39 protein-coding genes, 4 tRNA genes and 1 other RNA gene (1 of these 44 running past the window's edge) are annotated in these 57671 nt (G+C 37.4%); 10 read left to right on the top strand and 34 right to left on the bottom strand.

Annotated elements, in window-relative coordinates; translation table 11 throughout:
- Positions 1–363: 363 nt before the first annotated feature.
- The 5 genes from Q0093_RS04380 to Q0093_RS04400 form a co-directional block, all read right to left on the bottom strand.
- A complete protein-coding gene (locus tag Q0093_RS04380) occupies positions 364–2847 on the bottom strand; it encodes a hybrid sensor histidine kinase/response regulator (protein WP_297928569.1) in 2484 nt (827 codons plus the stop codon).
- 698 nt (positions 2848–3545) lie between these two features.
- Positions 3546–5660: a hypothetical protein gene (locus tag Q0093_RS04385; RefSeq protein WP_297928570.1), complete on the bottom strand. Its 2115-nt coding sequence runs from the start codon at positions 5658–5660 to the stop codon at positions 3546–3548.
- Positions 5661–5694: 34 nt separating this feature from the next.
- Positions 5695–6384: a TlpA disulfide reductase family protein gene (locus tag Q0093_RS04390; protein ID WP_297928571.1), complete on the bottom strand. Its 690-nt coding sequence runs from the start codon at positions 6382–6384 to the stop codon at positions 5695–5697.
- Positions 6385–6413: 29 nt separating this feature from the next.
- Positions 6414–7103, bottom strand: coding sequence for a TlpA disulfide reductase family protein (locus tag Q0093_RS04395; protein ID WP_297928572.1), 690 nt, complete (start codon positions 7101–7103; stop codon positions 6414–6416).
- 240 nt (positions 7104–7343) lie between these two features.
- On the bottom strand, positions 7344–9344 hold the full coding sequence (locus Q0093_RS04400) for an alginate lyase family protein (RefSeq protein WP_297928573.1): 2001 nt from the start codon (positions 9342–9344) through the stop codon (positions 7344–7346).
- Between the two features lie 709 nt (positions 9345–10053).
- Here Q0093_RS04400 and metF point away from each other — a divergent pair.
- The 3 genes from metF to ssrA all read left to right on the top strand — a co-directional run bounded on the left by metF (position 10054) and on the right by ssrA (position 12641).
- The gene (gene metF, locus Q0093_RS04405; RefSeq protein ID WP_297928574.1) at positions 10054–11007 is read left to right on the top strand and encodes a methylenetetrahydrofolate reductase [NAD(P)H]; all 954 of its coding nucleotides are present in this window, start codon (positions 10054–10056) and stop codon (positions 11005–11007) included.
- Between the two features lie 24 nt (positions 11008–11031).
- On the top strand, positions 11032–12156 hold the full coding sequence (gene holB, locus Q0093_RS04410; RefSeq protein WP_297928575.1) for a DNA polymerase III subunit delta': 1125 nt from the start codon (positions 11032–11034) through the stop codon (positions 12154–12156).
- Between the two features lie 87 nt (positions 12157–12243).
- Positions 12244–12641, top strand: a transfer-messenger RNA (tmRNA) gene (ssrA, locus tag Q0093_RS04415).
- A gap of 190 nt (positions 12642–12831) precedes the next feature.
- Here the strand turns inward: ssrA and Q0093_RS04420 are convergent.
- The 8 genes from Q0093_RS04420 to Q0093_RS04455 all read right to left on the bottom strand — a co-directional run bounded on the left by Q0093_RS04420 (position 12832) and on the right by Q0093_RS04455 (position 24080).
- Positions 12832–13311 carry an RNA polymerase sigma factor gene (locus Q0093_RS04420; RefSeq protein WP_297928576.1) on the bottom strand — a complete coding sequence of 160 codons (480 nt, stop codon included), beginning with the start codon at positions 13309–13311 and terminating at the stop codon, positions 12832–12834.
- 718 nt (positions 13312–14029) lie between these two features.
- Positions 14030–14506: an RNA polymerase sigma factor gene (locus tag Q0093_RS04425; protein ID WP_297928577.1), complete on the bottom strand. Its 477-nt coding sequence runs from the start codon at positions 14504–14506 to the stop codon at positions 14030–14032.
- A gap of 424 nt (positions 14507–14930) precedes the next feature.
- Positions 14931–15707 (bottom strand): ABC transporter permease, encoded by a 777-nt coding sequence (locus Q0093_RS04430; RefSeq protein WP_297928578.1) that lies wholly within the window; start codon positions 15705–15707, stop codon positions 14931–14933.
- Entirely contained in the window at positions 15704–16330 is a 627-nt protein-coding gene (locus Q0093_RS04435; protein WP_297928579.1) for an ATP-binding cassette domain-containing protein, read from the bottom strand. Before Q0093_RS04435 ends, Q0093_RS04430 begins: the two co-directional genes overlap by 4 nt.
- 180 nt (positions 16331–16510) lie before the next feature.
- On the bottom strand, positions 16511–17650 hold the full coding sequence (locus Q0093_RS04440) for an OmpA family protein (protein WP_297928580.1): 1140 nt from the start codon (positions 17648–17650) through the stop codon (positions 16511–16513).
- 783 nt (positions 17651–18433) lie between these two features.
- Entirely contained in the window at positions 18434–19801 is a 1368-nt protein-coding gene (locus tag Q0093_RS04445) for an efflux transporter outer membrane subunit (RefSeq protein ID WP_297928581.1), read from the bottom strand.
- Positions 19802–19818: 17 nt separating this feature from the next.
- Positions 19819–22965: an efflux RND transporter permease subunit gene (locus Q0093_RS04450; RefSeq protein WP_297928582.1), complete on the bottom strand. Its 3147-nt coding sequence runs from the start codon at positions 22963–22965 to the stop codon at positions 19819–19821.
- 8 nt (positions 22966–22973) lie between these two features.
- A complete protein-coding gene (locus Q0093_RS04455; RefSeq protein WP_297928583.1) occupies positions 22974–24080 on the bottom strand; it encodes an efflux RND transporter periplasmic adaptor subunit in 1107 nt (368 codons plus the stop codon).
- A gap of 205 nt (positions 24081–24285) precedes the next feature.
- Here Q0093_RS04455 and Q0093_RS04460 point away from each other — a divergent pair, with 205 nt between their 5' ends.
- Both Q0093_RS04460 and Q0093_RS04465 read left to right on the top strand, forming a co-directional pair.
- Positions 24286–25359: a sensor histidine kinase gene (locus Q0093_RS04460; RefSeq protein WP_297928584.1), complete on the top strand. Its 1074-nt coding sequence runs from the start codon at positions 24286–24288 to the stop codon at positions 25357–25359.
- The gene (locus Q0093_RS04465; RefSeq protein WP_297928585.1) at positions 25356–26063 is read left to right on the top strand and encodes a LytTR family DNA-binding domain-containing protein; all 708 of its coding nucleotides are present in this window, start codon (positions 25356–25358) and stop codon (positions 26061–26063) included. The genes Q0093_RS04460 and Q0093_RS04465 overlap by 4 nt, the downstream gene beginning before the upstream one ends.
- Before the next feature lie 156 nt (positions 26064–26219).
- On the opposite strand, the gene Q0093_RS04470 is transcribed toward Q0093_RS04465, so the two are convergent.
- The 18 genes from Q0093_RS04470 to Q0093_RS04555 form a co-directional block, all read right to left on the bottom strand.
- A complete protein-coding gene (locus Q0093_RS04470; RefSeq protein WP_297928586.1) occupies positions 26220–29360 on the bottom strand; it encodes a hypothetical protein in 3141 nt (1046 codons plus the stop codon).
- 29 nt (positions 29361–29389) lie between these two features.
- Positions 29390–30832, bottom strand: coding sequence for a fimbrial protein (locus tag Q0093_RS04475; RefSeq protein ID WP_297928587.1), 1443 nt, complete (start codon positions 30830–30832; stop codon positions 29390–29392).
- A 13-nt stretch (positions 30833–30845) separates the two neighbouring features.
- Positions 30846–31745, bottom strand: a complete 900-nt coding sequence (locus Q0093_RS04480; protein WP_297928588.1) for a FimB/Mfa2 family fimbrial subunit — start codon at positions 31743–31745, stop codon at positions 30846–30848.
- Positions 31746–31998: 253 nt separating this feature from the next.
- The gene (locus Q0093_RS04485; RefSeq protein WP_297928589.1) at positions 31999–33210 is read right to left on the bottom strand and encodes a fimbrial protein; all 1212 of its coding nucleotides are present in this window, start codon (positions 33208–33210) and stop codon (positions 31999–32001) included.
- Between the two features lie 53 nt (positions 33211–33263).
- Complete coding sequence (locus Q0093_RS04490) at positions 33264–34361, bottom strand: OmpA family protein (RefSeq protein WP_297928590.1); 1098 nt, start codon at positions 34359–34361, stop codon at positions 33264–33266.
- Between the two features lie 31 nt (positions 34362–34392).
- Positions 34393–35229, bottom strand: coding sequence for a DUF3575 domain-containing protein (locus Q0093_RS04495; protein ID WP_297928591.1), 837 nt, complete (start codon positions 35227–35229; stop codon positions 34393–34395).
- Between the two features lie 629 nt (positions 35230–35858).
- A complete protein-coding gene (locus Q0093_RS04500) occupies positions 35859–36635 on the bottom strand; it encodes a Cof-type HAD-IIB family hydrolase (protein ID WP_297928592.1) in 777 nt (258 codons plus the stop codon).
- 272 nt (positions 36636–36907) lie between these two features.
- Positions 36908–36978 (bottom strand) — tRNA-Gln (locus Q0093_RS04505).
- 85 nt (positions 36979–37063) lie between these two features.
- Positions 37064–37801 carry a 1-acyl-sn-glycerol-3-phosphate acyltransferase gene (locus tag Q0093_RS04510; protein ID WP_297928593.1) on the bottom strand — a complete coding sequence of 246 codons (738 nt, stop codon included), beginning with the start codon at positions 37799–37801 and terminating at the stop codon, positions 37064–37066.
- Between the two features lie 198 nt (positions 37802–37999).
- Positions 38000–38083: transfer RNA gene (locus tag Q0093_RS04515), tRNA-Leu, on the bottom strand.
- An 18-nt stretch (positions 38084–38101) separates the two neighbouring features.
- Positions 38102–38186 (bottom strand) — tRNA-Leu (locus tag Q0093_RS04520).
- Positions 38187–38211: 25 nt separating this feature from the next.
- Positions 38212–38287: transfer RNA gene (locus Q0093_RS04525), tRNA-Gly, on the bottom strand.
- Positions 38288–38429: 142 nt separating this feature from the next.
- Positions 38430–39029: a GTP cyclohydrolase I FolE gene (gene folE, locus Q0093_RS04530; RefSeq protein ID WP_294177580.1), complete on the bottom strand. Its 600-nt coding sequence runs from the start codon at positions 39027–39029 to the stop codon at positions 38430–38432.
- 25 nt (positions 39030–39054) lie between these two features.
- Positions 39055–39558 (bottom strand): SPOR domain-containing protein, encoded by a 504-nt coding sequence (locus tag Q0093_RS04535; protein WP_294177581.1) that lies wholly within the window; start codon positions 39556–39558, stop codon positions 39055–39057.
- Between the two features lie 75 nt (positions 39559–39633).
- Entirely contained in the window at positions 39634–40389 is a 756-nt protein-coding gene (gene tpiA, locus Q0093_RS04540; protein ID WP_294177582.1) for a triose-phosphate isomerase, read from the bottom strand.
- 39 nt (positions 40390–40428) lie between these two features.
- Positions 40429–41784: a BT_3928 family protein gene (locus tag Q0093_RS04545; RefSeq protein ID WP_297928594.1), complete on the bottom strand. Its 1356-nt coding sequence runs from the start codon at positions 41782–41784 to the stop codon at positions 40429–40431.
- Positions 41774–42316 (bottom strand): DUF1599 domain-containing protein, encoded by a 543-nt coding sequence (locus Q0093_RS04550; protein WP_294177584.1) that lies wholly within the window; start codon positions 42314–42316, stop codon positions 41774–41776. Before Q0093_RS04550 ends, Q0093_RS04545 begins: the two co-directional genes overlap by 11 nt.
- A gap of 111 nt (positions 42317–42427) precedes the next feature.
- On the bottom strand, positions 42428–42886 hold the full coding sequence (locus Q0093_RS04555) for a DUF695 domain-containing protein (RefSeq protein ID WP_294177585.1): 459 nt from the start codon (positions 42884–42886) through the stop codon (positions 42428–42430).
- Positions 42887–43121: 235 nt separating this feature from the next.
- Between Q0093_RS04555 and Q0093_RS04560 the strand changes: the two genes are divergently transcribed.
- The 4 genes from Q0093_RS04560 (at position 43122) to Q0093_RS04575 (ending at position 50196) form a co-directional block, all read left to right on the top strand.
- Positions 43122–45008 (top strand): alpha-L-fucosidase, encoded by a 1887-nt coding sequence (locus tag Q0093_RS04560; RefSeq protein WP_297928595.1) that lies wholly within the window; start codon positions 43122–43124, stop codon positions 45006–45008.
- Between the two features lie 128 nt (positions 45009–45136).
- On the top strand, positions 45137–47206 hold the full coding sequence (locus Q0093_RS04565; protein WP_297928596.1) for an outer membrane beta-barrel family protein: 2070 nt from the start codon (positions 45137–45139) through the stop codon (positions 47204–47206).
- On the top strand, positions 47203–49362 hold the full coding sequence (locus Q0093_RS04570) for a S46 family peptidase (RefSeq protein ID WP_367175055.1): 2160 nt from the start codon (positions 47203–47205) through the stop codon (positions 49360–49362). Before Q0093_RS04565 ends, Q0093_RS04570 begins: the two co-directional genes overlap by 4 nt.
- 141 nt (positions 49363–49503) lie before the next feature.
- Entirely contained in the window at positions 49504–50196 is a 693-nt protein-coding gene (locus tag Q0093_RS04575; RefSeq protein ID WP_297928597.1) for a hypothetical protein, read from the top strand.
- Positions 50197–50249: 53 nt separating this feature from the next.
- Here Q0093_RS04575 and Q0093_RS04580 read toward each other — a convergent pair whose 3' ends face one another.
- The 3 genes from Q0093_RS04580 to Q0093_RS04590 all read right to left on the bottom strand — a co-directional run bounded on the left by Q0093_RS04580 (position 50250) and on the right by Q0093_RS04590 (position 56196).
- Positions 50250–53399: an efflux RND transporter permease subunit gene (locus Q0093_RS04580; protein ID WP_297928598.1), complete on the bottom strand. Its 3150-nt coding sequence runs from the start codon at positions 53397–53399 to the stop codon at positions 50250–50252.
- Between the two features lie 206 nt (positions 53400–53605).
- On the bottom strand, positions 53606–54646 hold the full coding sequence (locus Q0093_RS04585) for an efflux RND transporter periplasmic adaptor subunit (RefSeq protein ID WP_367175056.1): 1041 nt from the start codon (positions 54644–54646) through the stop codon (positions 53606–53608).
- 104 nt (positions 54647–54750) lie between these two features.
- On the bottom strand, positions 54751–56196 hold the full coding sequence (locus Q0093_RS04590) for an efflux transporter outer membrane subunit (RefSeq protein WP_297928600.1): 1446 nt from the start codon (positions 56194–56196) through the stop codon (positions 54751–54753).
- Between the two features lie 294 nt (positions 56197–56490).
- On the opposite strand from Q0093_RS04590, the gene Q0093_RS04595 reads away from it, so the two are divergent.
- A protein-coding gene (locus tag Q0093_RS04595; RefSeq protein ID WP_297928601.1) for an aldehyde dehydrogenase crosses the window boundary here: on the top strand, positions 56491–57671 show its 5' portion. Its footprint extends 187 nt past the window's final position; the window shows 1181 of its 1368 coding nt (coding positions 1–1181); it begins with the start codon at positions 56491–56493; its stop codon lies beyond the right edge, outside the window.

The following is a 57671-nucleotide window of genomic DNA, read 5'->3' on the forward strand; positions in this document are numbered from 1 at the left end:
TCTTCGCAGGTTCGGTCTTTGCCGTATCTTTTTTCACCGGTTCATCCATCAAAGCAAAATTCTTTGCAGGTTCGGTCTTTGTCGTATCTTTTTTCACCGGTTCTTGAGCATAAATTGTTGTTGTAATACCTAAAAAAAGAATTGTAGCAACACTAAAAATCATCTTTTTCATAATCATCAATTTTTTAGTTTATTATATTGGTATTTTATTCATAAACACACTAACATAATATTCCAAAAATATGCCAAGAAAATGACAGGCAACAATTACACAATGATTATCAATAAATTACAAAAACAATATAACTAATATATATCTTCTCAAATGTAGAATACTCCACACATAATATGTAGATTTTTTCCTCAATTGTGTAGGGAGATATACTGTTCTGCCTCTGAGACCGTATTTATAATACAAGTTTCTACAAGTTGACACTTTCGATCAATTGCAGAACTAAATTCTCCTTTAATTTTCTCCAATTCAATCAATATATCAGAACACTCCCGATGTTCCAATAATGTAAATAGCGGTATCAATTTATGCGACACAGCAGATATCATCTTCATATCTTTAGCCTGACGGGCACTCCTAAATCGCTCCAGATTTTGTCTCGTCTCAGAGACAAATGACACCAATATCTCATTAGCTGCATCTTTATCATCTCCTGCAAACGCCAATAACGCAGAAAAACGAAGTCCTACCTCTGGATTATGAACAGTTTCTTCCGTATATAAATCAGAAATATAATCCGGATAATATCGGATTACAAGATCATATAACTCCTTTCCCGTAAAAGGTTTATTTAAATGCGACGTAAAACCCGCTGATAGAAATTCATTATCAGACATATTCGACCGAGCAGTCAATGCAACAACAGGAATGGATCGAACTTCCGGCAAATCTGAAGCACGAATTAAACGAACTAATTCAAAGCCGGATAATTCAGGCATTTGAATATCTGTGAATACAAAATCGAACTTTTGGTCTGACAATAAGCCAAGCACCTCTTTCGGATGTTCACAACAGACACAAGAAAAATTATAACGTTTCATTAATGACGCCGTAAGCTCAAGCTGCAAACGATCATCATCTACAAGTAAACAACGAACATTCTTTCCCATATCAAACACCGGACTTTCTTCTGCTGTTTCTTCCGGTATTGCCATATCTGTTTTCTCAAACGGGATAATTGCCGTAAAACATGTTCCTTGCCCGAGCGTACTATCGACCGAAATTTTTCCGCCAAGAAGCAAAACCAATTTTTTGGTTATAGACAATCCCAAACCAAAGCCTTCAGCTCCCTGTGCTCCGGGAAGTCTCGTAAACTCCTTAAAAATGCGTTCACGATCATCTTCCGCAATTCCCATACCAGTATCTTCTACCTGAATTTTCAATCGACTACCTAATAGCTTGACTCGCAATGAAACTGAGCCTTTTTCTGTAAATTTTATAGCGTTCGAAAGCAAATTATTTACAACTTGCCGAATACGGAAAGGATCTCCCAAATAAGCACCCTGCAAATCTTTATCGATTTCGGTTATCAATTCTAAATTCTTTTTACCTGCTACAGGTATAAAACTATCGCCTATCTCACAAAAAAAACGATACGGCTCAAACGGCACATTATGTATTTCCATTTTATCAGAATCCAGTCTATGGTAATCCAATAAATCGGTCACCAATTGAAGAAGATGGTCTGACGAACTCTTCATATTCTCCAAATAATACTTCGCCCGGGATTCACGAATATATCCGGATAAAAGATCGATATAACCGATAATCGAGCTCAAAGGAGCTTTAATGTCATGAGTAATGGTCAACATCAACTGCTCTCTGCTCTTCAATAATTCTTCCGCGCGACGATTAGATTCTTCAAGTTCTCTCCGATAACGATTACTCCGGGAAATATCTTTCCAAATAAAAATAATAAAAAGAACTACCAAAACTAAAGAAAACACGGCAATCCCGCCCACTACCTGTACAGAATGTCTCATCACCTGATCTCTGTCCTGATAACGTGCTAAAGATCTATCCAATTCTTCCTGCTCGAAAGCTCTTACCAAATTATTGATTTTAACCGACAAAATTTGGTTATTATAACGTAGAGCCTCGCTCCTACGAGTAACTCGATCTTGTAATTCTTTTTGCTGATCGAAAACAGCATACTGTATATCGGAAAATATATTGGCAATCGTATCTGCTGCATTATAAGGTTGAACAACCGTATCGGTAATCAATTGTTGCGATTGGCTATACACCGTATTCTCATCTTCCTTTCGTGTAGAAAAAGCATCTGCCAAACGCTTAAAGAAACTTTTTCTCGGATTCCTGACCGTGAGGGTATCTTGTTTTACTACAATTTTTTTTCTGATTTGTACCGATCTAACTACCGAATCTCTGCGGGTTATCTCTCTCTGAATATTTTGCTCATATAGATTACCGATATCTGCATTTTTACGTAACCTTAGCCATGCCAGTGAGTTGGCTTCTTTCTCGGTTAGAAGCACAATGATACTATCCATCCGCTGCTTTTGTAATGTATCGGTAACTAACTGTTTCAAAGAATCTATATTCTGGTACATTTTATCAAAGGTTTGATGATAATGCCTGCTATTACGGACGTGTCCGCTACTCAACGCCTGCAAGTCACTCTCCGACTCATATAATAATGTCAATGTTTCACTAATTAGAGAGCGCTTGCTTCGCATAGCACTTTCTTCCTCATCGGGAAGTGAAAGACGGGAAAATTTATCAAATAAAAAGAATACCGAAAAGAAAGCTATTACTATCAGCAACAAATATCCAATCAGAATCTTTACTCTTATTTCTTTGAACAATTTAAACATCTTCTACCTCCTTACTTTCCTAAGAGCCTATCTAAAATTTTTCCGGAATATCTTAAAAAACGGACGTAAATCATCTGCCAACGTATCGGAAATAATAAATGTGAAAAGCCGTCCAAACTTGACCGACTATTCTTTATATCCTCTACATAATTATTGCAATCAATCCACATCTTATTTTTCTAATCAAAACAAAGATATAGAATAAAATAAAAGATAGATTATTCTTCTATAATTTTTCAACATACACAGCCTCCTACCAAATAGAAATCGAAGAATCATCCTCAACAAAAAAAGAGCGGTTGCCATCCCGACAACCGCTCGTCCTTAATCTTAAATCTAAAATACCATGAAAAACTATTCTTGACGTAAAGATTACTATTCTATATAAGATATACACACATCATTTTTCAAATGACTTACAACAAACTATATTTCCATTTAATAAAGAACTCAATAATCGCTTTTTCATGTTTTTTTATTTTCAAACTTTCATTCAATAATATACTGATCGCAAACTCAAAAACATGCTTTATTTCTGTTGTACAAAAGAATATATTTTACACATCAAAACATAGCAATATTTAATCAAATAATAGCAAATTCATCGCAATCGGAAATTAAAATCCCAAAATGATGTAATATATAACCAAAGTATTTTTCATAAACCTATATTTACACATTACCATTCTTATATTGCACTATTTCTTAAAAAGCCTATATATCTTTGCCATATTATTCGGAGAAGAATATACAAGCCCCTTTTCATCAAGAGTAATGCCCTCACCCGTCCAACACTCATAACTTTTAGAGACATCGATATTTTCGGGATCGATATTCATATACGAAAAATCGATAGTTCCGGTTTTATCTCCCGATTCATAATTAAAATGAGCAATATAATAGGAATCTTCGGTCTCGAGATAAAATAAATCGACTGAATTATTGCGCCCCGACAATTTATGTCCATAAGCCGGACGGAAAGATTTTCCCAAACGTATAACATCATTTACTTTCTCAACGGTAGAAAATTTTATAGCTTTTTCCTGACTGATTTTCGAACCGACGGCAATCCCTTTTGTTGACAAATTATCACCAAGTATACAATATCCGGTTACCGCTCCGGTCGTCATTCTCGATATATTTTCCGCTTCACTACGATCACCCATTACCAAATGGTCCGGATCATTGAAACAATAAACACGGCTAAGCCACCAGCCGAATGAAAAACTGTTCATCATATAACTCGTATGCCACATTTCTCCCCAAGCATCGCAACTGATACGACGGGCATGGGCATAATTGGCAGGGAAAAGCGGAGATATCGACTCGATGATAAAAATATCGTCTCCGGCACGTTCTCGCAAATGCTTCATGCCATAATTATAAGCCTGAATGCCCGTAGTGATTTTCGGATTACGATAACTATCTGCCTCGATAGATCCGTTACTCAAAAAATCCAATTTCAAACATTTGATTCCGGCATCTTTAAATTTATCTATAAAAAAGTTGATACGGGAAAGTGTAGCCGGAGCTGTCGGATCCATACACGCCGCACCGGCTTCCCACTTAATCTTACCGAAAACCTTCAATAATGCTTGTCCATACACATACCCGTTATTACCTTCTACGGCACGATCTTCTACTCCCGCATAATCGCAGAACGGAGACCAATAAGCTCCGGCCATTTGCCCGTTTGCTTCACAATGTTTTACAAACTGCTTCAATTCATCCCAATCGAGTTTATCCCAAGATGCATCTAAATTGATAAAAACGACACCATCATCACCGAATCCGCCTTTATTCTGAATATTCTCCTTTATAAAATCCGATACCGACACAACACCATCATAGCTGATTTCAGTACCCATGCCTCCCCAACTACTCCAACCGTAAGGTGCAGGTTTATTCCAACTTCTTTTCGGAGCAATAGCACAACATACATCACCAAAAGTCTCCAATCCGGTACGCCAGTCACCGGAATAATGAACGATCATACGGGCAGATTTTACCTGCTGTCCCTTTACAGCACCATGAGGTTTTAATACACCATCTATCATATCGCGCGTTATATGATGCGTAACACCGCTAAAGCATTCAAGATTGGTGATCTTACCTTGAGCTAACGGACTTCCGGTTATCCTGACTGCAGATTTCCATGTATCATGATCGACAGAGCCGACAACAAGCCCTAACTGCGTTTCACCATTAAATATCGCCGAGACTTCCATTGAAATAGAGTCTCGGGCAACACGACCGATAGCCAAAGACTCCGGGTCTGTCTGACTACAACTCAAAGGATAAGAAGCATACGTTATAAACCCGTCATTATCAAAAGGAACTGTTATAAATCGATTATTAACGTCGGCAGGCAAAAACAGATTATCTGCTTCGGTACTGATAGGCGCAATATAATTGCTCGATATAATCGAATTGTCCGGAGACTGCAATATTACATCGGTAAGAAAATAATCTTGTCCGTCATATAAATAAAAATTTTGATAAACTATAGGGTTATCCGGATTTTCACTGCCGGTATATTCAATGGTAAATTTCCGGGCATTACCCACTTCATCGACAATATCCTCTTGTTTTATTTTTACAGAGTTATACGAAGAAGCATTCAAGAGTATATCCCCGTTTTTAAACTTTATTTTGACATCTTTAAGCACGGTCACACCCTCTTTTACGAATTCCGCTTGTTTTGTCTCATCATTAAATTTAATACTCCACTTTCCAAAACTCATCTCAGAAATGGTCGCATTTGCAATAAAAGATATAATACACAAAAAGAATAAAACTGTCAGCTTTTTCATGATATATAATATTTAATAATTAACTCTCATAGATTTATTCAAATTCTTTATCCAAAGAATCCAAAACGGTCAGCATCCTGCGCATTCCTTCCGCAACAAACACGTTTTTTATTACCAGATTACGATCTACAATTACACTGAACGGAGCTATCTGTATTTCTTTAAAGAGCGGATATTTTTCCTCATAGCTGCAATCCGGGATAAGATGTATATTTTCCCACCTAAAATTATGCTTTTGCATAAAAGAACGGATTGTATCCCGACTATTACCTGTAATGGCAAAAATGTCGGTCTCGGGATATTCGTCAATGAGGTCATCTAATATTTTGAGCTCTTTAATGCAGGGAGGACAATAAATACTCCAAAAAACAATTAACGAGATATTCTTATTTTTCCCGACCGCCAGTTTATTCCCGGCTAAATCCTCAACCTCCAAATCGGGCAGTTTTTCTCCAATACATTCCCGATAATTTTTAGGAATTTTTCTCATCAACAGAAAAGCTGTGGTATCCTCTACATTTCTTGAGGTGATAATATATTTTAATGTTGCCAACGAATCATTAAACATCTCCATAGATATTCTCACACTGTCAGCATCAAAAAAAGCTACATGTTTTTTGGGTTGAACGATCAAACTCTTACCATCTTCACTTCGTGTTACCGATTCTTGAGCAAATAATCCGAATGGGATAAAAAATAAAAGTAAAACGAGCAATTTTTTCATGATATCCAATATTAATGGCTTTCATAGGTTTATTCAAATTCTTTATCCAATGAATCCAAAACGGTCAGCATCCTGCGCATTCCTTCCGCAACAAACACGTCTTTTATTACCAGATTACGATCTACAATTACACTGAACGGAGCTATCTGTATTTCTTTAAAGAGCGGATATTTTTCCTCATAGCTGCAATCCGGGATAAGATGTATATTTTCCCACCTAAAATTATGCTTTTGCATAAAAGAACGGATTGTATCCCGACTATTACCTGTAATGGCAAAAATGTCGGTCTCGGGATATTCGTCTTTGAGAGCATCTAATATTTTGAGTTCTTTAATGCAGGGAGGACAATAGATATTCCAAAAAACAATTAACGAGATATTCTTATTTTTTCCGACTGTCAATTTATTCCCGGCTAAATCCTCAACCTCCAAATCGGGCAGTCTTTCTCCAATACATTCCCGATAATTTTTAGAAAATTTTCTCGTCAACAGAAAAACTGTAGTATCCTCTACATTTCTTGAGCTCATAAAATATTTTAATGTTGCCAACGAATCATTAAACATCTCCGTAGATATTCTCACACTGTCAGCATCAAAAAAGGCTATATGTTTTTTCAGCTGAACAATCAGACTCTTACCATCTTCACTCTGCGTTACCGGCTCTTGAGCAAACAACCCGAATGGGGTGAAAAATAAAAATAAAATGAACAAATTTTTCATGATATCTGCAATTTAATTTTCAGCATAATAGACATAATCTTAATCCTTGATAAAAGGATTTATCAAAATTAGGAATAGATACTTTTTTTTGTAGTAAAAAATCTGTCAATTAATATAACAATTAGACCAATTTACTTCAATATCGATAATCTGTTATATAAAAAGACTGTTCAAGAAATAGCTATCCGTTATTTCTTGAACAGTCTTTTTACCAACAAATACTTTTTGCGCTACGGTTTACTAACGTTTTTTACTCAATATTACATCACTACTTATAGAAAGATTTTTTCCTTTGGTCCGCACCACAAGCATATATGATTTTATTGTATGCGTATCTTTTTCGGAACTACCGTACATAATATCCGGTGCTTCTGCCCAAAAAACTTCAATGGGAGTTTTATAGGTATTCCTAATTTCAAATTTAGTTGTTCCGGCTTTAAAAGTCACGATGCCATTCTTATAAATTTTAGACTTTACGCCTTTTATAAATTCATAAGCCGGAGATTTACCTTCGAAACGAACATCTATAAAGCCGTCTCCGAGTTCCGGCTTATCAGATAAAGCCAGAACATAATCATAAGTGTGCTCTTCTTCAGACTGCGCCTCGAACCGATCTATAAATTTATTGCGATCAAGTTCTACCGTACGAGTCAGTTTTACCCCAGTATAACCATTATTATCCAATACAGCCGAAGCCATACCTCCGTTTTTATCAGGATCGAACGACAGTAACTTACCTGCTGTTTTAGCTCCTCTGATCTGCATATCTTGCCCGTCCACCAATACGAGATTATGAGACAATCCTCGCTTTTGCCATCCTAAATATGCAGGTTGTGCATAACTATAAGTACCGCAATCTGTAAGAATTTCTCTCTCTCCATTGTGTAACGTAACCGAAAGTCGGTCGGGATGACTGTGCCCTCCATCACTAAAACCGTAACGGAAAACCAACGTATTATCTCCTGAACGCAAAATTGCGATTCCCGTATCATCAAACAGATAACTATCTTGTTTCAACGGCGTTTTATCCGGTTTAATATCGACATTTGTAAGCAAAGCCAATGCCGAATTTCGATCTTTAGTCGCATAGACTTTCGCCAAGATTTGCAAGATAAAAGGATCTTTGAAGCGGGAATATCCCATTTCATATAAAAAATCTTGATTTGAAATATCGGACATATATCCCCCGTCATTATGAGCAGGAAAAGTCATGTTCGGATACATTGCTTTAACAACACCCGTAAGCATACTTTCCAGTTTCTCATTATAAAGATCTATACCGCAAGCTCTTGCTGCATTTGCCGTCTGCAAAAGAGCCTTAAGCGGGAAATAGTGATAGCCGGGCGAAGCTTCTTTATACCAGCCGTCATCATAAACCATTTTTTTGAACTCTTCGATATAGCCGACACTACCGTTAACCGCATAATCCATCATCTCGTCATTTTTTAAAGTTACAGCCAACGATGTACGCATAGCATTATTCCAAGCCTGCCAATTATGCTGTCCACGACGAGCTGTAATCATATCGGCAGCTTCCTGAAACAGATTTTTCTCGATTTTTTCTCTCTCTTGCTGCGTCAGACCATCTCTTATGATTTCATAAATCGGACAAACATCGGAAAACCACATGGCATCTTCTAACCATTGTTCAAACATTCTGCCCAAATAATAAGATTTAGCAACTTGCTCTTTTGTATAAACCGGATATTGCGGATATTTATCGGCATATTCCAAAAAGATTTCCTTTAGGTAATCAAAATATTTTTTATCTTTTGTAGCTAAATATAAATAACCGCAATCGACAATGAAATATTGCATGTTATGCTGATAGATATTGCGCCAACAAGCATCGAAAAAGTCATTTTTATAATATTTTTCACAATCAGGACAGTAATGATCATGAGGCTTGTCAAGCTCGAATTTAAAAAGCTTTTTATGCACAGGGCAAATATAATTCTGACTACGCCCAGTCGATTTATCGGGAATGTTAAAACCGTAACGGACACGTTCGTCAACTCTTTCTTTCAACATATCGACAATCTTAGCACCCCATTCGGTTTTAGCAGAAGCTTCTACATTCTTCAAATCTTCATCTGTAAAAAAGCGATAAGTTTTTTCACAAGAACGGTTATTTACCCTCTCAGTTAAAATATTCGCTTTATTATTATTTGCTTCAATTTGCAATGCACTTACTACAAAAGCAATAAAAATAAGCGATACCGTCAATAAGATCTTTCTCATGTTATTTCGATTTACTTTTAATTAAACATTAAATTTTTATTGATTGTCAAATACGCATAATACGACATTTTTATAGTCTGCTCTTTCATTTTACAAAGAGATAAAAGAAGCATTAATTTTTACAAGTTATTCGTATTAGTAAATAATTAAAAAAATATTAAATGCAAATTAAGAGTATATCCTCCCCTATCTTACATTAAAATAATCTTGTTGATTCAATAAATTGACAATTTATTCCTGCAAAGAAACGGCACTTTACAAAATCGATTCAGGTAAACATCTGAATCGCCCGTTCCACCTACAAAAGACGATTTCGGGATATTTTTGTCCGAAAAAACAGGTTGAAAGAGAACTGTATAATTTTTCTTTATCGGAAAATTAAAAACACACTATAAAGCCAACTTTTTTTGATTTTAACAAACTGAAAAGTAGAGATAAAAAAAATGGTTGTCATCCCGACAACCAATCTTCGTTAACCTTAAATCTAATACCATGAAAAACACATTGCAAATGTACGGCATATTTTTATTTACGCAAACAAATAAACAAAAAATCGATACTCAATTAACCATATTTAATTATTATAGTAAATAATCGAAATATCAGAAACACAATTTTACAATTGATCTATTCTCAAATCTATATTCCATACTTTTGCATAGACATATTACCTAAAAATATTACTTTTGTAAAAACAAATAACAAGCCAATGAAAGTTATAGATTTAATAAAAAACAGTCCTACCACTGCATTTTCTTTTGAAGTGCTCCCCCCACTAAAGGGGAACAGTATCGAGAAAATTTTCAATACGATAGATACTTTACGGGAATTCGATCCCAAATACATAAATATCACTACTCACCGAAGCGAATTTTTATATAAAGATATGGAGGGGGGATTATATAAACGCGTAGCCGTTCGCACCCGTCCCGGTACTGTTGCTGTAGCTGCTGCCATTCAAAATAAATATCAAATTCCTGCTGTTCCCCATTTAATATGTAGCGGATTTACTCAAAGTGAAACGGAATATGCTTTGATAGATCTGAATTTTCTCGGAATATGCGATCTTCTGATTTTACGAGGAGACAAGGCTAAACACGAAAATAGATTTATTCCGACCCCTGAAGGTCATGCCCATGCTATCGATCTGCAGGCTCAAGTAAACCGATTTAATGAAGGTTTTTTTCTGGACGGTAGCAAAATGTCACTTATGGACACTCCGTTTTCTTACGGTGTAGCAGGATATCCTGAAAAGCACGATGAAGCACCCAATCCCGATTCAGATCTTTTTTGGCTTAAAGAAAAGGTAAAAGCAGGAGCAGAATATGTTGTAACACAAATGTTTTTCGATAATGAAAAATACTTTTCTTTTGTCGATCGTTGCAAGAGCGAAGGTATCGATGTACCTATTATTCCGGGTATCAAACCTATAAACTTCCGCAATCAACTTACGGTTCTACCAAAGGTTTTCCACGTCGATCTTCCCGAGACACTGGCCTCTGAATTAAGAAAATGCAAAACCGATGAAGATGCTAAAGAGGTTGGCGTAGAATGGTGTACATTACAGGCTAAGGAACTAAAAGAAAAAGGAGTCCCAAGCATCCACTTTTACTCAATGATGGCTACCGAAAGTGTAAAACGTGTAGCACGGCAAGTATATTAAAACAATAAGAAGGAGGTAATTATCGTGTTTTTCAAAGATATTATCGGACAAGATGAGGTAAAGAAAAGATTGATACATTCTGTAAAATCCGGACAGATAGCTCATGCTCAACTGTTTTGCGGGCCTGAAGGAATCGGGAAATTACCTTTGGCTCTTGCTTATGCCCGATATATACAATGCACGAACAAGGGTGAAGATGATGCCTGTGGTGTGTGTCCGTCATGCAAACAATTCAGTTCGGTCATGCACCCCGACATTCACTTTGTATTTCCGATTTACAAGAATGAAAAAAAGAAAAAACGTTTGTGCGATGACTACATAGATGAATGGCGCAAATGCCTCTCCGAGAATCAATATCTTTCATTGGAACATTGGCTTTCTTATATCGATGCGGAAAATTCCCAAGTAAGCATCTATGCCGACGAAAGTCGTGAAATTATTCGGAAAATAAGTCTCAAAACTTATGAATCGGATTATAAAATCATGATTATCTGGTTACCCGAATTAATGAATCCCGTATGTGCCAACAAATTGCTGAAAATACTGGAAGAACCATACGAGAAGACAGTCTTTTTACTGGTCAGTAATCAACCCGACAAAATATTGGGCACTATACTTTCTCGTTCACAACGCATTAATATGCGATCTGTTCCTCCTGAAAAAATATCGGAAGCGTTGCAGACTCGATACTCTTTAGAACGACAAGATGCCGATGCTGTGGCACACATTGCAAACGGAAATTTTATTAAAGCTCTGGAAACGATACAGCTTTCAGAAGAAAATCAATATTTCTTCGACCTTTTCGTGCGCCTCATGCGTCTGGCCTACGGCAGAAAAATAAAAGATTTAAAGGCATGGAGTGAAGAGGCTGCCGATATGGGAAGAGAAAAAGAAAAACGTTTTCTGGCTTATACTCAACGTATGTTACGGGAAAATTATATTTATAATCTTCATATTCCCGAAATCAACTATTTAAATAGTAGGGAAGAACAATTTTCCACACGTTTCGCACCGTTCATACACGAACGTAATATTATTTCATTGATGAATGAACTGAGCAGGGCAGAATCGGACATATCGCAAAATGCAAACGGAAAGATCGTATTTTTTGATTTGGCAATAAAAATGATTATGTTGCTGAAAAGTTAAAAATTAAAACTCTGTTCGCTACTATGATCAAAAAGCATATCTTTGTAGTGCGTAAAATCAATAATATTTTACGATACACAAATCTACGGGGCTGACCGGTTTTGACAGCGGGTAGAAATGGTGTGTAAGCATGCAGAGCGTGGATGGCTTGCTCTATAATCTCAGACATCAAAAATTTAACTGGCGAAAATAACTACGCTCTTGCTGCTTAATCGAAGTATAGTAGATTAGCTTAATCTCCGCAACAGTTGTGGAGACAAGACATCACCCGGTTGCTGTTGTTCCGAAGCGTTCCGAAACGGTGGTGCAATAATATCGGAAATAGTGGGTAGCCTGCCTTGTGCCGCCCATGAAATTTTAAAGGCTAAGGTATGGATTGGTGGCTTCGGTCTTGTTCATACCCGACAATCAAAGCGAAGATAAGCATGTAGAAAGCTCATTAGTTCCTCGTTTGGACGAGGGTTCGAATCCCTCCAGCTCCACTTTATATTTATAAAACATTTATAATCAATAGTTGTATAAATATTTTCTTCAAAGAAAAATTTATACAACTACTATAAAGGAATAAATACAACAAAAGCAAACTTATATATAATTTTTACTCACATCGAATCGAGTTCGTTATCCTATTTATATTGCACATATCCAAATTTTCATATTAAACCTTTTTCTGTACTATTGAAAATATTCAGGAAGCAGATCTTTGATCTTTTTCCTAATATTATGAATTCTGCTTTTTACCGTTCCCTCTTTTATGCATAATATATGCCCTATCTCTTTATAGCTTTTGCCTTGTACCAAAAGATTTATTAATATACGAGTCGAGGTATCCATTCTATTTATTAACCCTATAATGTACTCATAATCATAAAAGATAGTATTGTTTTCAATCTGATCATTACATACGGTTTCCTGTTCTATATATAAAATTCTACTCTTTCTCGTCAAAGAGATGAAGCGATTTCTTACAAAGACAAAAGATATATCTAAAGTATATTGCTGAGATTCAAACTTATCTCTATTTTTAAGAATTTGGTAATTTACGTCCTGTACAATATCTAACGCATCATTATAATTATGTGTCAATGAGACAGCATATTTAAGCATAAGAGATTGATATTCACATAACTTAATATCGAAATCGAGATTCTTCATTTACTTTTAAGATTAAACATAAACAAGAAACCTCCACCCCGTTCTGGTATAATTGAAAAGACATGAAAGCACATCAACTCCATGAGTGCTCTTGGGGGAATGGAGGTTTCTATACCTTCACTCCAGAACAACACTCTGAAGCCCTATGCTTTCATGTCTTTTCGCTAATAAAAGTAACTATAAATTTCGAATTAAAAAATTATTCTATATATTATTTTAAAACAATAAATGCATTTTTACTTATACATTCATTAAATAGCTGGGGATATATCTAAAATAAGTGTGACAAAGTAATAATAGAGTCAATATTTTATTCAATATATCATATATTATTCAGTATAAAGAGAATTTTCACAGAACCAACATAACTTAAAAGAGTCGACATCATTATCGTCGAAATTGAAAAATACTCAAACTACTTATCTCGTAACTATGAAATAATTACATCTGTATAAATGATAACAATAAAGCAGTAGAGTATAAAAGAAAAGTTCTCAGCACATTCAAAAATCGACCAAGTGATTTTATTAAAAAAACATAGAAAAGCTTTTATCCTTTTTGGGATATATAAAATCAAATTAAGAGAAAACTTCTGGTCAAAAGTTAGAAAAACGGAGATAGAGAGAAACAATAATATTACACAAAGTGCATCTGGATAATATTTCAAATAAACTATATTCAATTTTAATAAGCCTAATTTAATCTTTTCTCAATACTATCAAAAATATTCAGGAAGCAGATACTTAATCTTTTTTCTAATATTGTGAATTCTACTTTTTACTGTACCTTCTTTCATGTTGAGAATATTTCCTATCTCTTTATAGCTTTTACCCTGTATCAAAAGTCCAATCAAAGTACGAGTCGAAATATCCATTTTACTTATTAAACTCAAGATATAGTCATAATCATAAAGGATCACATTATTTTCAACCTGAACATTATACTCCATCTCTTGTTCTATATATAAAACTTTGCTCTTTCTCATTAAGGAAATAAAGCGGTTTCTTATAAAAACAAAAGATATTTTCAAAGGGTATTGCCGTGATTCGAACTTGTCTCTATTTTTAAGAATTTGGTAATTTACATCTTGTACAATATCTAACGCATCATCATAGTCATGCGTCAATGAGACAGCATACTTAAACATTATAGGCTGGTATTTATCCAGCTCACCGTCAAGATCGAAGTTTTCCATTTGCTTTAAGATCAACATTAAATAAAAAGAAACCTCCATCCCGTTCTGGTATAACTGAAAAGACATGAAAGCACATCATCTCCATGAGTGCTTTTGGGAATGGAGGTTTCTATACCTTCACTCCAGAACAACACTCTGAAGCTCTATGCTTTCATGTCTTTTCGCTAATAAAAGTAGCTATAAAATCTGAATTAAAAAATTATTTCAGATATTATTTTAAAATAATTGAAACATTTCTACTTATATTTTTACTTAAAAATTTCAATAACACACCTATAAATCAAGACAATAAGATAAAATTACTATCTCAAATTCAAAAATTTTCAAATCGACAAATATTTTCCGATGCAAAAGATTCAATCTTTGTTACGGCAAAAACAAATAGGATTACTTTATTCTTCCAAATACAAACACAATGGTATCCTCAGAATTTTTTAATCCCCCAGCTATCGAACGAGCGGTGTTTTGCCGCCCAAAGTGTCAATAAAACAGATATTAATGACGAAGAAAAGATCGTAATCATAAGCATAATCTGGTATTTGATCGCAACATTGGGACTGCTTCCGCCCAATATCTGACCGGTCATAGTTCCCGGTAAAGCAACCAATCCCATGACAGCCATCGATGCAATAGTCGGATTAAATGATTTTATCAGCGCTTCACGCATAAACGGTGCTGTCGCTTCACCTCGTGTCGCCCCGTTTGCCAATAAATAAAAATAAAGCTGACGTTCTCGGTCAAGACTTCCATAAAAGGCATTAAGAGCTATAACATTGGCCGAAAGCATATTACCGAGTATCATACCGCTGACAGGAACAAAATAACGTGCTTCGAACAGATGATCTAACTTTATAATTATTCCTAAGAAATAAACATCTATAATACAGATAGAACAAAAGAATGCTACTATCACCGGAATTAATAATTTCTTTACAGGCAACTTTGTCCGCCTCAGTACCGTCCACGAAGCTACACAAATCATAACAATCACCCACAACAAATTGATCCATGCCGAATTCCATGTAAACAAATATTCCAAATAAAATCCGATCAAAAACAATTGTAAAGTCATCCGACTTGCCGCAATGAGCGTATCCTTTACCAACCCCGTACGATAATAAGCTAACGCCGTCACAGGTATCAACAATAATAAAAAACCGAGGCACATGCTGCCCCAACCGATATCGACAGTTCCGTTCATCTTTCTTCTCCTATCTTTATACTGCGATCAAATGCCCGGATAAACCGCTCGTCATGCGATACGGCAACCATTGTCATACTCTTATAAGATTTTAAAAATGCGATCAGCTTTTCAATAGAATCAGGATCTAAAGCCGAAGTAGGCTCATCCAATAATAAAAGCGGTTTATCCAATAAAACCGCAATAGCGATCATAACTCGCTGACGTTGTCCTCCGGAAATCTCGACAAGACGTTTTGTATATATCTCCTGCTCCAATCCTAAAAATCTGAACGTATCTAAAACGGTTTGCTCTGCCGGTATTTTATTCCTGTTTTGCCAGAGTCTGAAGAGTGCAAACACACACTCCTTTACAGAGTCATAGGGCAAAGTAAACTCCTGAGGTACCCAAGCTGTAAGACGACGAATATCCGATACAGTAGCACCGGTAAGCAATTGCCCGCCAACCCATATTTCACCTTCATCGGGCTGCACCAACCCTGCAATACTGCTCAATAAAGTACTTTTTCCCGTTCCCGAAGCACCATAAACGACAACCTTTTCGCCAGAAGATACCACATCCGAGAAATGAGTCATCAGGGGTTTCCCGTTATAGATGAATGTCACATCTTTAAATAAAATCATCCGCATCTTTTCTTTTTAAGCATACAAAGATAATTCATCCTGACATTTTCGTCAATATAAGATTGACAAGCTTCCTTTCAAAATACATTTAAAGAACAAAAAACTCCCCGTATCCTTAAATTTAAATACGAGGAGTAATTTCAAAAAAGTAACCGATGATTTCATTTTCAATGAAACCGATCAAGGCTCTACGATAGAACAGATACTTACCCGATTCCAATCCGGATCTGTAAACATATCTCCGATCCCTTGCCCTTCTGCCGTAATGCGACTTGCATTGATCTTATATTTTTTCATAAGAATGGTCTTTACTGCTTCAGCCCGAGCCTGAGCCAGTTTTTTATTGAATTCGAGATTTCCTTCAGGAGATGCATAACCTTTAATAATCACATTTGCGTCGGCATGCTTCTTCAAATAAACAGCTACTCGTTCCACATTAGGCAATTGTGAAGCGTCAACTGTCGATCTGCCCTGTCGGAAGGTAATGATAGATTCCGGAATACGGCTGGTTTCTACCACAGTCTCTACTTTTGCAGGACGATTGCGACAATCGGCCAACTCTTGTTGCAACATTCCGATTTTTTGATTTGCATTGTTTACGACATTGTTTTTCTCGTTTACTTGTGTACGAAGATTATTAATAGAGGCATTTAATTGATCGATCTCGGTCTGATTATAAGTTCTGACCTTCGTAAAATGATGCTTTCCATTACTTCCTTTAAAATGATAGGTTGCCCCAGCTGTCAATTCAAAAAATGCATTATTCGCATTAAACCGGCTTTTTGCTCTATTAAAATCACCCTCCATATCATATACAATAGCAGGTTTAATCCCTAAAGTCCAAGCTTTCGTTTCTCCGAAATTGAAATTCAGGTTCAACCCGAAACGGGTAGACCAAGAATTATCATCATCAGAACCGTTTACATAATAATGCATCCAACCGATACCGGCCACCGCTTCAATTTCGAATAGACGGGGAGTACCGGGATAGCCTCCGAACAGATTCATCAAATTAAATTTGTTCAACAAACTGACATCAGAAGCGTCGATAGCATTTTTACTATCCGTTGTATTTATGTACCCCATACCTTGAAACTCCATTCCAAAAACCGGAGTTAATTGTTTAGTCACTCCAAGTCCAAAAGTAGGGCGGGCATCTTTAAAAAAAGAACTGTGTGTCAAAGGGGTTACCATACCCGCTTTGAGCTCTATAGACCAATTATCTCCTATTTTAGTACCTTGGAGAACAGTTTGGTCAGTCTGAGCATTTGCTGCGAATGCGCTTATCACAAATGCTGATAAGATAATAGACTTTTTCATAATTAAAAATATTAATAGATAACTCGATAAAAATTATTATATCTTGGATTTTATTTTTTGACTTTTAAATAACCGAAGACGCACTTCACGCCAAATAGCAATCTTAATAGACTATCATTACGGTTCTCATATTTCCGCTCAACCGATAATTCATGATAAAAAAAATCCTTCCGTATTCATAATTCAATTTTTGTTATTTATAATTTAAGATGTTTTCTTTTTAGATAACATTATAGACGAAACCTTTGTTCGCTATTCGTGAATAAAAATAACGTCCTCCTTTTTTTCTCATTTCATAACATAAAATCTCATACACCCTAAAAAGCACATCTTATCTCAGATATAATAGTTACATTAGTCTTTATAATGGGAAATTAAAAACAGATAAAACAAGTGATTTTCTTGAAATTTAAATTAATCGGAATATAAAAAAGTACTCACAAATTTCATATTTGCATAATCTACCGAAAAGCGATTTATCGACCTAACAGCACAAAAAAGTGCATGCGGATTTTTAATCGCACATGCACTTTTTTCAGAAACTCTTTTTCAGAGAAACAGAATCTAAGAGCCTATCTAAATTTTCCAACAAAAAATATTATCAGGTCATTCTCGTGTTTTCTTCCGGTCTTTTTTCCCGTTTTCACTCGTCAGATAGCCCGCTACCCTCCTCGTAAAAACTGAAAAAACAACCTCGAAAGAAATTCTCAAACCTGACCCAAGTAAAATTTAGACAGGTTCTAAATCTGACTACAACTTCAACTTATTTTTATAATAAACCTATCAATCGATACCTCCTCCCAAAGCATGATAAAGATTAATTACGCCCTGTATCTCATCAAAACAATCCGATACTGCGTCCAACTCGGCCTGCAGCAAAGTTTGACGAGCGGTAAGGACTTCCAGATAATTTTGAGAACTGTAACGCATCAACAGTTCTGAACTACGAACTGCCGATTCTAAAGAGGTAATCTGCTGCTTATTCAGATTATGACGTTTACGTGCCGTTTGCCATTGTAACAAAGCATCATTTACCTCTGTACCTGCATCAAGTAAACTTTGCTTGAACGAAAGCAATGCTTCTTCTTGCTGAGCTTTAGCTACCTTTAAATTGGCAATATTCTGCCCCCGGTTAAAAAGAGGTTGTACCAATGAGCCTATGGCTGAAAATAGCCACTGTCCAGGATTAGAGATAACAGCTCCTGCGGCATTTGTCCATCCTGCAGAACCGCTCAATGTAATTGAAGGATAAAATGCCGAATGTGCTTGATTAGTAACATAAAACGCTGCAGCTAAAGCAGCCTCGCTTTGACGGACATCGGGACGACGGTGCAATAATTGCAAAGGAATACCTACCGAAAGTGTATCCGGGAATTTTTGTTGTTTCAAAGTCGAACGGGATATTGTTCCCGGAGTCGAACCTAACAACGCAGAAAGAGCATTCTCCGTCTCTGTAATCTGACGCTCTATCGAAAGCAATGAGGCATCCACAGAAAGTTTGCTCGCCTCAGTCTGAGCAACAGCCATATCAGTCGTTTGTCCGGCCTTTTTCAACGCTTTCATCACACGCAAGTTCTCACTCCAATTTTCAGCGGTACGCTTGCTGATTTCAAACTGCTCATCAAGCATCAACAATGTATAATAGCTATTGGCAATAGTAGCGACCAACTGAGTCTGTACAGCCTGACGGTAAGCCTCGCTCTGTTCTAATACAGCTTTTGCCTCTCTTTTGGCATTCGTCACACGACCGAAGATATCGATTTCCCAATCTGCAGAAACAGCCAAATTATAGCTTTTAGTGAGTTTTGACTTTTCCGCTTTATTCAATGTGCCTTGCGGCGATAACGATATTGAAGGTAAATAAGAAAGTCGAGAAGTCATAAGCAAAGCTTCTGCCTCCTTCACTTTCAATCGGGCAATGTTCAAATCGGTATTATTCTTTAATCCGGTATCGATAAGCTGTTGTAGCTGAGAATCTGTAAAAATTTCTCTCCACGAAAGAGCCGCTATCGAGACTGTATCCGTTTGTTCCTGAGTATGACGAAAAAGATTGTCTGTAACAGTTTTCATATCAGGTTGCTTATACGTCCGATATATCGAACATCCGCTCGTTCCTATGATCAAGGATATGCATATTATTATTTTTTTCATACGAATCTTCTTTTCAATTAGTTCTCCTCATCCAATTTCGATACTTTACGCTGAGGCATAATTTTCTCTTGCAGATATTGGAACACGATAAACAAAACCGGTACGATAAATAACAACGCTATAGTACCGATTAACATACCGCCTACCGTCCCGACACCGATAGAAATATTTCCGTTTGCTCCTACCCCCGAAGCAAACATTAACGGCAACATACCGAAGATCATCGTCAATGAGGTCATTAAAATAGGTCGCAAACGCACTTCTGCTGCAGACACCGCAGCTTGTGTAATGCTCATCCCTTGATGACGTCGTTCCGAAGCATATTCTGTCAACAAAATAGCTGTTTTTGCCAACAAGCCGATCAACATGATCAAACCTGTCTGCAAATAGATATTATTTTCCAAACCGAACATTTTGGCAAAAAGAAAACTTCCTGTCAATCCGAACGGTACTGATAGAATAACCGCCAAAGGAATAAACAGACTTTCGTAAAGAGCACACAGAATCAAATAAATAAATACTACACAAATAACAAATACCAATACAGTCGTATTTCCTGTTGAAGACTCTTCTCGTGACATTCCGCCAAACTCGAAACCATAACCGGCAGGTAATGTTTCTTCGGCAACTTCACGTACCGCCTGAATAGCTTGTCCGGAACTATAACCGGTAGCAGGCGCTCCATTGACGGATATAGCGGAAAAAAGATTAAAACGGGTTAAAGTCTCAGAGCCATACACCCGAGTCAACGTCAAATACTGGCTAATAGGGGACATCTCTCCATCCGAATTACGAACGAACATATTATTCAACGCTTCCGTATCTAACCGGAACTCAGGAGATGCCTGCACCATTACACGATAAAGTTTTGAAAAACGGTTCATATTCGAGGCATAATTACCTCCGATATATCCAGATAAAGTACTCAATACATCAGATGGCGATACTCCGTTGCGCTTACAGCGAGCAGCATCGACCTCTACCATATATTGAGGGAATTTGGTATCAAACGAGGTCGTTGCACGCCCGATTTCCGGTCGTGCATTCAATTTCTCAATCATTTGCTTCGTATATTTCAGCAAATCTTCTACAGAACCGCCTTTTTGATCTTGTACATAAATTTCAAAACCACTACTCACTCCATATCCCGGAATCATGGGTTGGGCAAAAGCCATAATCTGAGCCGAGGATATATCATCTGTACGTCGGTATATCTCATCAATAACGGCATTTATTTCATCCTCTTTTTCCTGACGCTCATCCCACTGTTTCAAACGGACAATAAACATACCGTTAGACGATCCTTGTCCGCTGATCATTCCGTTACCCGTCACTTTAGAAAACATTCGTATTTGCGGAATATCACTAATACGTCTATCCACTTCATCCATAATAATTTTCGTCTCCTCCAAAGTATTTCCCGGTGAAGTTCGCACATCAACAAATATAGTCCCCATATCCTCCTGCGGAACAAGTCCGGTTTTAGTCGTTTTCATCAAAATAAACAAGCCGCCAAAAGCCACCAGCAGTAAAACTAAAGCCAACCATTTCCGTTTCAGCATAAAGAAAACTCCTGTTTTATATTTCTGTACCAAACGATGAAAAGCACTGTCGAATGCAATATGAAAACGAGAGGAGAAACTCATTTTTTTCCCATCGGCTGCAACTTCGTGAGGAGTCATAATCAAAGCACAAAGAGCAGGACTTAACGTCAAGGCATTGACCAAAGAGATAGCTACGGCAACAGCCATTGTCAAACCGAATTGCGTGTAGAACGTACCGGTCGTTCCTCCCATAAAACTGACAGGAATAAAAACAGCCATAAAGACAAATGTCGTCGTTACCAATGCAGAAGTAATCCCTCCCATCGCATCGATTGTGGCACGATATGAAGACTTATACCCTTCATCGAATTTTGCCTGAACAGCTTCTACGACAACGATAGCATCATCCACCACTGTACCGATTACCAATACCAATGCAAACAAGGTCAACATATTCAAACTAAAACCTGCCACATATAAAAAAGCGAATGTACCCACTAAAGAAACAACTATCGAGATTGCCGGGATAAAAGTAGAACGCATGCTTTGCAAAAACACATACACCACCAAAATCACCAGTAAAATAGCTTCAACAAGCGTTTTTATTACATTTTGAATAGAAGCATCCAAAAAATCTTTAGAACTCATCAAGTCCACCAACTCCATACCTTTAGGCAAAGTTTTCGAAATTTCTGCTGCTACTTTGTCTATTTCTTCTATAATTTCATTGGCATTCGACCCAGATGTTTGTGCAATCATACAGTTAGATCCGGGATGTCCGTTTACTTCTCCTATATAGGTATAAGAGCTAGAACCCAATTCTATACGCGCCACGTCTTTTAAACGAAGGACTTCTCCGCTTTCTAAAGAACGGATTACCAAATTTTCATAATCTTTTTCCTCTTCATAACGCCCCCGGTATTTCAAGACATATTGGAATGTATTTTCAGATTCCGCACCAAGCGTTCCGGTAGGAGCCTCCAAATTCTGCTCGTCAAGTACGGTCGCAATATCCGACGGCATCAAGTTATATTTAGCCATTTTACCGGGATCAAGCCAAATACGCAAAGAATAATCCGCCCCCATTACATTAACCTCTCCCACTCCGGCAATACGAGAAAGACGCGGTTCGATATTAATCTTCAAATAATTATTCAGAAAGCTCTCATCAAACGAATTATCCGGACTATAAAGGGCTAACGCTTTGATATTACTTGTTTGACGTTTACGTACGGTAATACCGCTCTTCGTTACTTCCGCAGGTAATAATCCCTGTGCCGTTGCAATACGATTCTGGACATTGACTGTTGCCATATCGGGATCGGTACCTTGACGGAAATAGATAGTAATTCGTGCCGAACCGGTATTGGTTGCAGTAGAGGTCATATACATCATATTTTCCACTCCATTCAATGCCTCCTCAAGAGGAACAACGACACTCTTTTGCACAGTCTCGGCATTTGCTCCTGTATAAGTAGCAGAAACACTGACGGTAGGAGGTGCGATTTCAGGGAATTGCTCGATAGGTAGCTGCGAAAGTCCTATCAATCCAACAATCAAAATAACAACCGAAATAACAACCGATAGAATAGGCCGGTCAATAAATGTTCTAATTTTCATAATGTGGATTATTCATTAGTGGAAGTATGAGAATCGATTACCGTTCCTTCTCGCATAAGACCTGCACCTTCGGCAATAATAACATCACCGGGAGCGAGTCCCGACTCGACAATATATTCCGTACCGTTATTCAGACGGAACACTTCAATCGGAGCAGATTTCGCCTTACCGTCAACTACTTTATAGACAAAAACGCGATTTTGCAATTCATAAGTGGCAGTTTGAGGAATAACGATTACGCTGTCTCGATGAGTAGGAACGATCACCTTTCCGCTACCACCATTACGCAACAATTTATCCGGATTTTTAAATGAAGCACGAAGACTTACTGCACCCGTCCCGCTATCAACGGTTCCGCTAATAGCATCAATTTTACCGGAATATTGATAAACTTTACCATTACTGAGCATCAATTCTACTTCAGGCATTTGCTCCATTGTTTTCTGTAATGAACCATATTGTTGCACAAGATTTAGAATTTGATTCTCATCCATCGAGAAATAAGCAAAGACCTCGTTATCGTCAGAAACCGTGACTAACGGTTCTGAAATATTACTATCGACAAGAGCTCCTACACGATAGGGAATCATACTGGCTACTCCATCTACCGGACTTTTTACTTCTGTATAAGAAAGATTATTACGGGCATTTATCTCCTCAGCACGAGCCAAAGCAAGAGCAGCTTGAGCTTCGGCAAAAGCATTACGGGCTGTTTGCAAATCGAATTCAGAAACCACATTTTCCCGAAACAGTTCTTCCTTACTTTCAGCAGTAAGTTTTGCTGTCGCAAGCTTAGATTCGGCACTTTTTACATTGGCCATAGCTGTCTCAAGTGCAGCCTTATAAGGAATTTGATCAATAACAAAAAGAACTTGTCCCTTATGCACGACATCTCCTTCATTCATACAAATTCTCGTGATTATACCGCTTACCTGCGGACGTATCTCTACATATTGCCGCCCTCGAAGCGTAGCTGTATAATCGCTCTTAAGCGTTTGATTACTGAATCCGACATTCAAAGTTTTATACTTAGCAGATGTTTGTTCCTGAGGCTGAGATCCGCACGAATAGAGCAGTATAAGCCCCGATAAAATAGGAATAATGAGGTATTTCATTGGGTATAGTTGATTAATTATTACATTACATAATGAGATACAAAACAAGTAGTGACAAAAATAAAAGGATTTTGCTACATATTATAAAAGTGTTGATTAACGACAGAAATGTGTTGATTAACGACAACAAGCAATTTTTGAGGTATAGTATCTAATATTTATCTTTGTGATAAAGATTTGATATTTTACGAATATAAATACCCTGATGTTATTAAAAAATCTCAAAGGTAAAGGTAAAGGCAAGGAGACTGCATATTATACATTTATACGGTATCCTCAAATAATACACTATGTCGATCTACTTTTCTGCTTGGTTATCTTGCCACTGATTATCTTATTAGTTCCGGTTGACAAATGGATCAAAACCCAGCCTGTTTTTGTCGGAACTTTGGTTTTATATTTATACTTACTTTATTTTACTTACAGAAAAGCAAATATTCCCTCGCTCTTTTTAAAAAGAAAATATTTACATATCATTATCTTGATCATCATATTGACACTGATTACAGAGCTATTAACGCATTTTCCCATATCCGATAAATTCGGGTCTAAATTACCCATAGATTTTCGCCGTCACTTACACTCCCAAACCATATGGTTTTTCTTTTTGATCGTATCGGGATTTAGTTTAGCCATTGAAGTAACCTTCGAACTATTCCGTCAAATGTTACAAAAACAAGAAATCGAAGCAGAAAAAAACAAAGCCGAGTTAGCGATGTATAAGGCACAGATAAATCCGCATTTTTTATTTAATACCCTCAATACGCTTTATGGTTTGGTCATCACTAAATCAGATCTGACAGAATCTGCATTTGTAAAATTTTCGAATATTCTTAAATACATGTACGATAATACTTCGGTAGAAAAAATAGACATAAATAACGAAATCGAATATATCCGACAATATGTGGAATTACAGAAACTCAGATTAAATCACCACACAAAAGTCATTTTTGAAAGCCGTACAGACGAAGAACACGTTCTTATCCCTCCTATGATACTGATTACATTTGTCGAAAATGCTTTTAAATACGGGACGTCTTCTTCCGAAGATTGCACTATACTTATACGAATCATAGTTGAAGACGGTGTTCTGCTTTTCAAGACTCGTAACTCTATCATGAAAGAAAAAAAAGAAGGTGAATCATCTATCGGCATCGAAAATTGCAGAAAACGTCTGCAATTGCTCTATCCCGGACTTTTTACTCTTATTACCGAAAAAGATAATAATAAACAGGAGTTCTTGACTAAATTAACGATACAATTGTCTCGAACATGAAACGAATCAACTGCATAGCTATCGATGACGAGCCGATCGCACTACTGGTAATCAAACAATTTTGCGAAAGGAAAGGTAACATTGAGTTAAAAACTTTCTGTGAGCCTCGTATAGGATTAGAAGAAATAAAAAAAGATAAACCCGATATAGTATTTCTCGATATAGAGATGAACAGTATTAACGGATTGGAAATTGCAAAAAAGCTGCCACACAACTGTTGTTTGATATTTACTACAGCTCATGCACAATACGCCCTTGACGGCTTTAATCTTGATGCAGTAGATTTTCTGCATAAACCTATAGCTTATGACCGTTTCGACAGGGCAATTGAAAAAGCCATACGGAATATTTCGGTATGGAACAATAAGAACGATCAAGAGACAATCGTTGTCAAGCAGGAATATAACAACATAAACATATTGTTATCCGATATTTTCTATATCGAGGCTTTAGAGAATTATTGTAAAATATACAGAATAAACGGTAATAGCGTAATATCACGGCTCAATATTAAAACTATTCATAAAATGTTACCACAAAACACTTTTTTAAGAGTACACCGTTCATTCCTCATACCCACAAACCGCATACAAAAATTTTCTAAACAAGAAATATGGCTAAAAGGATTATCAAGGCCTATACCGGTAGGAAGGCGTTATGCAAAAGAAATATATGATTTTTTGACTGATAACAGACAGCAGTAACAAATATCGACTATCAAAAGCTATATATATTTAAATCAGAGTAATACGCAATTAAACTCTATCCCAATAATATAAATAGATGAAACTTATCGAGACTATATCAATATTGTCTCGGATAAGTTTCATCTATTTAATTATCGAGCATTATAATTAACATCACTTAAGTGCATCCGTGAAATGATCTCCATACTGAGCCGTATTATAAATTATCGCCCATAGAGTAGCCCACAATACTCCGCGACCATAATACTCATTATCCGTAACAGTCGCCAAAGCATTATAAGCCGGAGTCCATATACTGGTATGCTGAGTGTCTCCAATAAATATCACTCTTTTTCGCAGATCGATTGATAAAGAGCAACCATTACCTGCAACTTCCAATACATTGGTTACTCCAACCGGGACATCAAAAGTTCCGCTTATTCCATCCCTATAAAACAATGCGTTAAAATTAATTTGCCGAGAGGGATTGTAATTACTGAACGGCCCATTCTTAACTATATAATCCCATACCGGATCATTGGTATGAGCTGTCACCCAAGTCGCATTCGATCCGCTATTCCCTCTGTATTTATAACCCCAAGAAGCAAATTTTGCAAATAATGCTTGATTTTCTGAATTACTATTATCAAGAGAAATCACAGCAAATCTGTTTTTATTAGGACTATTCTCTAACCAAGTAACCAAATTATCATAGTAATTAGAAACTGAAGTCGCATATCTTCCTGAGAAAAGGACATTGACATTATCAGGAATATTAGCACCTACTCCGGCACTGTTACTTTCGTTATTTGGCAAAGTAGGCGTTATCGGTGTATAAACTATTCCCTGAGGACCAAAGAATGTCGGATAATTACCATAATCTCGGAACATACTCAAAATTCCATTTCCTAATGCACCGTATCCTCCATAAAGATTGGCAACATTAATCGCTATAGGTTTAAGCACTGTCCTAACAACTGCAAGACGAGTCGAAACATCCGTCCCTACCAAAGTCAATTTCACATGATAAGTTATATCACGGTTTGCATCTTTATATAAAGTTTTAGGCAATTGAATCTTAAATTTAGTTCCTATTGCATATTCAGTTCCCCACGGCATTTCCGTACCATTTTCTCCAAGCATTTTTACGACATAAGTATGAGCCAATGCCGGTTCTGGTTGTTCCAGTTCTGCAATCCACTTCATATTCTTACCGCTTTGCAAATTTACGAACTGTGTTTCATCCTGATTTTCAGATACGTATAATGTATTACCTACAATACCCGTATTTAAAGTCATCGGTTTTTGAGTGATTGTAATCACTTGAGATTTTACATTAGGATCGGCTACTAACTCTAAATGCAATCTGGCATTCAAAGTATTATTACTTGCATTCTCCTTTGCCGTTACGGTTATGCGGTTAAGTTTTAAATTCGCATCATCATGAACATCTTTTATTTCAAATGCACCAGTATTATCACCTTCAAGAACATATCGCCACTGGTTCACAGAAGTTCCATCGGTATTCAATCCCGGATTGACAAGAAAAGTATTAGTATTATTCCCTGTAATTGTCAATTCTCCATCATATTCAAAATCAATAGAAGATACAGACGGAGTCAATTCAAATCCGGGTTCTCCATTTTGAATCAACAACATTGTACTCTGTACCGAAGGATCTTCCTTCAGACTGACTACCAAAAAACCGTAACGAGGAGCGGTCGCTGTGTTAGCTGTGTGAGTATAGATCGGAATAATGTTATTAAAAGCTTTATCACTATCATAATCGGTTACGGCAGAAGTACCGGTTTGCACGAAAGAAAAGAATGCTCCTGCACCCGGAGGATAAATAGTAGCATTCCAGTCTCCCGAACCCTCTACGGCGATAGAAGGTGCTGCGACACCAGCGCCATTTGCAAAATTAGGTATACTTTTAGGATTCAACTTCAAATAAAGATCTCCTCCTTCTAACTGAACGATATCGATAGTTGCCTTCAAATTGCCAAACGTAAGTTCGACAATACCATTACGTTCATCTTTTACATCATTCAACATTGTTGCTGTGACTGTCAATGTCTTACCGTTCAAACTAACAGATATACCGTCATCAAGCACTTTTTTACTAAGAGACAATGTTCCCTCTCCAAAAGTGAATATCCCCAAATTGTAACTGCCTCCATTAGGAGTAAACATTACTTTTTTTGTTGGTATAGCCAAAATATTGTCTCCGTCAAACTGTACAGTACCATGACTGTCCATATCCCAATAATTAATAGAATAACTTAACGATGCTGTCTCCCCTTTATAAGCTTCCAGTTCTGTAGTATAACCTTCTTTTTTAACTGAATTTATAGTCAATTTATATACATTGTTACGTTTGAGCGACTGTCCTGATTCAAGCGGGTGCACATTGGCTCGATGATATGAAATCGTACCGGAGCTATTATTTCTTACACCAATAATCAAGCAGGTCGTAACCTCATCGTTTTGCTTAGGAGATGCTACATAATTCTCAAAAGCATACAATTTTCCGACAATATTACCATCAACTTTATTCTCCACACCATAAAGTCTTGTAATACGTTTCGCTTTTTTATCGAAAGAATTCGGTTCTCCATTCCAGACAAAAAGAGACGGATATGCATTCCAGACCGACACTGACTCAAGGGTATATCCAGCAGCCGAATTATAAACGTCAAAACGGGAAACAGCACGCTGCAATACTATGCTGATTTTTGTATCCTGAGACTCTTTTCTTAATGAAGTGCTCATCAATAATGCCTCGCTTTCTAACGGTTTAGTCGTATATTCCGGTGCGTTTTCATCCGTACCTGTCAGAAATACCTGAACATCGGCTTTTGCTTCTTTAAAATTTTTACTTTTAATCGCAGCTTTCCACTCATCCAAAGTCTGAGAACTATCTGCAGATAAATAGTTATCGCCAATATTGGCTACTACCAAAATATCATAAGCATCTGTCATATTTAGTCCAATATCAGAAAAATCAAATGCCATATCAGTATTCATCACCAACGGATTCTCCGATGTGGCAGACAACTCTTTCCAACCTTTAAAAATCCCCGTACCATTATTATTCGATTCAAAAAAGATCAAATCGATCGTCTTTACATTTTCCTCACCTTCCTCAGGAGCTATTGCCGCTCGTGTTGCCAATCCACTGGTAGGATCTTGAACACTGAAATTTATAATCAATTTACCGTTCTTTCCTGAAGAAAACCGATCTTCATCATCTATTCTACAAGACGTAAAAACAGCCGTTGTCAAAAGGAAAACATACCACAATATTTTTTTCATACTATAATTTTTATCGTTATACATATCAATTATTCTCCTAAATCAACGTTAATATCTCCATCCAATTCCCAGTCATTTACACCTTTATTATAACGTAAGATCTGTATTTCTAACCTGATTCTTCCAGAAAGTAACACAAGAGTATCAGAATTAGCAGCAGCCATTGTTGGATCAAATTCTCCTAATGCCGTTATTCTAAGACTCTTTGGATATCCGTCTTCATCATCAATCAATTCGATTTTAAAACGATTATTCTGAATACCGTTCGTCAACACATGAACAGGCCCATTCACATCGGTTTTAAACGACAAGTCTATAACTTTAGAGAGAATATTACTTTCCACTCCGACAACAACAGAAGAATTCAGATCACGGTATAACGTAACCTCACGACTTTCTGTCCACAAATAGTAATTTCCGCTCGATCCCATTTGTCCTGCAGCCATACTCCACTCGACCACATTGACATTCAAATGAATAGAAGGCTGTTCGGCAGCAGTTTCCTTATCGGTATATCCAGGACCGCTAACCGAATTAATATTGAATACATATTTTCTATTTCGTACGATTTCAACAAGTTTATCCGTTTCAGAACTCTCAAAATCTATAGGATAATAATATTTCGTACCCTTATATTGAGCCCCAATCACCAAACGAGTATGTTTTTGATTTCCAAATTCGTTTTCAGTATCATTATCATATAAATAAAGTTTATTTGCAATAGATCGGTTAATCTCATCATAGTTATTTGATTCTAAAGTCAAAATAGTTTTCATATCTATAGGAGAATCGGCCGTTTGAACCTGATTGTTTATGATATTATCCGAACTATTACCTAAAAAACCTCTATCCGGAACATGATATAAAGTAGCATCATTTAGCTTAAAATCATCAATATTGGCAGACACATAAATATCTACTGAAGCTACCGAACGAATAAGACTAAGTAATGGCCAATAATTAATCACTCCATCTTTTACTTCCTGTCCCTTCAAAATTCCCCACATAGGTAAACTCGTAAAAGACGTACCATTCTGTAAGAGCCTTTGAGGAGCTATATCGACCAACTCTTTTCGGAATACTTCCCAATCGGCAACCCCTTTATATCGGATAACAGCAGCCTCATCAGGAAGCAACTTCTCAATAAACGAACGACAATTAGCAAAAAAATAGGCATCATAACCTTCTCCCACCGGAAGAGTAGTTCGTAACTTTCCATTTATTTTAAAAGTAGTTCGCCAGCAAAGAAATTTTCCATTAGAATCAAAAAGCAATACATCAAGGTCATCGATAATACTTTCATCCGGAACAGACAGTTCAACACTACGGGTTGTAAAATCCGTCAAAATAGATATTTCAACTTCAGACTCTCCAGAAGAATAAGCAACTGACGATTCATCATCAAGTTTATTTTGACAAGAGTAGAATCCTACTAATACAAAAACAATCTGTAATATAGATAAATTTTTCATACTATTATTATTTTTAAAGCATGACCAAAGCTTTACGAATCTGCCATGAATCGACCGTAATAATTGCCTCCTGCTTCGTAGGTCTGATCACAATATCTATTTGAGAACCTTCTCGTGCCTTAGCTTCTGTATCTACTCTCAATCGGGCTATTCCATCCTCAAAAAGCGTGACCACAATGTTATCTTCCTCACCACTCTCCGAATCTATAGAAGCCGGTAATACCTTATTCTCGGAAACATATTCATCACGACTCTCGATATAAGAAAATTTATCTTCTATCACAATCCCGTCACCAGATTGTTGGTTTTCAGAAACATGGTATGAATCTGACGATCCCCAAATATTCACTCTGAGTTCTCCAGGATACTGAATCTTAAAACTGTTTCCCTCTTCTATTGTGACAGTAATATTGCATAACAGTTTCTTAACCTCAACATTTACATTTTTTTCTTCCAAAGGATTTGAATCAAAAATAAGATTCTTCCAAAAAAGGTCTTGTGCAGAACCATTATACATCTGCGATTGCCGCATTGTTTTTTTACTCATTGCAAATCTTATCTGTGAATAATTTTCTTCATTAAGAAACATAAGCGGTTCTTTATCAATATCTTTATCTCCCGATAAAGTCCATGCCACAAGATATGTAGTTCCTGTATATTGCAACTCAAAAGAATAAGGTTGCCCTCCTTTTATATCATTATAAGGAATATGCCTCATTTCTATCTTATTACCTTCACTATTATACAAATACAATTCTATATCACTGGCTACCGATAGATCAAAATTGTCAGTATTACCCTCATACGTGAAGACCAAATTCAGAGATCCTCTATCACAGCCGTAGTGCGGACCTTCGTAAGTACACCCCATGCAAGATATTATTATCAACAATATCAGAATTACTTTCTTCACGATATAACAATTTACTATTAATTATTTACCGTTATTCCTAAGAGTCTGTTTAAGTTTTCCACGGGACTTTTTGAAAACTGTTTCCAAGTACATTTTTTGTTCCGATAAGGAGCGTAGCAGGCTACATAACATACAGGAACAAAAAACAACTCCCCAGAAGACTCATAAAAGTCAGAGACAGGAAAATTTAAACAAATTCTAAAGCTGAAATAACATTCTCCTCAGGAATAACGGTAATAGTCGTTCATCTCGATTATAAATCAACATTTTGGGTTCTCACATCCCATTTTGCGACTTCAATATTGATAGAGATAGAACTTTCCTCTGGACTAACCACAGGCCCTTCTTCTTCAGCATCTTTCGGAGTAGCCCAACCTACGGTTTTAATATCTTTCATCGTCACACGATAAATACTGTTACGATAAATCTTCCATGCATCATCTTTCAATAAATTAACTCTCCAATAACGGGTGACTCCACTCACTCCTGTACCGGAAAATGTTCCCTGAATAATAAAAGCTACGACCTCATCCTTATCAAATACCGTTGCAGCCGATCCATTACCTCCTTGCAAAATCGTCGGTACATTTTCATATACATAAACCGGCTTTTCATAGGTAACCGGCAAAAAACCGTTCGTCGTTTCGTCTGTATCATCATTTTTTGTAGAGTATACAGTTTCAACAGTTTCTCCATTTATAGAAAATGTCGTTTTGAAATTAGATGCAGTTTCAAAACGTACCCAATTTTCAAGATCATTATATTCGAAAGCTCGCGATTGGTTTATCCCATTGATAACCATATAGCCATCAAAAGTCCATTTTAAATCTTCAGGAACTGTTCCACTTGTCCCGAGTCCCAATATTTCGAGCAAATCAGCTTTAGGTGCTGTAATCTGACTTGACGGATCTACTTTAGGTGCTTCAATCTTACTTAATAAACGACGAACGGTAAGGTTTAGAGTATTTGTTTCTCCTTCCACAACATTAATCGTCCCTTCTGCTGCCATAGCAAATCCCGTTGATGTACTTATATCTGCACGGGAATTAGAACCATCTAGTACCAAATCTTTATAAAGACTACTTTTTTTAAAATCAGCCAACAGAGAAGGAGCAGGAGAAGGTTCACCCAAATTCTGATTAACAGCAGTAAGAATCGTCAAATTTCCTGCGTCGACAAGAAATGTATACTGGTTATTCGAAGCCAAGGCCTCTGGTTTAAAATATTTTTGATAAGAACCGTCAGCATTAAAAACAAAAAACTCCAACGATTTAATAGCATTCTCATCGGTCGATCCGGAAACTTCTCCACTCAATGCACGAGTATCAGCGTTTCCTTTAATATTTACAGTAATCGTCGCTTTCTTACCTTGAACAGCAGGTTCGGACAAACCATTGTCTGAGTCATTACATGACAATAATACAAATGCAGCCATAGAAACTGCTAATAAATTTTTAATTTTCATAATCCTAAAATTTAGTTATTAAGTTGTTTTACAAACTATTATAAAAGCCTTTATCATTTTTCCCCATCTACATTCTTGTAGAATATCCTAATGCAAGTACTCGAGCGCAATTGAGGGAAAAAGTTCTTCAACATATATCGATAAGGAATTCCATCTCTTAAATGTATAAGCTTGTCATTCCGAACCTGCTCCTCTCCAATGACAGAAGGAGCAATAATCTTGAGAATTTCTTCTTTTTCTACCATATCAGACTCATTCACCAACTGATACAAGCCCTGCCAATCTATTCCTCCATTGATTATTTCAAACGATTTTACAGGCATATCCGTTTCCTGTACTAAATAATCCCTTAAAGCAATAGCTCGCTTTTCTGCAAAATCCAAATTCAAACGATATTTTCCTTCAGGAGAAGCATAACCGATAATCAAAATATCCGTAATCCGACTATCTGAAGATCTATTAATTTCATTAATAACACTGACCAACAAGTCTATTTTTTTACTATTATTTTGGTAATCAGATGATAACACTGAAGATCCCGGACAAAATAAAACAGAAACAGCACCTTCTCTATTTGTTTTATCAAAATCAATTCTCTGAGAAACCGGAATAAGAAAGGTATAATCCTGAGCCAATTTCTCAGCAGTACTTAAAACAGGTTCAACGGCTTTTATAATTTCAACAATTTTTATATCAGGATCTTGCAAGACTTTTCCTTTTACATAAACAGTTTCTTGTACAAATCGTTTAGCACACAATTTAGTTACAGTATTAAAAGCCAGTGTACTCCCTTTCATCCAATCTGCATATTTTATAGCGGCTTTATATGAAAATAATCCACTATCATCTGCTATTTTCATATTTATCTGATAATCAACACTTCGGATAAATGTCATTTTTTCTTTCCTTCCAACTATCGCAAATGGAGAAAAAGTAGTTTGATGAATGCTGTCAAATATGACGGGAGTTACTATAATTCTCTCCTTCTTTTTTAACATAGTCAAATCAGGAATACAATCAAAACAAAGTCTTATACTATCACCAATATTCTGTATCTGAATGTTAGAGATAGATAACCGACCTCCTCTGTTTTTTTCTCCCGCTATTATCTCACCATAAACAAATGTCAGCAATGAAAAAAACAAGAACATAATTATATTTTTTGATACTCTCATTATTCTTTTATTTAATATTATAAATCAATGAAATACCAACTTTTGTTAACCCAAAGTATGTCTTAGTAAAATGCTCTGATTTGGTACAACACCAGATCCGATTATTCGACTTATCAAAACCAAGCTGTACTACCCCAATACCGAGAAATCCTTCAATCGCCCATTTTTTAGACAAGAACCAACTATATCCATAAGTAAATCCACCACCAACTCCCCAACCTTCATATCGATATCCTTTATCAAAAATGTGGAAAAATTTATGCCCACCAATATTATATTTAGTCACAACAGCATGAATACCAATAAAATGTCCACCTGTCGGTTCGCAAAACCAATACCTCAACTCCGGTTGTGCCATCCAGTGTACAATCTTATCATTATCCCCCTTTTTACCCTTACGATTCCAAGGATTATAACTTCCCGTTATATTTAAACTCAACTGTGTTCCCCAACTAATTTCCAACCCCAGATTTGGAGTTAATGTTGCAGCATACAGAAGATTCGTTTTAAGATTCCAATGTAAATTTCGGGATCTCATTTTTTCCCATGAAGTCTCCGCATAAATATTGATTACCGCACTATCAGACAAAAGAGCCGTATTATCGATAACCGTATCGGTAACAAATATTATATCGGATAATATAGTATCTCTCTCTCTTTCGACTGAGTAATTATCATATTCCGAATAAACCCCAGAAAGCCTCATCTCCTCAGGTTCTATATTGATCGAAATCGGAAAATTCTCTTGTGCTCGTCCTGAAGAAAGAACAGACATTATACCGATAAGAACACATAGAATCCTATTCATCAACTGCCTTAATTCTTCTTTAATTGTACACTGCATTATTACAGTCAAACTTTAATTGGTTAATTAATCACGATCAAGATTATATTTAGAAAAATAAAGTTCTCTAAATGTAAATCCTGATACTTTCGTCAAGAATAAATATCGTCATTAACTTTGAAGGAAATATTAACAAATAGATTAACATTCCTATTCATTTTTATTCAATTCTAACGATATTTTTAATTGCATTATAATCCCTTATAACTTATTATTAAGCGATGTGATTATCTAACACTTACAAACGCCGATTTGTTCTTAAGAAAATAAATCTTACCGTAATAATTCCCGAGAAAAAATAAAATAGGACTTCAAGAGCCTGCCTAAGCATATATAATAAATTTATTAAGCGAAAATAAAATATATGGAGGGCTGTCTAAGATAATACTTAAACAGCCCTCCATATGCTTATTATAAAAATTCTTACTTTTCTATAACCCTAACCGTTCATCCATAATAATTTCACCTTTATTTTCTAACCTTTTCTTTAAACATTAGAAAAATTACAGATAATCGATCACGCCCCCATATAATATATCTTATCAACATAAGATTTCTATCGAATCTTAAAAAAACTCTTTCTTACCTTTTCAATATTTTTACAATGTTACAAAAAAGTCCTGGATTTTTTAAATAATGCCAAAATGAATTAACGCATTTCGAATGCCGTCATTATCAACCGAATCTGTTATATAGTCGGATACCGCATGTATAGACTCGGCAGCTCCACCCATAGCTACCCCTATACCGGCTTCCCGAAGCATTGAAATATCATTTCCCCCATCTCCAAAAGCTATTGTATGCGAAATATCAAAATCATAATAAGAAGCAAATTCTCTAATACCGGATGCTTTATCAACGCCTTTCACATTTATATCCGCAAAAATCGGATGCCACCTGGAAGCGGAAAGATTCGGAAGTTGAGCCATAACTTCTTTTTCTGTCTCTTCATCACAATAAAAACATAACTGGCAACATTTCCCCTCGATAAACTCCTTTTCTATATCGATAACCGGTGGAACAGGATGATCCACCAATCTCGCCAATTCTATAACGATAGGGTTCAACTCATTAACAAAAATCCCGTTATTCGTTTCAACGGCTATCGGAAATCCAAATTGCCGAGAAAGAGCATAAGCCTTCTGAAAATCTTTATCAGAAATTTGTTTTTTAGACACGGAAGTACCGTCTCTCAAAACGCAATCCGAACCGTTAAGGGCTATTACGGCATCAAAAGGGACTTCTTCTATTTCATGCAAATCACTTGCAGCTCGTCCTGTTGCAATAATAATTTTACACCCTGAATTGTGAACTTGCCATAATGCATCTATTGCCGACTGAGGCACACGATGAGTGTCAAAACTTACCAACGTACCGTCAACATCTAAAAATATCGCCCTTATCATATTTATAAGAAATTATATTGTAAGAAGTTTACAACTCAATTAGTTTATTATCGATAATTTGCAAAAGCACTATAACTACTCATATCAAATTTATTACGGCATCATTATGGTTAACTTGCGAAGTTATAACAAATATTGGGAAGCGTTTCTGATGTTCCCATCTTCTATTTCTTCATCCTTTAAATAAAATCAAATTCATCCCCCCATTTTGATCTCTAAAAATAAACCCACCTATTATTCAATTGATAATAAGTGGGTTATAAATATTCATGTTGTCCTGGAAGGATTCGAACCCTCACAAGCGGAACCAGAATCCGATGTGCTACCGTTACACCACAGGACAATTTTTTATTGTGCTGCAAAGGTGCGAATTTATTTTTCTATTACAAAACCATACCGATATTTTTTTACTTTCGATTAAGTTTTTTTTACAAGGCTGTTTTCTCTTTAGGTAAAGCGGACTCCACTGCTTCGTATGACTTTTTCATAAGCGTTTCAATATCATGTCCTAAAACAGGGTCAGGAAATAGAGGTTTATGAATCGTCAAAACCATTTTTCCCGGCTTTATCAAATATGACGAACGAGGCAATACAGAGAAAGATCCGTCAATCGTTAAAGGTACTACGGGCAAATTTAAATCAATAGCCAACTGATAAGCCCCCTTTTTAAAACGTTGAAGTTTCCCGTTCCACGTACGCGAACCTTCAGGAAAGACAACTAAGGACATACCGTGTTTCAAGGTCTGTTCTGCCATATCCAGTGTTTCCCGAATACTTTTAGGCCCAGAACGATCTACAAATATATGTCCGGCTGCAGCACAAGCTTTTCCGACAAATGGTATGCGCCTGAGGCTTTTTTTCATCATCCATTTAAAATTATGCCCTAAAAAACCATAAATTAAAAAAATGTCATACGCTCCCTGATGATTTGCGACAAAAACATAAGAAGTTTTCTTATCGATATTTTCCCGACCTTTTACTTTAACTCGCACAAACGAGATCCAACAAAAAAGTTGAGACCAAATGCGTCCCGGATAGTATCCCCAAACCTTGCTGTCTCCAACAAAACAACCGACAATCGTCACTAATGCTGTTATTATAGTCAATACTAATAAAATAGGAAATGCAATAAGCCACTGGTAAAAAAAGAATAGTATTCTTAACATAAAATACACTACGGTTAATTACAATCAATATATAAAGACAAAGGTAGCTGTTAAGTTTTAGAAATACAACAGCTTTTCAGTATTCTTGCTGTTCGAGAATCATTAGGCAGGCTTTTAAACCATACCGTTATCAGGAATAAAAACTATTCTCCCTAAAAAGAAAAAGGTTCTGCAAATTAATTTACAGAACCTTTTTAGTGTCCGAGATGAGATTCGAACTCACACGATCTAACGATCACTACCCCCTCAAAGTAGCGTGTCTACCAATTTCACCACCCGGACATCGTTGTTTTTGAAGCGTGCCCAAAACAGGACTCGAACCTGCACGTTCGCAATAAACACTAGTCCCTGAAACTAGCGCGTCTACCAATTCCGCCATTTGGGCTTACTCGCTATCACGGAAAAAACCGTGGAGCGAAAGACGGGACTCGAACCCGCGACCCTAACCTTGGCAAGGTTATGCTCTACCAACTGAGCTACTTTCGCAATTGCGACTGCAAATATAAAGCGTTATTTTGAGTTGTGCAAATGCTAAATATTATTTTTTTACCTTTTTCAGGCCCTACTCCTATTACTTTTTGAATACTAACCGCTTAATATCTAAATCATATCAAACGATCCTATAATATTAACGACTACGTAACATCGAAAAAAATTCTTCTCTCAATTCTCTATCCTTAAAATTACCAGAATATAAGCAGGTCGTAGTCGATGCATTTTGTTTCTCAACTCCTCTCATCTGCATACACAGATGACGCGCCTCTACCATAACGATAGTCCCATACGGTTCGATTACAGCATCAAAACATTCCAATATTTCACGAGTCATACGCTCCTGAACCTGAAATCTTCGAGCAAAAGCCTCAACAAGCCGAGCTGGTTTACTCAAACCCACAATCTTATCTCCCGGCATATATCCGATGTGCACTTTACCGAAAAAAGGAAGCATGTGATGTTCACACAAAGAATAGAACTCTATATCTTTTACAAGAACTATTCGCTGAGAATCTCCATAATTTTCATGAAAGATAGCCGAACGGAGAATCTCTTCGGGCGACTGGTCATAACCGCTCGTTAAAAATTTCATAGCTCGAGCAACCCGTACGGGTGTTTTTTCTAATCCCTCCCGGTTTACATCCTCACCCAACAATTCTAATATACTTTTATAATGTCCGGCTATCAGATCTTCCCGTTCTCGATCAGACAACCGGTCCTGTATCTTTTGCATATTGTCAAAATCTTATTTATAATCTTCATTCAACAGTACGTGTCAAGCGGATCATATCCTTCACAACACGCATTTCCCTAAATTGAGGGAATGAATTCTTTAATTCGATCAACTTGAGGTTCGCTTCTTCAAATGAACGAAAATCTCCTACTCTAAGCCTCCAAAAAGGAGATGTAAACGTCACGTAAGTAGCTAACTCAGGATCTGCATCTTTTATCATAGCAGCCTTATGATATGCTTCATCCTTAGATCTTCTCTGATTATTATCCGAGAAAACCTGTATCCGATACCCGCGAACCGTTATATAATTCTGATCTCTCGATGATGTTCCGGATAAAGCGGTACTACTTGTTCGCCTTGCCAAACGATCGGTAAGACGCGCATCCTGAAACAAACGGACACGTGCATTTCCGGAAACTCGCTCCAATGACTGAACAATTGAAGTATCTGCTACCTGCACCTGAGCATATACACCACACCAACCTACAAGCGATAATAAAACGATCAATAAAACACTTCTCCTTTTCATAGGCTTATACAGATAAGAAAGCTGCAAAAGTAAGCATTCTATCTTACTTTCGCAGCTTATAACCTGTTTAATTATTTAAAATGCGTTGATAATGCCCATGAACGAATCCACTTCCAAAGCTGCACCCCCGATAAGTCCTCCGTCCACGTCTTTATTTGCAAACAATTCTTTTGCATTCGAAGGCTTACAACTTCCTCCATAAAGGATAGAACAGTTTTCAGCTACTTCATTTCCATATTTATCAGCAATAGTTTTACGAATAAACGCATGCATTTCTTGAGCCTGTTCTGCAGTAGCAGTTTTTCCTGTTCCGATAGCCCATACCGGTTCATAAGCCAATACGATTTTTCCAAAATCTTCTGCTGACAAATTAAACAAAGATTCCTCTATCTGAGCCTTTACTACATCAAAATGTTTCCCGGCTTCTCTTTCCTCAAGCACTTCTCCAATACAAAAAATGGGAGTCAAACCATTAGCTAAAGCGAGGATTGTCTTCTCTTTCAAAATTTCCGGAGTCTCATGATAATAAGCACGACGCTCAGAATGGCCGAGAATCACATATTTAGCACCAGTAGAAGCAACCATCTGAGCAGAAACCTCTCCGGTATAAGCACCAGAAACTTTATCTGCACAGTTCTCTGCAGCAACACCTATTTTATTAGTATCGATAGCGTTTACAACAGAGGCCAAATGAATAAAAGGAGTACCGATAATTACATCGCAATTAGGAGTTTTTCCCGCCAAAGCAGCCTCAATACCTTTAGCCAATTCAAGACCTTCTTGAAGTGTCTTGTTCATTTTCCAGTTACCTGCAACAATGTTTTTTCTCATAACAAATATTAATTGTGTGGTTATATAATAAAATAACTATTATTCTTGTTTTTCCTGCGATACCGAGATATGTTTCTCTCTTCTCTTTCGCCGAGCTTCTCGTATTTTACCGATAATAGCAGCAACCGTTTTCTCAGTCAACAACAAAATAAACATAGGTACGGTATAAATCAATACCAATATTCCTAAATTTTTCGATCCGTCATATATCCATGTACGTCCGATCGGAAGATTTTCTATTTTATCATTCAACTGAGCTTCATCCGGCAAATGCGAAGGAAGTTGTTTCCATACAATCGTTCCTTCATGTAGAAGCATTATGCCCGGATTACCCCGTATAATCGTTTTTATCGTAGTCTCATCCATCTTATAAAAAGGATAATCAGCCCCTGTATTATCCTGCCAAACAGCAATTGCCGAATCAGATGATGCAGTCACGCAATAAAAATTATATCCATAAGCCGAAGCATAATCATACAAATCGTTTATTTTATCAATCTCGCTTTCATCCGCATTTTCTAAAGACGGAGTAAGCAATAAAAAAGTATATTGCGGATCTTCTAATATATCTCGGGCTATATCGGTATCATCTTTCCCAGAACGAATAATAAAATCTTCGATCGAAGACTTTTCTTTATCCGATATATTTTTTTTCTCTATCCGATCTACAAATACCCATGCAGTATCATCCATAGGAATATCGTTTAAAGAAAATTCTTTTCGGATACCTTCTTTCTCGTAAACAAAAAGATAATCATCTCCGGCATCAATATTTCCACCCGGCATAGCATCTAATATATTCATTCCTACTTTATAAGGGCGAAAATCCAATATAGGCTGAAAATAAACGCCAAACCATGTCAAAGCAAGAGCAAATATAAGAGAATATAATACAGTAAGCCACTGAACGGGTTTATTATACACCCCCTTTACCAAACTATTACAACGGATAAGAAATAATACGGGAATCAGTAAAAAAACATTTTTAAAAAAAGTCTCCCAATTGGTCAAAACAAGAGCATCGCCAAAACATCCGCAATCACTTACCGGATTAGCTATCGCCAAATAGAGCGTCAACGGAGTCATAAAACACATGACCAACAAAACCAGCCATGAGGTCAGCTTTCGATAAGAACCGAGCAAGGTATTTATTCCCAGCAAAAATTCAAACGCAGCTAATACTACACCGAAAAAAAGCGATAAAGGAGATAAAAATCCAATACCTAAAACAGAAAAATACTCTTCGAATTTAATAGCAGATCCCGTAGGATCAATTGCTTTTACAAAACCGGAAAAGATAAAAGTCGCTCCGACAATCAACCGAGAGGCTATCACCAACAACCATAAAATCCGATCTCGTACCGACGAAGCTTTTATTTCCGTTTTATTCTCCATACTCCAACTTTATCAACCCAAAAAGAGAATAATTGATCATATCCATATAATTAGCGTCCACTCCTTCAGAAACAAGAGTTTTCCCCTCATTATTTTCGATCTGTTTGGTGCGGTATATTTTCATCAAGATGAGATCGGTATAAGAACTCGTTCTCATGCTACGCCAAGCCTCATCATAATCATGATTTTTAGCATACATCAAACGTTTGGTTTCATCCATATATTTATCATACAGTTCAAGAGCCTTTTCTACAGAAATATCCTCTCCGTCCGAATACCCTAACTCTAACTGGATAAGTCCTATAATACCGTAGTTGACTATAGCGATCAACTCAGAACGAATCCCCTCGTTTACTTTGCATTCTCCTTTCGTTTCAATACTCCGAATCCGATTAGCCTTAATAAATATCTGATCGGTTATAGACTGAGGACGCATGATACGCCATGAAGGGCCGTAATCTTTCAGCTTTTTGGCATATAAATCACGACAAATGCTTATAACATGTTCAAATTGTGCAATCGTATCTGTCATAAAAAATATTTTTCGAGTACAAAGGTACAAAAAACAATGAAATCCGGTCTCATAAAAATCGCGATTTCTCCAAAACCCAAATCAAACCCAGATAATACATCATCCCCTGCATTACTCCTCATCAAACGCATTATCACTGCCTTCTTCCTGCCGCAATTCATACATTTCACGATATTCATTCCAATCAGGGTCTTTTTCTGTATAAATCACTATCGGAAGCTTTTCAAAAGACGACAAAGCTTTATTCAGCATTTCTCCGAAAGCCGGAACATTCCGTGTATAAAAAATCCACGTCCGTTCATTATCCCCAGTATATACACCTGTCAATATCGCCAGTTTGTCTTTTTCCATAGCTCTTTGCAGAGCATCCTGTACCGGCTCCATCAAACAAGCTTCAGACTCAGAAGGCATTCCCCGGCTGTCGCCGTTATATCTCCAATAAATTTCAACCCGTTCTTTAAATTTTCCTGAACGTGCATACAATTCTAAATCCTCGCGGCCGCAAACGACCACCATAACACCGTTTTCTGTCTCCGAAACAGTCGTAAACCAATTATTAGACAATTTCATTTTTTCTGTTTTTAATTACCGGTTCTACAAAGATAGGTATAATTTAGTCCCTGTTTAAAATTACATAGAAATATTTTACGTTAATCCGCCTCGCTCACAAACATCAAACGAGCTTTCCCAAAAGATAAAGACACCTGAAACTAATTGATTTATATTAAAATGAAATATCTTTTTTCGGATTCTTTTTACAAAAAGACTATCTTTGTCCATAATATTTAACCTATTTAATGACACGATGAAAAAACATATCGATTTTTTTTGTGCAATAATCACACTATTTTTATCCGGAGCATGCGCCCCTGCTGTTAAAGCTCCCGAAGCAATTCTCCCGATACCAGAGCCCAAACAAGTAGAATGGCAGAAAATGGAAACCTACGCATTTGTTCATTTCGGGTTGAACACATTCAATGACCGTGAATGGGGATACGGAGACTCAGATCCCAAAACCTTTAATCCCGCAAAGCTCGACTGTGAACAGTGGGTAAAAACATTCGTCGAATCCGGAATGAAAGGTGTTATTTTTACAGCAAAACATCATGATGGCTTTTGTTTATGGCCGACAAAACTAACAGAATACTGTATTCGGAACACACCATATAAAGGAGGAAAAGGCGATATTGTAGGAGAACTGGCGGCAGCCTGTAAAAAATACGGTATCAAATTTGCAGTATATCTCTCTCCATGGGACAGACATCAAGCCAATTACGGAACTCCAGAATATGTAGATTATTTTCATAAACAACTACGAGAATTAATGACCAATTACGGAGAAGTATTCGAAGTATGGTTCGACGGAGCTAACGGAGGAGACGGATGGTACGGAGGAGCTAAAGAAAACCGTATCATAGATCGTAAAAATTATTACAATTATCCTGAAATATATAAGATGCTGAATGAACTGCAACCGCAGGCTATCATTTTTTCAGACGGAGGACCCGGTTGCCGTTGGGTAGGAAATGAAAAAGGTTTTGCAGGAGCAACAAACTGGTCTTTTTTACGTACAGGAGAAGTCTTTCCCGGCTATGAAAAATACCGTACACTGCAATACGGTCATGCCGATGGCGATCAATGGGTAGCGGCCGAATGCGATGTTTCTATTCGTCCGGGCTGGTTTTATCATCCCGAAGAAGACAATCAGGTGAAAAATGTAGATCAACTGACAGATCTTTATTACCGCAGCGTAGGGCACAACGCAACTCTATTGCTCAACTTCCCTGTTGACCGAAACGGATTGATTCATCCCGTAGATTCGGCTAATGCCGTAAACTTTTACAAAAACATCCAAAAGCAATTAGCAAATAATCTATTAGCCGGTATTACACCTTCAGTATCTAACGAAAGAGGCGGAAAATTTACCGCAAAAGCAATAACCGACCGAGAATACGATACCTATTGGGCAACCGAAGACAGTATCAAATCCGCCACAATAGAATTTTCTTTACCGGAAAAGAAAAAAATCAACCGAATGATGTTGCAGGAATATATCCCGTTAGGGCAACGTGTAAAATCATTTACTGTAGAACACCGTAAAAACGGCAAGTGGTTTCCCGTAAAATTGAATGAAGAAACGACTACTATCGGATATAAACGGTTACTCCGGTTCGAAACAATAAATACGGATACAATCCGCATAAACATAACCGATTCCCGGGCATGCCCATGCATCAACAATATCGAGGCTTATTATGCAGGAGAGACCGATGAAATTTCGTTCGAAACCGATACAAAAAAATTAAATAGTTTTCCTTTTAAAATCCAAGGTATTTCTGATAACGAAATCCTGAAAGCGACAGACGGAAACGACACCACATCTTGTTTTATAAAGAGCAACACGGTAATAATCGATTTCGGAGAAGAGCGTGTTATCTCATCATTCCATTATCTGCCCGACCAGAGTGAATACAATAAAGGTCTCATCGCTTTATACGAACTCATGACAAGCAATGACGGTCAAAATATCGATAAGACAATAGCAAAAGGAGAATTTTCCAATATAAAACATAACCCTATACTCCAATCCGTCTACTTTACTCCCGTAAATACCCGTTATCTTTTCTTGAAAGCAGTTAAAATGATCAATGAAGGTGAACCCATAGGATTTTCTGAAATCGGTATTCAATAATAAGCTTTTACATGCAACCATAAAGGATCTGTTTTTCAAAAAACAGATCCTTTATGGTTAAGCGAATTTTCATCACCGGACAAAAATAACTATCTTTGGCGGCTATAAACAGAATTCACCCCATCAGAATGAAAATTTATTATCAGATTATACTTTTAATTTTCTGCAATACATTATTCATACAGGCAAATAGTTCAGACTCTATTGTCGCGCAAAAACATCTGAAAACAATAACAGTATCTCAAATAAAATATAAAAACAATACGATCTCCATATCGCCCGACAGCCTTGTTCAACACGGAAATTCACTGAACGACATTCTATCTTTTCTCCCTTCATTGGAAAACGATATGGAAGGTAATATCCGGTTACGGGGATCTGATAAAATAACATTTCTCATTAACGGTAAGCCGACTTCTTTCCTCAGAGATTACCGGAGCGAAATAATGATACAACTACCGGCATCGGCCATCGGAGAAATCAAAGTCAACCATATTCCGGATGTAAGCCAACAAGCGGAAGGTGCGGCTGGGACAATCGATCTCATACTAAAAAAGTCTCAACAGAACATCCCCACAGGACAGATTTATTTAGGAACGGCTAATAATGATCGATATATGGCCGGCGCTCATTTCGGGACTCCGATATCTTCCCACTGGAAACTCAATGCCGGTATCGATTATAAACGAGAGTATAGAAAACGTACATTCCTGAATACGATCACTTCTCGAGAAAATAATGTTATCACAAACGAGCAGATTCAAGACAATTCGGCAATAGCTCACCCCCAAACAATTGTAGGCTCTTTAGGAAGCGAATTGAACCGAAATAACCACACTTTCAAAGCAGATTTCTCTTTTATACAGATGTGGTTCGACCGTATCGGAGATATTCACAATACCGAAACAAAAAAAGAAATGAAGGTAATCCGTGACAACAAACAGACCAATTGCCAATATAGTGCCTCTGCATTTTACCGATATACACACAACGATCGCATCTCTTTCTTTACAGACTTCAATTACCGACACGCGACATACGACGAAAACAACGACTATCAACGCAACGTTTTACGTCCCAAGATAAACCTGATACAAGATAAACTCTTTATCGATCAAAAAAATGACGAATATGAATTGAATCTGGTAGGAAAAATCGGAGCATTCAAGACCGGATACAGTACATGGATCACAACCTCGACAAACGCAAACCGAAAAGAAATATATGATAACGGCATTTATTCCGAATCTCCGGAAGCGACATTCAATATGGATCTGGACCGCCAGATACATTCTCTCTTTCTACAATACGAAAAGCAGTGGCACGAATGGTTTATATATGCAGGAGTAAGAGGAGAATATACTCACCAATCGGTTTATTTAGTAAATGATAACAACCCGATAAAACAAGATTATTGGAATTTATTTCCGGCATTTCAACTCTCTTACAATAGCCACTCCGGACACTCATGGCAGCTCTCTTATCGGCAACGGGTCAACCGACCTGTATTTTCAGAATTAAATCCGTTTCTCAATCAAAGCGATCCTCAAGAAACCATACAGGGAAATCCCTACCTAAAACCGGAAATCAGCTATAATGCAGCATTAAGCTACAATTATACGAACCGAATCTTTACATTTACACCTACATTATTTTACAGAAACAAAAAACAGACCATAGCACAAATTACACAAGAAGATGTGGTCGTTACTTATAAAAATTTATATCACAGCCAATCGGCAGGAGCAGAGCTCAGTATATATATTTCACCGGTAAAATGGATGGATATACGTATAAACGGAACTGTATATTATGATGAAATACAAGCCGACAAAAAAGGGAATAAACGAAACGACTGGGCATGGAATACCAATGGGATCATATCATTCAGGCTTACTCCTACCACAACTTTACAATGTAACGGTAACTACATATCCGATTTACAAACAGTACAAGGAAAAATAGAATCTCGTTACCGAATAGACACAGGAATAAGGCAAAACATATTGTCCGGGAAAGGAGAAGTAACTCTACAAATAAACGACTGGTTCGGATCGGTAAAAGAAATTACCATAATAGATACACCGACATTATATAAGCGTACTGAAAAAAGTCGTGATAACCGTACCGTATGGTTAGGATTTGCATGGAACTTCAATATAAATAAACAAAATAATAAGCTAAACTTAACATTATGAAACTAAAAAGAGTGTTGTTGCCCTTAGCTTTCGCGGCAATTTTGTCGCCGGTAAAAGCAGACGAGGGAATGTGGTTACTTCCGTTTTTAAAACAACAAAATTCGGAACAACTGAAAAAATTAGGGTTAAAACTCGATGTAGATGACATCTATAATCCCGAACAAACTTCTCTGAAAGATGCTATCGTTATTTTCGGAGGAGGATGTACCGGAGAAATTATCTCACCAGAAGGGTTAATCCTTACCAACCATCACTGCGGATACAGCGCTATCCAACAACACAGCTCGGTAGAGCACGATTATTTAAGTAACGGATTCTGGGCAATGGAAAAAAAAGACGAGCTTCCTACTCCCGGCCTCGAAGTCCGCTTTATCGATAAAATCGAGGAAGTGACCGATTTCATACAAGATGAAGTCAGCAAAACCGGAGATCCGTTAAAGGCTTTCGATCCGGCATTTCTCGATAAAATGGCAAAAGAAAAGGTCGGAGAGAAATTTCTGGCGGAAAACCCTTTTACAGAAATAAGCATCAAACCGTTTTTCGGGGGAAATCGATTCTTTATGTTCACAATGAAAGTATATAAAGATATTCGTTTCGTTGGTGCTCCCCCCTCTTCTATCGGGAAATTCGGAGCTGATACGGACAACTGGATGTGGCCACGTCACACCGGAGACTTCTCTCTTTTCCGGGTTTATACCGATGCTCAGGGAAATCCGGCAGAATACTCAGAAAACAACATCCCCATGCACCCGAAAAAATATTTCAATATTTCACTGAAGGGAATAAAAGAAAACGATTTTGCCATGATCATGGGATTTCCCGGATCGACCAACCGATATTATACATCATGGGAAGTAAAACAACGCCGTGATGTAGATAATACGATCCGTATCAATATGCGAGGTATCCGTCAAAAGGAGATGTTAGACGAAATGCTTGCCGACCCGAAAGTAAGAATCCAATATGCCAGCAAGTATGCTCGTTCGAGTAACTATTGGAAAAACTCCATCGGAATGAACAGAGGTATCAACAAACTGAAAGTTATAGAAAACAAGGAGTTGGATGAAGCCCGATTCAAAGTATGGGCAAATGACAATAATCATCCGGAATATATTCAAGCACTAAATGAAATGCGGGATGCAACTTTACAAATGAATAATATCAAATACCAATACTATATGTTATTGGAAGCGTTGTATCAAGGTGTAGAATTTTCCGGTGTTCCTATCCGCAACAAAAAGCTTATCGAAGCTTTAGAACATAAAAACGATTCTATTATCAAATCTGAATTGACCGATTTGGAAAAAGCTTACAAAGCTTTTGCGAATAAAGATTATAACCGTAAAGTCGATCAAAGGGTATCGAAAGTCATGCTGAAAGCATATATGAAAGAGGTCGGGAAAGAGAATCGTCCTGAGATTTTTACTCTTATCGATAAAAAATTCGACAGTAACATCGACCGCTTTGTCGATGAAGCTTTCAAGACTTCTATTTTCAGTAGTGACGAAAATTTCAATAAATTCATGAAAAAGCCGACTGCCAAAGCCATAAAATCGGATTTAATGATACAGTACGCTCAATCTGTCATTCAAAAAATGATAGACCTACGTAAAGAACTAAAACCGATAAATGAGAAGTTCGCTTTAGCCAAACAAACATATATCAAAGGCTTACTCGAAATGAATCCCGACAAACCGGCATATCCGGATGCAAACTTTACAATTCGAGCAACTTACGGACAGATACTACCGTATTCTCCGTCAGACGGTATAGATTATCATTACTATACTACGTTGAAGGGAGTTATGGAAAAAGAAGATCCGAATAACTGGGAATTTGTAGTCCCGGAAAAACTGAAAGAACTCTATAAAAACAAAGATTTCGGTCAGTATGCCATGCCGAATGGAGAAATGCCCGTAAATTTCCTTTCGAATAACGATATTACCGGTGGTAATTCGGGCAGCCCGGTATTCAATGCTAACGGAGAACTTATCGGAACGGCATTTGACGGAAACTGGGAAGCCATGAGTGGAGATATTGTCTTTGAAGATGCCCTTCAAAGAACAATAAGTGTCGATATTCGTTACATACTGTTCATCATCGACAAGTTTGCCGGTGCGAAAAATATCATCGATGAAATGAATATTGTCAAATAAAATTGCAACCATATATAATAAAGAAGGCTCGGATTCACATTCTGGGCCTTCTTTATTATATAATATTTCATACAAATACAATAAAATATCTCACTATTTTCACTATATTTGCCCATAGGTCTAATATCATTCAATAATTTTATGACACATTTCAAATTTTATCGGCTTTATTTATTTGTGACTATCGCGAGTATAACTACATTAATCTCCTCTTGCGATCCGAAGAATGACAATAACACCTACATAGAAGAAGAGGCATTATCTGCACCTTCTAACTTCACAACCGATTATACTAATAAATGTATTCGATGGGATGCAGTTCCTAATGCTGAAAAATATTATTGTACCATCAATGATCGTGAAAACTATACCATTTCAAAGAACTACATCAATTTAACAAATACATCCATAACCGAAGATCAATGGCATACAATTACTGTTCAAGCTATAGCACCGACCAATTCAAAATGGTACAATTCTTCAACAGTTAATTATCCTTTTATCTTCACAAAAAAAACATTACTTGCCACTCCAACTAACTTCAAGCACGAAATTTTTGAAATTATAGACCCAATTTCAAAACAACCTGAAAATAAAATAAAAATAATGTGGGATGCTGTTCCCAATGCCGAAAAATACTATGTTACATTTAAAAAACAACAAGAAACACACCCAAAGTGGGAAAGTAGACCTATTACCGAGTCATTTTTTATACCAATGCGCACCATAGAAATAGGGCATAACTACGTTCTTGAGATCTGTGCCATTCCTAAAGAAAACAGTCCTCTTTACGTAACTTCAGAAACCAAGGAAATAATAATCACTGCCCAATAGACCCATAACACACATTTCATTACAAACGATTTATAAGCCCTCATTATTAAACTTTATTCTTTTACATCATCTTCCGGTACATTATCCTGTACAACGCGTTTCTTCTGAAACTTTTCATGAATAGACTGCATCAGATGATAAAAATTCGGAATAAATAACGTACCCAACAAAGTATTCACCGCCATACCGAAAACAACTGCCGTACCCAATGATATACGGCTCGAAGCTCCTGCTCCGGTTGCAAAAATAAGAGGCATTACTCCCAATATAAAAGCAAACGAAGTCATCAAAATAGGACGTAATCGCACTCGCCCGGCTTCTATGGACGCTTCGGTAATCGACTCACCCTTTTTACGATAATCGATAGCAAACTCAACAATCAAAATAGCATTTTTCGCTGAAAGTGCAATTAAAAGAATAATCCCGATCTGACTATAAATACTGATAGACAATCCCAATAACATGCAACCGAGTACCGCCCCCAATATGGCAAACGGCAATCCGAGTATCACAGCAATAGGACTCGTCCAGCTCTCATATTGAGCAGCAAGGACCAAAATAACGACCAAGATGGCCAGTCCGAAAATTAAACTAACCGAAGAACTTGCTTGAGTTTCCTGATACGCTTCTCCTGTCCAGTCATAACCAAATGTAGTTCCCAACACCCGATTACTCAAATTTTCCATTCCCTGAATTCCCTGTTGCGAACTGAATCCGGGTGTAGTTATAGCCGTAATAGCCGCAGAAGAATACATATTATACCTATTCACCAGATTAAGTCCCAATTGTTCTTCCAATGTAGTAAATGCTGAAAAAGGCACCATATCACCGTTCTGATTACGAACACTCAGTTTCAAAACATCACCTATTACCGTACGGCTATCGGCAGCAGCACCTAACTTAACCTGATAAATGCGTCCGAACTGAACAAAATCATTGACATAAGCCGAACCCATATAATATGAAAGCGTCGAAAAGACATCGCTCAGTACCAAACCTTGCATTTTAACTTTATCTCTGTCTATATTCAAAAAATACTGAGGCGTATTCCCCTGAAACATAGAATTGAGAGTCATTATCGCCGGTTCTGTTCCGGCTTGTTCCAACAGCGCCGAAACAGCATCTTGTAACGCTGTAGTACCCAAACTATTTCTATCTTCCAACTCAAACTGTAAACCTCCGCTTACCCCCATACCCGATATTGCAGGAGGATTGACTGCAAAAATAACAGCCTCCTGAATAGACGCAGCTTGAGTATTTAGTCGATTCACAACAGAAAATACACTCTCATCCTTAGCTTTACGTTCATCCCAATTTTTTAACATGACAAAAAAAGTCGCACCGTTCGATGCATTTGCTCCCTGCATCATCGAGAAACCATTTATACATAAATAGGTGCGAACTTCAGGATAAGAATCGAGTATTTTCATGATTTTTCGGGATACCTCTTCTGTACGTTGCAGGTTCGCAGCATTCGGGAGCTGCACGGATACAACGAAATAACCTTGATCTTCCTGAGGTATAAACGATGTAGGCCACCGTAAAAACAACCAAAGCGCCCCGACAGACAAAATGAGAAAAAGAGACATCGTAATTACCGGCTTGCGAAGGAAATAGGTAATAGCTTTTACATAAGCTCCGAGAGTTTTATCATATACCTTATTAAATCCTTTATACAAGAAAAATTTAGGGTCTTTAGTCGGTTTTAAAAATAATGCGCACAAAGCCGGCGTCAAAGACAGAGAATTAATTCCGCTAAAGACCGTAGCTGTTGCAATCGTTAACGCAAACTGTTTATAAAGTTCACCTGTAATACCACTAATAAAGGCCGTAGGTATAAACACCGCCAACAATACCAAAACTACACCGATCACAGGGCCCGTAATCTCTTCCATCGCTTGAGTGACCGCCTCTTTATTGGTGTATTTTCCGGTATCGAGAAGACGAGACGAATTTTCAACTACGACTATGGCATCATCCACAACTATGGCTATTGCCAATACCAAACCGAAAAGTGTCAACGTATTTATCGAGAAACCGAACAGATGCATCACTGCAAATGTACAAATGAGAGAAACCGGAATAGTCAGAGACGGAATGATTACCGCTCTGAAACTTTGCAAAAAAAGCAGTATGACAAGCATGACCAACAAGGTGGTTTCGACAAAAGTAACCAATACCTCGTCAATAGAAGCCGTTACAAATTCGGTAGTATCCAATACCACCTCATAATGTACCCCATCCGGTAAATATTTCTCCAAATCCTGCATTTTTTCCTTAACATTTTTCGCAACATTAAGAGAATTAGATCCGGGTAATTGATAAATAGCAATTGCTGCAGCTTGCTTCCCATTTTGAGTCGAAGTCACACTATAAGATGCGCTTCCCCTATCGATACGGGCAATATCCTTCAATCGCAAATATTTACCGTCCGGCAAAGTTTTAATTACGATATTTCCGAATTCGTCAGGAGTAGTCAAACGCCCCTTTGCCGTCAAAGTAAACTGGAATGCTTCTTTCCTATCCAAAGGCGGTTCTCCGACAGTTCCAGCAGAGACCTCCATATTTTGAGACTGTATAGCCCCATACACATCTGCCGGAGTCAATTTCCGGATACGCATGATTTCAGGATCGAGCCATACACGCATACTATAATTCCCTGTTCCGAATACAGTTACAGCCCCGACACCCGGCAAACGAGAAAGTTGGTCGGTCAAATTAAGACTGGCATAATTTGAAAGATATAACCCGTCATACATCGGATTATCAGATTGCAGAGACAAGAACATTACGATATTCGTAGATTGTTTTTTTGTAACGATTCCTTGCTGTATCACTGCTTCAGGAAGATTTCCTTGCGCTATATTTACTCGATTCTGAACTAAAACGGTAGCCATATCGACATCCGTGCCGACTTCGAACGTTACCGTCAATGTATATTGACCGGAACTGGAAGATGAAGAACTCATATAAATCATGCCGTCCACACCATTGACCTGCTCCTCTATCGGAGCTCCAACCGTACGGGCTACGGTTTCGGCACTTGCACCGGGATATACTGCCGACACTTGTACTGTCGGAGGTGTTATATCGGGAAACTGAGCAACCGGTAACGACTCAAGTGCCACGACACCGGCCAATACCATAAGTAAGGCGAGTACAGTAGCAAAAATCGGTCTGTTTATAAAGAATTTAGATATCATGTTTTTTTATTTTTATTCGATATAAGAACCTGTCTAAATTTTCCAACAAAAAAATATTATCAGGTCATCTTTGCGTTTTCTTTCGGTCTTTTTTCCCGTTTTCCCTCGTCAGATAGCCCCTATCCTTCTCATAAAAACAGAAAAACATTCTCGAAAGAAATTCTCAAACCTGACCAGAGCAAAATTTAGAAAGGCTCTAAATCCGGTTAATTTTTCTCCAATACAGGTTTTATCTCCATTCCTTCCCGTACTTTTAACAAAGCTTTAGTCACATAACGGTCTTTCGGCTGCAATCCGGATTTTACAAGTCTAAGAGTATCAGAAATCAATTCTCCTGTTTCAATATGCCGATAAGATACACGGTTAGAATCATTAACTACATAAAGATATTTGCCCAATTGGTCGGTACCGATAGAAGCATCTTTTACTAAAACCGCACTATCTTGTTTGCCGTACGGTAAACGGATATTCACATATAAACCATCCTTCAATTCATTATCAGGATTCTCAATTTCGGCACGAATGCTCAACGTACCCGTAGAAAGATCGATATTCGGAGACAGATAATTCAATTTCCCCATATAGGGACGGGATAAGGGCAACTGAAAAAGAATTTCCACTTCTCCGGGCAAACGTTCCTCAACACCTTTCTTATCAGTAGAAGCAAGCATTTGTAAATACTGATTGTCCTCGATATTAAAATAGGCATTCATTTTATCGTCCTGATAAATAGTCGCCAATTTGGCCGCCTGACCTTCTCCGCTGATATAACTGCCGACACTATATATCGACTTCGATATATGACCGGAGAAAGGCGCTCGTACATAACAATATCCCAAATTTGTCTTTGCAGTCTCAAGTTGCGCCTCAGCGTCTTTCACGTTCGATTTTGCACTAATTAGTTGAGTTGCAGATTTAATCAAATCTATTTCGCTGATAGCATCGCTCCGAGAAGCTTCTTTCATACGGACATAGTTATTCTCTGCATAATCGAGACTCGCCTGTGCGTTTTTCAGCCCAGCTTCAGCTCTTTTTACAGCATCCTCATATAACGTAGGTTCAATTACGAATAACAATTGACCTTTTTTGACTAACGAACCGGCCGTAAACGGCGAGCTTTGCAAATAACCGTTCACCCGTGCCATCAGATCCACAGTATTCACCGAAGACAAATAACCGGGATATGTTTTATGTAATATAACCGGCTTCACAACCGGGTATGCAACAGAGATTTCCGGAACAGACATTCTCTGTTCCGTTTTTTTAGATGTACAAGAAAAGAGAACAAATCCTACTCCTGCAAAAAGAAAAAGTCTGTTTTTTAAAATATTTTTCGTCATGGGATTTATTATTATTCGTTTTTATTTTGATCTATTTGCCAACCTCCCCCGACAGCACGATACAGTTCTATAAGAGAAGATAGAGTTCCCCCTTGTGCCGAAACCAAAGAATTTTGATAACTCAATAAAGAACGCTGAGCATCCAACACATTTTGAAAAGTCGCCAATCCTCGTTTATACAAATCCAAAGAAAGTTTAAGGGTGACCTCTCCTTGTACCACTAACTCACGCAGTGCAACAACTTGTTTAACAGCATTGGTATATGACGACATGGCATTATCTACTTCTTGAACCGCTCCCAAAACCGTCTGGTTATATTGCCGGATATTTTCATCCAAAACAGCTTTTGCTTCTTTAGTTGCTTGAGTCAGTTGACGACCTTGAAAAAGAGTCCACGATAAAGCCGGAGCAATTTGATAAGTCAAACTGTTATGATCAAAAAATTTATCCATATCTCTCGCCGCAAAACCGATACTTCCTTTCAAATAAAATTTGGGGAAATAATCAGACCTGGCTGCACCTACCGAGGCTGCCGCTGCCGCAACAGACCGTTCGGCACTACGAATATCAGGTCGCTGCCGCAATAAATTGACAGGAATACCTATACTGACAATTTTCATATAATCCGGAATCGGACGAGGATCTTTTAACGCTACATACAAATCGGAAGGATATAATCCGGACAAAACAGCTAATGCATTTATTTGTTGCCGAATACCGGCTTCGATCGACGGAATGGATGCCTTCGTACTGTAATAAACCGATTTAGCTTGAGATACGTCCAACTGTGAGGCAAGTCCTGTATTATAACGTACTTCGGTAATATGTAATATGGCCTGCTGTGAAGCCATATTTTTTTGAGCAACCAGCAACTCCTGCTGTAAAGTCCTCAACTCGGCATAAGCTGTTGCAACTTCTGCTGTCAAAGAGACCAAAACGGCATTATATTCTTCTTGCGTAGCCCGGAACTGTTCTTTACTGGATTTCACTTTGTTTCGAATAGAACCGAACACATCCAATTCCCAACTTGTAGATAATTCACCGGAGGCATATCGCTGATTCATAGTAGGAGAATCGATAAACTCCTTATTCATTTGCCTGCTGTTCTGCAACTTTGTCCAACCGGCCGAAAAATTCAAATTCGGATAATAATATCCCTGCTGTATTCTCAATGTCGCATGGGCTGCCCGTATGCGATCGGCAGCAGCAAGCAGGTCTTGGTTGTTCTGCAACGCTAACCCGATAATCGAATCCAATTGAGAATCTTGTAACTCCGACCACCATTTCCCCTCTATCGGCTGTTGCTGTAAAAACAACGTATCGGCCTCCCAAGCCTGCGGTAAGGGACGAGTCAAATATCTTTGCTCTACATTCCGCTTATTTTGGCCATAGGCATACGTCAACATACCCGACAAAACCACACATACCAACGATAAAATAAGATTTCTCTTTGCCATTTTTCTCTTTTCAGGTTTTATGGCCTGTCTGAATTTTCCGATAAAAAAATATTATCTGGTCATTTTTGTGTTTTCTTCCGGTCTTTTTTTCCTTCTTCATTCGTCAGAAAACCAGCTATCATCCTAGAAAAAACGCCCAAATCTGACCCGGGCAAAATTTAGACAAGCTTTTAGGGATATAACAAACTATTTTATTATTTGTTTGCTGAAAAGGGTTGTAGAATCGTGAACAATTGTACAAAAAATGATTACCTTTGACACCCGCAACAATATAATTATTGCTCAGAAAACAGAATGAATATTTCAGATCATATAAATGCTCAACGGGCATACTTCAATAGCCAGATAACCAAACCGATATCTTTTAGAAAAGCAGCCCTTATACAGTTAAAAAAAAACATAGAGAAGTATGAACCGGATATAGAAAAGGCTCTTTGGGATGACCTGAAAAAATCGAAATTCGAAAGTTATATCACTGAGACAGGTTTTGTTTTGACAGAACTTAACCGGACACTAAAAAAACTGAAAAACTGGTCTTCTCCGAAAAGAGTAAAAACTCCATTATTCCTTTTCGGATCTAAAAGTCATATACAATATGAGCCTTACGGCATTTCATTGATACTCTCCCCATGGAATTACCCATTCCAATTATTGTTCGCTCCATTGATCGGAGCAGTAGCGGCAGGTAATTGCGTTATATTAAAACCATCACCTGCTTCTCCGCACACTACCGCTGTCAGTAAAAAAATTATTAAAGAGGCCTTCGATCCGCGCCATGTAATATTGATAGAGGCCGACAGTAGAGAAACCGATCTTTTACTACAACAACGATACGACTATATATTTTACACAGGAGGTGTAGAATACGGTAAACGGGTTATGGAGGCCGCATCCAAACATCTGACACCTGTCACTCTCGAATTAGGGGGAAAAAGCCCGTGTATCATCGATAAAGACGCCGACATCGACATTGCCGCCAGACGGATCGTCTGGGGAAAGTTCTTAAATTGCGGACAGACTTGTGTCGCTCCCGATTACATTTTCGCACATCAAGATATTAAAGATGAGCTGATTCTAAAATTAAAAGAAGAAATTATCCGCCAATACGGAAAAGATCCCCAAAAAAGTCCGGATTATCCCCGTATTATACACTCGGGACGATTTTACAACCTGATGTTGCTGCTAAAGCAAGGCAAAATAGAAGCCGGAGGGAAATACGATGAAAAAGATTTGTATATCGCTCCGACCGTTATTTCGGGAATTACTCCCGAAAACAGAATCATGAATGAAGAGATTTTCGGACCGATTCTTCCCGTTATGACATTCAATGAACGGGAAACGGTTATTAATTATATCAATAGTCAGGAAAAACCTTTGGCCTTGTATTATTTCGGGAAAAGTAAGAAAAACATACGAGAAATATTAGAAAAAACTTCATCAGGAGGAGTCTGTATAAACGATGTTGTAACTCATCT

Origin of the sequence: uncultured Coprobacter sp., assembly GCF_947855755.1 — a bacterium.
Lineage (GTDB): Bacteria > Bacteroidota > Bacteroidia > Bacteroidales > Coprobacteraceae > Coprobacter.

What these genes read in the sequence shown, in the direction of transcription:
- Q0093_RS04590 (WP_297928600.1), bottom strand. Translation starts at nt 56,196, where the DNA reads ATGGCAAAGAGAAATCTTATTTTATCGTTGGTATGTGTGGTTTTGTCG.
- Q0093_RS04575 (WP_297928597.1), top strand. Translation starts at nt 49,504, where the DNA reads ATGACACATTTCAAATTTTATCGGCTTTATTTATTTGTGACTATCGCG.
- folE (WP_294177580.1), bottom strand. Translation starts at nt 39,029, where the DNA reads ATGCAAAAGATACAGGACCGGTTGTCTGATCGAGAACGGGAAGATCTG.
- Q0093_RS04570 (WP_367175055.1), top strand. Translation starts at nt 47,203, where the DNA reads ATGAAACTAAAAAGAGTGTTGTTGCCCTTAGCTTTCGCGGCAATTTTG.
- Q0093_RS04395 (WP_297928572.1), bottom strand. Translation starts at nt 7,103, where the DNA reads ATGAAAAATTTGTTCATTTTATTTTTATTTTTCACCCCATTCGGGTTG.
- Q0093_RS04385 (WP_297928570.1), bottom strand. Translation starts at nt 5,660, where the DNA reads ATGAAAAAGCTGACAGTTTTATTCTTTTTGTGTATTATATCTTTTATT.
- Q0093_RS04495 (WP_297928591.1), bottom strand. Translation starts at nt 35,229, where the DNA reads ATGCAGTGTACAATTAAAGAAGAATTAAGGCAGTTGATGAATAGGATT.
- Q0093_RS04380 (WP_297928569.1), bottom strand. Translation starts at nt 2,847, where the DNA reads ATGTTTAAATTGTTCAAAGAAATAAGAGTAAAGATTCTGATTGGATAT.
- Q0093_RS04470 (WP_297928586.1), bottom strand. Translation starts at nt 29,360, where the DNA reads ATGAAAAAAATATTGTGGTATGTTTTCCTTTTGACAACGGCTGTTTTT.
- Q0093_RS04440 (WP_297928580.1), bottom strand. Translation starts at nt 17,650, where the DNA reads ATGAAAAAGTCTATTATCTTATCAGCATTTGTGATAAGCGCATTCGCA.
- Q0093_RS04400 (WP_297928573.1), bottom strand. Translation starts at nt 9,344, where the DNA reads ATGAGAAAGATCTTATTGACGGTATCGCTTATTTTTATTGCTTTTGTA.
- Q0093_RS04450 (WP_297928582.1), bottom strand. Translation starts at nt 22,965, where the DNA reads ATGAAAATTAGAACATTTATTGACCGGCCTATTCTATCGGTTGTTATT.
- Q0093_RS04435 (WP_297928579.1), bottom strand. Translation starts at nt 16,330, where the DNA reads ATGATTTTATTTAAAGATGTGACATTCATCTATAACGGGAAACCCCTG.
- tpiA (WP_294177582.1), bottom strand. Translation starts at nt 40,389, where the DNA reads ATGAGAAAAAACATTGTTGCAGGTAACTGGAAAATGAACAAGACACTT.
- Q0093_RS04545 (WP_297928594.1), bottom strand. Translation starts at nt 41,784, where the DNA reads ATGGAGAATAAAACGGAAATAAAAGCTTCGTCGGTACGAGATCGGATT.
- Q0093_RS04560 (WP_297928595.1), top strand. Translation starts at nt 43,122, where the DNA reads ATGAAAAAACATATCGATTTTTTTTGTGCAATAATCACACTATTTTTA.
- Q0093_RS04500 (WP_297928592.1), bottom strand. Translation starts at nt 36,635, where the DNA reads ATGATAAGGGCGATATTTTTAGATGTTGACGGTACGTTGGTAAGTTTT.
- Q0093_RS04585 (WP_367175056.1), bottom strand. Translation starts at nt 54,646, where the DNA reads ATGTCTGTTCCGGAAATCTCTGTTGCATACCCGGTTGTGAAGCCGGTT.
- Q0093_RS04550 (WP_294177584.1), bottom strand. Translation starts at nt 42,316, where the DNA reads ATGACAGATACGATTGCACAATTTGAACATGTTATAAGCATTTGTCGT.
- Q0093_RS04430 (WP_297928578.1), bottom strand. Translation starts at nt 15,707, where the DNA reads ATGAACGGAACTGTCGATATCGGTTGGGGCAGCATGTGCCTCGGTTTT.
- Q0093_RS04455 (WP_297928583.1), bottom strand. Translation starts at nt 24,080, where the DNA reads ATGAAATACCTCATTATTCCTATTTTATCGGGGCTTATACTGCTCTAT.
- Q0093_RS04390 (WP_297928571.1), bottom strand. Translation starts at nt 6,384, where the DNA reads ATGAAAAAATTGCTCGTTTTACTTTTATTTTTTATCCCATTCGGATTA.
- Q0093_RS04485 (WP_297928589.1), bottom strand. Translation starts at nt 33,210, where the DNA reads ATGAAAATTAAAAATTTATTAGCAGTTTCTATGGCTGCATTTGTATTA.
- Q0093_RS04555 (WP_294177585.1), bottom strand. Translation starts at nt 42,886, where the DNA reads ATGAAATTGTCTAATAATTGGTTTACGACTGTTTCGGAGACAGAAAAC.
- Q0093_RS04465 (WP_297928585.1), top strand. Translation starts at nt 25,356, where the DNA reads ATGAAACGAATCAACTGCATAGCTATCGATGACGAGCCGATCGCACTA.
- Q0093_RS04425 (WP_297928577.1), bottom strand. Translation starts at nt 14,506, where the DNA reads ATGGAAAACTTCGATCTTGACGGTGAGCTGGATAAATACCAGCCTATA.
- metF (WP_297928574.1), top strand. Translation starts at nt 10,054, where the DNA reads ATGAAAGTTATAGATTTAATAAAAAACAGTCCTACCACTGCATTTTCT.
- Q0093_RS04580 (WP_297928598.1), bottom strand. Translation starts at nt 53,399, where the DNA reads ATGATATCTAAATTCTTTATAAACAGACCGATTTTTGCTACTGTACTC.
- Q0093_RS04535 (WP_294177581.1), bottom strand. Translation starts at nt 39,558, where the DNA reads ATGAAAAGGAGAAGTGTTTTATTGATCGTTTTATTATCGCTTGTAGGT.
- Q0093_RS04475 (WP_297928587.1), bottom strand. Translation starts at nt 30,832, where the DNA reads ATGAAAAATTTATCTATATTACAGATTGTTTTTGTATTAGTAGGATTC.
- Q0093_RS04565 (WP_297928596.1), top strand. Translation starts at nt 45,137, where the DNA reads ATGAAAATTTATTATCAGATTATACTTTTAATTTTCTGCAATACATTA.
- Q0093_RS04510 (WP_297928593.1), bottom strand. Translation starts at nt 37,801, where the DNA reads ATGTTAAGAATACTATTCTTTTTTTACCAGTGGCTTATTGCATTTCCT.
- Q0093_RS04490 (WP_297928590.1), bottom strand. Translation starts at nt 34,361, where the DNA reads ATGTTCTTGTTTTTTTCATTGCTGACATTTGTTTATGGTGAGATAATA.
- Q0093_RS04460 (WP_297928584.1), top strand. Translation starts at nt 24,286, where the DNA reads ATGTTATTAAAAAATCTCAAAGGTAAAGGTAAAGGCAAGGAGACTGCA.
- Q0093_RS04420 (WP_297928576.1), bottom strand. Translation starts at nt 13,311, where the DNA reads ATGAAGAATCTCGATTTCGATATTAAGTTATGTGAATATCAATCTCTT.
- Q0093_RS04445 (WP_297928581.1), bottom strand. Translation starts at nt 19,801, where the DNA reads ATGAAAAAAATAATAATATGCATATCCTTGATCATAGGAACGAGCGGA.